We start from the raw sequence: 51,089 nt of genomic DNA, 5'->3' as shown, positions 1-51,089 counted from the left end.
GTGGCACCAGTGACAGGCGGCATACCCGACGGACAGCAGGATCGGGACGTCTCGCCGTGCCGCCTCGTCAAGCGCTTCGGGTCCCCACTCCCACCAGTCGACCGGATTGTCCTGGTGTTGCAGGAGATAGGGGCTCGTGGCGTGGGCAAGGCGGTTGGCCATGACGGTGACTCCTGACGAGTGGCACGTGCGTCGCGGTTGCCTGCAAGATCGCGGGCGACGGCTCCTGGGGAGCTCGACGCGACTTCTGCGGTCCAGCTTAGGAGAGGCCGCTTGAGCGCACCTGCGCCTGCCGACGAGATGCGCACCAGTGTGTCGTTCGCCGGCAAGTCGGACTGGCACCAGTTGCCCGCCGTAGGACGTGGGGGCGTCCTGACCTGGCTGTCCGGTACGCGCCCAGCCGAGTGACCCAGCTCGGCACGAGGACAAGCCGGTGACCTTTCAGACGCGCAAAGCATCTCGCCAGAGTACGAAGGTGCGGTCGATCTCAACCGGGTCCACAAAGGTGTCGAAGGCCAGCTTGGCGCGCTCGACGCTCGCCGGATCACGCAGGACGCCAGCCGTCCACTCGACGCTCTGACGGACGTCGGCTCCAACCTCGGCGTGGTCGAGGAACTCCGCGATCACCCGACGTGTCTCTGCAGGATCAGCGACCGCCATCAACCGCCACAGGTCGCCGAGGTCCTTGTCGCGGACTAGTCCCTTGCGCGGCTCACGGAGTCGCTCGCCGACCTTGGACCCCTTCGCCAGAATCAGTGCCGGGATCTCGGCGACGAAGATCCCTGCCGAGAGGCGCGCGTCGGCGAAGTCCGTGATCGGCAGCTTCGAGCGATTGAAGGCCGCAAGCTCCAGACCAAGGGCGTTGCCGACGGTGAGCTTGCCGTGCGCGGACTGCAACGCCGGAACACCCCGCTTGGTCCGGCTCGCCGTGCCCGACAGTCCGTGTGGCGCGAGGAGATCGATCTTCTCCCTGTACAACCGTGTGCCGTCGGGTCGTCGTATGGCTCGCGTCCCCACAATCCCGGCCGTGCCGTGGTGCGGTGCTCGTAGCCCGCCTCGGCGAGAAGGGTCTCGATGCTCGGCAGGTCGCCGACCAAACCGGGCGTGACACCGAGATCGCCGTCGCCGGTAGGCATCCTCGGGACATCGAGGTCTATCGTCCGCAACAGGACGGCGTGAGCACCGACTAACGTGAGCGATTCGGCGTGAACTGCCAACACCTCGACCACGTTGATGATCGCTCGGCGGCTCCACTCGATTTCGGTCCGCGGTGCCTTGAACTCCGTCATGCGACTCGCCGTCCCACAAGGATGTCGGCCTGCTCAGCCATGCGGTCGATGCCGCCGTAGGCGTCGATGACGACTTGGTCGCGCGCAGCAACGGTGATGCCGTCAATCGCGGTCCGTCCGAGCTCGCTGACTCCGTCGAACGGGATTAGCGTGACCCGCATCCCGAAGGAGCCGGTCTCCTTGTGGTCAAGACCGGCGGCGTCAGACGCTCGCGCTGTGTCTTCGACGTAGAGGACCGGCCACGTCTCCCCAGCGCTGGAGCGGTATAGGTTCGCGCCTGCGTCACCTGTTGCGGCGTACTCGATCCCCGCAGCACCAAGAGCCTCCGCGATGTCGTACGCCGTCGGACCTGCCTTGAAGTCGACGGCACCCGGACGTCTGGTGAGGCGAGCGGCTCGGCCGGCCCGGAACAGCAGGCCGGCTTCCTTGCCGGCAACCACCTGTCCGGACTCATCGATGAGCCCGATCCGAGCCCACCGCTGCCGCCACGCCTCAACGCCCGGACTGGCCGCGATGCCTAGCTTCGGATCGAGCGCCAGCCGCGCAGTAGCGATCGCGCTCAGGTCCGCCGTCCCGGTGAAACCGATCGGCTCCCCCAAGACTGCCAGGATCTCCTGCGCCAAATCGAACGACGGGCTGACCTGACCGGCCTCGATCCGAGTGACCGTCGTCGGAGCGACATCAACCAACGCCGCGAGCTGACGGGCACTGAGCCCGTTCACCCGGCGCAAAGTCGAGATGCGCTCCGCAAGGTTCATGTGTCCAGCCTAAAGCAGCGTTGCAAATCTGCAACATGTTAGGAAATCGGCCGAAAGCCAACACGTCTCCACGACCTGTTGGACGACCTCACACGTCACCCGAACGGCTGCGGTGAGACCGCTTCTTGGCCCGCCACTGGCACCAGTGACAGGCGGCATACCCGACGGACAGCAGGATCGGGACGTCTCGCCGTGCCGCCTCGTCAAGCGCTTCGGGTCCCCACTCCCACCAGTCGACCGGATTGTCCTGGTGTTGCAGGAGATAGGGGCTCGTGGCGTGGGCAAGGCGGTTGGCCATGACGGTGACTCCTGACGAGTGGCACGTGCGTCGCGGTTGCCTGCGATATCGCGGGCGACGGCTCCTGGGGAGCTCGACGCGACTCCTGCGGTCCAGCTTAGGAGGGGCGCCGACAGCGGGCGGTGAAGCCCGACCCTGGTTCAGGTCAATCCCCGCACGCTCGGCGTCAGAGCGTGACCTGCCGTCTGTCCCATCTTGGGACAAACGGCAGATTCCGGGCCGCTCGCGGCATAGCCTCGAAAGACGCGGAAACGCGACAACGTGGGCGCTCGACACCGGCCAGGCGCCGCAGCCGTCCCACACCCACCGCCAGCAGGAAGAGGCAGTCAATGAAGACCAAAGCCGCAGTCGTCTATGAGTTCGGCAAGCCTGCCGTCATCGAAGAACTGGAACTTAGGGAGCCCGGCCCGGGCGAGGTGCTGATCCGCTACGTGGCTGCTGGGCTGTGCCACTCGGATCTGCACATCATCACCGGCGACCTGGCCGCTCGCCTGCCGATGGTGCTCGGCCATGAAGGCGCCGGCATCATCGAGAAGACCGGCCCAGGCGTCACCCGGGTCAAGGAAGGCGACCACGTCGTCTGCTCGTTCATCCCCAACTGCGGCACCTGTCGCTACTGTGCCAGCGGTCAGCAGTCCATCTGCGACATGGGGGCAACGATCCTGGACGGAGCGCTCCCCGGCGGCGGTGGCTACCCGCTCACGGGGTCACGCGGCGAGTATGGCGGCATGTGCATGCTTGGGACCTTCAGCCAGTGGGGCGTCATCCACGAGGCGTCGACGGTCAAGGTCGACGACGACCTCCCGTTGGACAAGGCGGTCCTCGTCGGCTGTGGCGTCCCGACCGGTTGGGGAGCTGCCGTCAACACGGCCGCCACCAAGGCCGGTGACACGGTCGTGGTCATCGGGGTCGGTGGCATCGGCATCAACGCCGTGCAGGGCGCCCGGTATGCCGGTGCGAAGAACGTCATTGCCGTCGACCCGCTGGAGAACAAGCGCGAGAAGGCGCTGGAGCTGGGCGCCACGCACGCATTCGCCTCGGTGGACGATGCGATGGAGACCGTCACGAACCTCACCCGGGGACAGATGGCCGATGCGGCAATCCTCACCACCGGTGTCATGCAGGAGGAACACATCACCGGTGGGTTCAACATCATCGGCAAGGGTGGCGACGTCGTCATCACCGGCCTGAACAAGCTCGACATGAACAACATCGTGCTGCCGGCGTCGATCCTGACGCTGTGGCGCAAGAACATCAAGGGCAGCCTCTTCGGCGACTGCAACCCCACCTACGACATCCCGAAGATCCTGTCGCTCTACCAGGCCGGCGACCTCAAGCTCGATGAGCTGATCACCAAGCAGTACACCCTCGACCAGGTGAACGAGGGCTACGCCGACCTCGAAGCGGGCAAGAATGTGCGCGGCGTGATCATTCACGAGCACTGAGCTGCAACACCCGTCGCATCGACCAGCATTCAACGACGAGAGGAACCCTGTGGCGTCCGACGCAGTTGCTGATCCGCGCATCGTGCCGGTGCTCGGCCGCGAGCGGGAGGTCGAGCTCATTCAGGCGGCATTGTCCAGCGGCACGCATACGCTGCTGGAAGGGCCGCCCGGGACCGGCAAGAGCACGCTGTTGCGTGCCGTCGCGGCAGCGCAACATGTCGACTTCATCTTCGTCGAGGGAAATGCGGAACTGACCCCCGCGCGACTCATCGGCCACTTCGACCCCTCGCAGATCCTCGAACGTGGTTACACACCAGACATTTTCATCCCGGGACCGCTGGTCGAGGCGCTCACGACCGGTGCACTGCTCTACCTCGAGGAGATCAACCGCATCCCCGAGGAAACGCTCAACGTCATGCTCACGGTGCTGAGTGAGGGAGAGCTCACCGTGCCGCGTTACGGCCGTATCCCGGCCGCCGACGGCTTTGCGATCGTGGCTGCGATGAATCCCTTCGACGGGGTCGGCGTGGCCCGGCTGTCGTCCGCGTTGCACGACCGCACGTGCCGCATCGCGGTCGACTACCAGAGCGCGCAGATCGAAGAGCAGATCGTCGGCTTGTATGTCGCGGGCATACCCTCCGGCTGGCGTTCCCAGGTGGTCGAGGTTGTGCGCCGTACGCGCGAGCACCCCGACATACGGGCAGGTTCCTCGGTGCGTGGCGCGATCGACTTCGCCAAGCTGGCCGCTGCCCTGGCAACGGTCCGGCACGTGGATGTGACTGACTGGCAGGTCGGGCTGGACGCGGCACTGACCGCGCTGACCGGGCGGATCACCTTGTTCGAGTCGGCATCGAAGTCTGCCGAGCAGGTGGTCGAATCGATCTACGCCGAGGTCTTCGGTGTGCAGGACGACCCGCAGGATCCTTCGGACGGCGGTGATCCCGCGGGGGAAGCCGGAGCCCGCAGCTAGCGGGCCCGAACGACACTCCGAAGCCGTCAGCGCCGCGCCGCCCGTCACCCAAGCAGCAGCCGCGGCAATCGACCGTCCCGCGCAGCGACCTGGCGAAGAACGCCTCGTTTGCGCAGATGTCGCCGGAGGTCGGCGAACTGAACGCCGACGTGCTCAAGGAGAAGCTGCAGGACGAGACCGACCGGACGCTGGAACTGATGGCCGAGATGGTCCACGCGACCGACCCGGTGCTGCGGGAGAAGGCGAAGCGGCTGGCCGCTTCGCTGGTGGTGCAGCTGAGCCGCGAGAATCGGATCGGCAGCAGTGGGGCGTCCCAACTCGTGCCATCGCGGGCGGTGCACGACATCGACGTCGACGCGAGCCTGGAAGCCATTGTGCAGGCCCGGTCCGAGGGCATCGCGCCGAATCTGGACGACCTGGTCGCGCGTTCCTGGACGCGGCCGCCACTGGCCGTCTGTCTGCTGATCGACGCCTCCGGATCGATGCGCGGCGCACGCCTGGCAGCGGCCTCGATGATCGCCGCGGCGGTGAGTCTGCGTGCCCCGCAGGAGCATGCAGTGGTGTCGTTCTCCCGCGCTCCCCAGGTGATCCGTGCCCTGCACGAGCCGGCCGGCCCGGAGCAGGTCGTCAGCCGTGTCCTCGGCCTGCGCGGGCACGGTGTGACCGGGTTGCGTGGCGCGTTCGAAGCGGCGCGCGACCAGCTTGCACACGCCCGGGCCAGGCGCACGGTGGTGTTGCTGATGTCGGACTGCCGGTCGACCGACGACCAGGATCCGGTGCCCGCCGCGCTGCAGTTGCCGAATGTCCGGATCGTCGCTCCCGCTGAGGATTTCGACGAGGCCGAGGCGCTCGCAGCGCGCATCGACGCACGGTGGGTGGCGCCGGAGTCCATCGCCGAGTTGCCCGCCGCCATACGCCTGTTGATGCAGTAGGCGGTTGGCAACCGGACTCGTCATTCCCGAGGACGGTCAGTGCATTCGGCTGTTCTGCTCAGAGCAGCGAAACCTGGTGATCGGCAGTCGGTTTCGCGCATGCTCGGTGCATGACCGACGAACAGCCAAGGCCACCACACCCACTCAGCAGACAGATCGCCGAGCGCCTTCTCGATCAGCGGGTGATCGTGCTGGACACCGCACTCGACGACGAGATCGGCACCCGGCTGATCTCGCAGCTCTACTTGCTGTCGGCGGCAGACCCGCGCGCGGAGATCAGCTTCTGGATCAACTCGCCGGGCGGCTCGGTGCCGGCGATGCTCGCGATCATGGACGTGATGCGCGCGATCCCGAACGACGTCTCGACGCTCGCGCTCGGGATCGCTTGCAGCGCAGGGCAATTCCTGCTCACTGCGGGCACGAGGGGCAAGCGTTGTGCGCTCCCGCACTCCAAGATCCTGATGCATCAGGGCAGCGCGGGATTCGGGGGAACCGCCGTCGACATCGAGCTGCAGGCAGACGATCTGCGCCAGACGCGAGACACCGTGCTGGGCATCACTGCCGAGCTGACCGGGCAGCCGCTGGAGCGCATCTTCGAGGATTCGCTGCGCGATCGGTGGTACACCGCCGAACAGGCCGTCGACTATGGCTTCGTCGACCAGGTGGTTGACGACCTGACTCGGCTCACACCACCGAAAACACCTGTTGGTCTTGGAGGTTCAACGCGATGACGAGCTATACCATTCCGAACGTCGTGGCGCCTTCGCCGCGCGGGGACCGCGTCATGGACGTCTACAGTCACCTGCTGGCCGAGCGCATCGTCTACCTCGGCACCGAGATCGACGATGGCGTCGCCAACGCGCTGATCGCGCAGATCCTGCACCTGGAATCGGTCGCGCCCGATCAGGAGATCAACCTCTACATCAATTCATCCGGCGGATCGCTCACCGCGACGTTCGCCGTGTATGACGCCATGCAGTTCGTCCGGTCCCCGGTCGCGACGACCTGTGTGGGACAAGCGTGTTCGACTGCGGCGATCCTGCTGGCGGCGGGCGCTCAGGGGAAGCGGAGCGTGCTACCGCACTCACGAGTGCTGTTGCACCAGCCGTCCGGTAGCGGCCGGGGCGCCATACCTGACATCATCCTGGCTGCGGACGAGGTGATCCGGCTGCGTGCGGAGGCGGAGGAGGTGCTCGCCCGCCATACCGGCCGACCGGTGGAGGCATTGCGCAAGGACACCGACCGTGACCGCATCTTCACGCCGCACGCGGCCGTCGCCTACGGCCTCGCCGACGAGGTGATGGCCTACCGCGGCTGAACTCAGGCCGCCAGGGCGACTGGGCCGCGCATCGGGACGGTCGCCCTGGCGGAGGTCCGGCGCAGCTCGCGCACGGTCAGATCGGTGACCTCGGCGACCGTGGAGTCGAGGGCTCCGGCGACGGCGGCGACGATCTCCGAGGACGGATCCTTGCGGCCGCGCTCGATCTCGGAGAGGTACTGCGCCGAGATCCCGGCTCGGCGAGCCGTCGTGGTGATGGTTCGGTGCCGCTGCATGCGCAGTGCCCGCAGTTGGGCGCCGAGGACATCCCGCCAGAGCGGCTCGACGATCGGAGTTTGCCGGAGCTGTCGCACGTCACCCATGCGTTCGACGCTAGACCTGCCGGGTGCGTGAACTCCACGGCTTCTGCTCAGAGCAGAACGGGCCGCGCGGTCACTGAGCGGTCACGTCCGTCGCGGCCGGCTCGCGGACCGCAGGCACGAGGAACAATGCGAGGGTTGCTGCGGCGCCGACGGCGAGCAGGGCGTGCAGCACTCCGACGTGCTCGCCGAGCAGGCCGAGCAGTGGGGGACCGGCAAGGAAGGCGGTGTAGGCGATGGTGCTGATCACCGAGATGCGTGCATGTGCGCGGGCGGGATCGTCCGCGGCGGCGCTCATCCCCACCGGGAAGCCGAGCGAGACGCCGACGCCCCAGACGACCACCCCGGCATACGCGAGCGGGGTCGTGCCGAAGACCACCATGAGACAGCCGAGCACCGCCAGCGCGAAGCAGACCCGCAGCGTCGGGACCCGGCCGTAGCGGTCGAGCAGCCCGGTGCCGAGCAGGCGGCCGCCCGTCATACAGGTCAGGAAGGTCGCGAACGCGAGCACCCCTGCCCACTTCGGCACGCCGTGGCCCTCGACGAAACCCAGGGACAGCCAGTCGTTGGCCGATCCCTCGGTGAAGCCAGCGACGAGCGTGACGACGCCGATGAGCAGCACGCGAGGGTCGGTCCAGGCACTGCGGTGGGACGGAGCACGTGGCGTGTCGGGGACGGGGGTGGCTTCGGGCATTTCCGGTGTGTCGGAAAGCAATTCGAAGTTCCGTGAATAGGTGAGCGCAAGTGTGCCGATGATCGCCATCGCCGCCGTGAGATGTGCCCAGAGTGGCACGTGCAGGCCGGTGGCGGCCACGCCGATCAGGGCCGCGAGCACGGTGCCTCCGCTGAACATCGCGTGATAGCGAGGCATGATCGAGCGGCCCTCGTGGCGTTCGACGACGGTGCCCTCGAGGTTCATGGTGACGTCCCACGGGCCGATGCCCATGCCCGCGACGAGCAGGCCGATGACGGCGAGCCAGAGCAGGTGGGCGGTGATGGCGAAGCCGGCGACGGCGTAGCCGCAGACGGCTGCGGTCGCGGCGACGCGGACGGTTGCGCGGGTGCCGATGCGGCTGATCACCCACCCGGCGAGCGGCAGCCCGCTGACGCTCCCGATCGATCCGGCCAGCAGGAACAGCCCGAGCCCCGCCGCGGACAGGTGCAGCATGTTCTTCACATCCGGCAGCCGGGCCGCGAAGGTCGCGAACGCCGCTCCGTTGAGGACGAACAGCACTGCCACCGAACGCGATACGCGCCGTGCGACTGCGTCGTCCGGCGGGGTCGGCGCGGTTGCACGGCGGTCGGCCGCCATCACCATGACATTCCTTCGAGACTCTGGGAACCACATGCGTCGAATCGATTCGATCGAATCGATTCGCTAGTCTGCTCCACATGTCCGATGGTGGTCAAGCCGGCAGCGCCGGCCGGGTGACGCTGCGTGATGTCGCAATCCGTGCCGGCGTCGCGGTCTCGACGGCCTCGCTGGTCTTCAGCGGCAACCGGCCGGTCGCCACGAGCACTGCCGACCGGGTCAGGGCTGCCGCCGTCGAGCTCGGGTATGGCGGGCCGGACCCGATGGCCTCGTCGCTGCGGTACGGCCGGAGCGGAGTGATCGCAGCGGTCGTCGAGCGGCGCATCCTGCATGCGTTCCGTGACCCATATGTCGTGTCCGTGCTCGATGGTCTCTCCCAGGTGATCGGAGAGATGGGCTGTGGTCTGCTCCTCCTACCGGACGCCACCGAGGGGCATGGCGACCCAGGCCCGCAGGTTTCCCGGATTGCCGCAGATGCGGCGGTTTTCATGTTGTGCGGTGACGAGAACAACGAGCTGGCAACCCAATTCGCGGCTCGCGGGGTCCCGATCGTGGGAACCGGTGCGCCGCGCGGTGCCGGCATCGTGCAGGTGACCGCCGACGAGCGCGCGGCGTCGCGGAGTCTCGCGGAGCTGCTGCGCGATCTCGGTCACCGGAAGGTCGGGCATGTGACGATGCCGCTGCGATGGGGAGGTGCCACCGGGGCGTGCACGATCGCACAGGTGCGGGCCAGTCACTTCCCGGACTCCCGCGATCGGGCACTCGGCGTGCGCGACGTTTTTCCCACGGCAGCACTGGTCGAGGCAGGGGAGCCGGACTTCGACTCGGGCCACGCGGCCGCCGGGCTGCTGCTGGATGCGCGGGATCGTCCGACCGCGATCGTGGCCCAGAGCGACCTGCTCGCTGCAGGCGTCGTGCAGGCGGCGGTGGACCGCGGGCTGCGGGTGCCTGAAGACCTGTCCGTGACGGGGTATGACGGAGTGCAGTTGCCGTGGTTCGGGCGATCCCTCACCACGATCGACCAGCACCCGCTCGACAAGGGGCGGACCGTCGGGGAGACGGTGCGTGCGCTGCTCGCCGGCGAGGACGTCTCGGACGTCACGGTGCCGGTCACTCTTCGCGTCGGCGACACCACTGGCCCGGCGCCCGCGTCCGGCGCTCACCGATTGACGGTCGACCCCGCCGATTGACGGTCGAGACAGCGGCTGACGGTGCTGCTGCGCCGTCACTGGTAGTTTCAGCCGTCAATGGTCAGTTCACAGTGGCGTCATGAACCGGACGGCTATCACTGCCCGTTCTGTGCGTTCCTGCGCGGCGAGTGGAACGACCGGAACGCCGCCACTGACCTCGTCGTGCAGCGTGAGCTGGTATTTGCCCGCATTGCGCCGAAGTGGTGGCCGGCCAACGACGGCGGGGTGCTCGTCATACCGAACGAACACGTGGAGAATCTCTACGCATTGCCGCGCGACGTCGGGCACGCACTATGGGACCTGACCCAAGCCGTGGCGGTTGCGATGCGGGAAAAGTATGAGTGCCAGGGCGTTTCGATTCGCCAGCACAACGAGCCGGCGGGCTATCAGGATGTATGGCACCTGCACATGCATGTCCTGCCGAGGTATGACGGGGACGATCTCTATGTCCGGCATCGTGAGGCGCGCTACGTCGGCGCCGCCGAGCGCGTGCCATACGCCAACCGGCTACGTGGCGCACTTGCCGACTGACGCACTCCGCACCGAATGACGCAGGTGCACATGCGGCACTCGGTGGTTGCTGCGTCACTCGGTGTGGCTGGAGCGGCTACGCTGAGGGCACACGACTGGCGACGGGTGGGTCACCACCGGGGAGTGTGAGTTCGTCGTATCGCCCGCCTGGGTACGACTCCGATCGAAAGAGGAGTCGAGTGATGGCAGCACACCTGTTGGACGGCACCGCCGTGTCCCGGACGATTTTCGGTGAGGTCGCCGAGAGAGCAGCGAATTTCACTGCGAGACAGGGGCGTCCGCCGTGTCTCGCCACCGTGCTGATCGGTGACGATCCGGCCTCGCACGCCTACGTGCGGATGAAGCAGCGGCGAGCTGGGCAACTCGGCCTGGAGTCTCGCCGGGTCCAGTTGCCGGCCGGCACGACCACCGAGGAAGCGGTCGCCGCAGTGCGGGCGCTGTCGCAGGACGATGAAGTCGACGGCATCCTGGTGCAGCATCCAGCGCCGGCGCAGGTCGACGAGATCGCAGTCTTCGAGGCCATCGCACCGGACCAGGACGTGGACGGTGTGACGATGGCCAGCTTTGCAGCAATGGGACTGTCCGCCAATGGTTTTCACTCCTGCACACCTGAGGGCATCGTGCGGCTGCTCGACGCGTATGACGTGCCGATCGCTGGTCAGCGGGTGTGTGTCGTCGGGCGCAGTGCGATCCTCGGCAAGCCGGTCGGACTGCTGCTGCTCGCCCGCGATGCGACGGTTACCTTCTGTCACTCTCGCACCACCGATCTGGCGGCGCAGGTCGCCGAGGCAGACATCGTCGTTGCGGCGGTGGGGCGTCCCGAGCTGATCCGCGGCGAGTGGATCAAGCCCGGCGCGGTTGTCGTCGATGCGGGATACAACCCGGGAAACGTTGGCGACGTGGAGTTTTCGGCCGCGGCGCAGCGGGCGTCATACATCACGCCAGTGCCGGGCGGCGTCGGTCCGATGACGATCGCGGTGCTGATGGGACAGACCGTCATCGCCGCCGAAAACCGGGTGCGGGAGACTGCCGGGCGCTCGTAGCCTCGTGACCATGCGCCCACCCGATGCCGTGTTCGCGGACCCGCGACTTGCCGTGCTCTACGACGTCTTCGACGACGACCGTGGTGATCTGGACGTCTATCAGGCACTCATCGACGAACTCGGCGCTCGCCGGATCGTCGACGTCGGCTGCGGAACTGGTTGTCTCGCAGTGCTGCTCGCCGCCGATGGGTATGACGTCACCGGCGTCGACCCGGCGGTCGCTTCCATCGGTGTTGCACGAGCGAAACCGCATGCCGACAAGGTGACCTGGATCGAGGGCGACGCGACCCAGCTGGATGGTCGCGTCGCTGACGCCGACCTGGCGATCATGACGGGCAACGTCGCGCAGGTGTTCGTCGAGGACGCGGACTGGTCGGCGACGCTGACCGCCATACATGGGGTGCTGCGGGACGGCGGCTGGTTCGTCTTTGAGACGCGCCGGCCCGAGGTGCGTGCTTGGGAGGAGTGGGACGTCCCGGAGACGCTCCGGGTGCATCCCGACGGTCGGCGGTCGGTTGTGCGGCGCGCCGTGACCGAGGTGTCGCTGCCGTTGGTGACGTTCGAATCGGCGACGCAGCTGGAGGGGGAGACGCTGAGATCGGTGTCCACGCTGCGTTTCCGGGAGTATGACGAGCTGGTGCGCGACCTGCGCACGCACGGATTCGAGGTCGTCGAGGTGCGCGACGCGCCGGACCGGCCGGGCAAGGAGTGGGTGTTCCTCGCCCGGAAATGCGCCGACTGACGGTCTGTTCGTCGAGTGACGGCGGAATTGCACCGTCACTCGGCGAGGAAGCCGTCACTCGCGACAATGGGGCTGCGGGGCTGCGGGGCGGGGCGTCACTGGAAGTCGCGGGACGTGGTGCGGACATGAATCGTGAGGTGTTCCAGGCGATCTGCGAGCAGGTTGACGACGCCGTCCTCGGAGCGTTCCAGGATGCCGCGCACGACCATTGCCGGTGAGGCCCGGGCGATGCGCCGGTAGCGGTGCCACACCCCGCGCGACACGATGACGTTGAGGATGCCGGTCTCGTCCTCGACGTTGACGAAGGTGATGCCGCCGGCGGTGGCCGGTCGCTGGCGGTGGGTGACGACGCCGCCGACCTCGACCCGGCGCCCGGTCTGAAAACCCTGCAACTGATGGACCGGCAGCACCCCGCGAGCGTCCAGGTCGGCCCGGACGTGCCGGATCGGGTGGTCGCCCGGACTGATCCCGGTCGCCTGCAGGTCGTGCATCAGCAGCTCGCCGATGGACAGCTCGGGCAGCAACGGCGGCTGGTAGGCGACGCGGACCGGCAGTTGATCGCTGCGGATCGACGCGGCCTCGGCCGACCGCCACAGCGCATCGCGGCGTGATCCGGTCAGCGAGTCGAGCGCGCCGGACAGCGAAAGTGCTTCCATCTGCTCGGTATTCAGGTCCGCTCGACGGGCCAGATTGGCCAGATCGGTGAATGACCCGTCGCGATCGCGAGCCTGCACGATCCGCTCGGCGGCGCTCTCCCCGAGCGCGGTGATGTCGGCAAGACCGAGCCGCACCGCGAAGTGCCAGTCGCGCCGATGCCGCTGCCAGTCCGGTGGCGCCGACGTGTCGAAGTCGCCGATCTCCTCCTGCGTGTGATCACGCAGGCATTCATCGTCACCACCCCGCAACTGCGTCGCGTCGGGGGAGTCCGGCTCCAGGTCGGCATGCACGTTCGAGCGCAGCAGGTCCGGTGAGCGCACCTCGACGCCATGCCGGCGAGCATCGCCCGTGAGCGTCTGCGGCGAGTAGAAACCCATCGGTTGCGAACGCAGCAGACCCGCCAAAAACGCTGCGGGATAATGCAATTTGAGCCACGAGCTGGCATAGACCAGCACCGCGAAACTGAGCGCGTGCGACTCGGCGAAACCGAAGTTGGCGAACGCCTCGATCTTCGTGTAGATCTCCTCGGCCGTCTGCGGAGGTATGCCGTTGCGAGCCATTCCGTCATACAGTTTGGTGCGCAGGGAGTCGATGCGCTCGACCCCGCGCTTGGACCCCATGGCGCGGCGCAGCAGGTCCGCGTCGGCGGGACTGCAGTCGCCGACGGCGATCGCCATCTGCATGAGTTGCTCCTGGAAGAGCGGCACTCCGAGGGTTCGTTCGAGCACCGGCTGCAGCAGCGGGTGCGAATAGGTCACGGGCTCCTTGTCGGTGCGCCGCCGGATGTAGGGGTGCACTGCGCCGCCCTGGATCGGGCCCGGCCGGATCAGCCCGATCTCGACGGCCAGGTCGTAGAAGGAGCGCGGCTTCAGCCGGGGGAGCGTGCCCATCTGAGCCCTGCTCTCCACCTGGAAGACCCCGATCGAGTCGGCGCGGCACAACATGTCGTAGACGCCCGGCTCGTTGCGCGGCAGCGTCTCGACCCGCCAGGGCTCACCGGTATGCGACTCGACCAGGTCGAAGGTGTGCTGCAACGCAGCGAGCATGCCGAGTCCGAGCAGGTCGAACTTCACCAGCCCCATCCACGCACAGTCGTCCTTATCCCATTGCAGGACAGTGCGATCCGTCATCCGGGCATGCTCGATCGGGCACACCTCGCTGACCGGACGGTCAGTGAGCACCATGCCGCCGGAGTGGATGCCGAGGTGCCGCGGATAACCCAGCACCTGACCGGCAAGCGCGATGACCGGGGCCGGTATGTCGTGATCGGCGCTCGAGATCTCCGCACCCCAGCGTTCCACCTGCCGGGACCAGGCGTCCTGCTGGCCTTGACTGGCACCGAGCGCCTTGGCCATGTCGCGTACGGCGTTCTTCGGGCGGTAGGTGACGACGTTGGCGACCTGGGCGGCGTTGCGCCGCCCGTACTTCCGGTAGACGTACTGGATGACCTCTTCGCGCCGGCCGGAGTCGAAGTCGACGTCGATGTCCGGCGCCTCCTCCCGCAACTCGGACAAGAAGCGTTCGAAGGGCAGCTCGTAGAAGATCGGGTCGATCACCGTGATGCCGAGGACGTAACAGACCGCTGACGCGGCTGCCGACCCGCGGCCCTGGCACAGGATGCCCTGCCCCTTGGCGAACTGCACGATGTCGTGCACGATCAGGAAATATCCTGGAAAGTCCTTCGCTTCAATGACATTCAGCTCACGTTCGATGCGTGCGTATGCCGCAACGTTGTCGCGTGCGTAGTGTTCGGCGGCGCCGCGCATGGTCAGCTCGCGTAGCCAGCTCATCGGAGTGTGACCCGACGGCACCTCTTGCCGGGGCAGGCGGGGAGACGCCGCTCGCAGGCTGAAGGCGAGATCGTCGGCGATCTCCACTGTGCGCTCGACGGCGCCTGGGAAGCGGTGCATGCGCGCAGCCATCTCGGCGCCGCTGCGGACGTATGCCGAACCGTGCGCGGGCAGCCAGCCGTCCAGCTCCTCCAGGCTGCGGCGCGACCGGACCGCGGAAAGGGCTGTTGCCAAAGGGTATTGGCCGGGCTTGGCATAGTGCACGGCATTGGTGGCAACGGTGGGCGTCCCGGTTGCGAGGGCGACCGCGGCAAGCCGGTCGCACGTGGTGCTGTCTGCCGGGTCGCCGTGGTCGGTCAGCTCGACGAAGACGTTGTCCGTGCCGAAAAGCTCTTGCAGCGAATGCAGTTCGGCAACAGCGGCGTCGTGCCCGTGTCGCGCGAGCGTGCGCGGCACACTGCCCTTGCGGCACCCGGTCAGGATCGCCCAGTGACCGGCTGCCTCGGCTGCGAGGGCAGTCAGGTCGTAGACCGGCTTGCCCTTCTCCGCAGAGTCGGCGAGCTGGCCGTCGGTGATCGCCCGGGCCAGCCGGCGGTAGCCCTCCGTGCCTCGCGCCAGCACCAGCAGGTGAGAGCCCTCCGGGTCGGGCACGCCGTTCTGTGGAGCGGTGAGCCCCAAGGACAGCTCGGCGCCGAAAACGGTGTGCAGCCCGTAGCTTTCGGCAGCCTCGGCGAAGCGCACAATGCCGTAGAGGCCGTCGTGATCGGTGACGGCGATGCCGTGCAGCCGTTGCCGGGCTGCCTCGGTGACCAGATCCTCGGGGGCAGCGGCTCCGTCCAGGAAGCTGTAGTGCGAGTGCGCGTGCAGCTCGGCATACGGCACGACAGGTCCGGCCGGTTCGGCGAGGTCGGCCGGCCGGAACCGGCCCCGCTTGCGCGAGAAGACCGGCCCGTCGCCTCCGTCTGCCGGGCGGCCGCGAACACTGCGCTCCTCGGGTCGTATGCCGCGAGACAGCGCCTGCTCCAGCTGTGACCACGGTATGGCGGGGTTGCTCCATCCCATCAGGTGTCACCTGCGAAATCAGTCATAACGTGCCTCGGTGAACCAGACCGCACCGTCGGACAGCAGCAACCACGCCGTCAGATGGTTGTCGACCAGCTGAAACCGGTTGAGCTGCTTGACCTTCCGCCACCAGCGTTGCCGGATAGGCCACGGTCCTGCCCACTGCTCGATGCGTCGCTGCCCCTCGTGCGTGCGCAGCCAGGTGGGCCGCTCGTTGACCGTGCCGCGCTCGTCCACGGTGATCGGCGCGCCATCCGCGGAGAGCACCTGCACCTGGCTCGCGCTGCTGAACACCGTGGCCGGCGAGGGGCCCGGCACCGTGCCCGGCCAGGGCTGCTCGAGCCGTCGTTCGCGCAGGGTCGGCAGGGCGTCGCCCCAGGGGCGCAGCACTCGGCGTTCGTGCAACAACCGCCCGCCTGCAACGGTGCTGGTGAGAACCGACTCGTGGCCGAGGCGGTGTTGCAAGGTGGTCAGGGCGTGCTCGACCTTCTCGTCCGGCCGGTCTCCCCAGAGTCCCTGCGCGTGGTGCTCGGCGTTGTCGACCGACTCGGGCAGCACCTGCACCGACAGCACCGACGCACCGAGCGTCTCGTCGTCCGTCGTGACTGCCTCCGTGGCGAGATCCTCCAGTTGCCAACGGATCCGGTCGAGCACCTCGGTCTTGCCGAACTGCCACGGATGCCGCCACAGCCGCTCGAAGAGGGCATCCGGCTCCAGCTGGACGGTCACCCGGATCTCGGTGCAGATCAGGGCCGACCGGGTGAGTAGCTGGACGAATCCTTCCGCCGCGGGTTCGCAGCGCAGCACGATCTGCTCGATCTGCGCAGCCGGCGGGTCGAAGGCGACGTGCAGACCGAGCTCCGGTGGCACCACACGGGGGCGCAGGATCGGACTGTCCTCCCCGGATGCGAGCTGGTGTGCTCGCAGCCCTGGTGCCCCGAACCGGCTGTTGACCTGGGCACGCGGCAGCTTCGCCAGGTCTCCCAAGGTGCGGATCCCCATGCGCTGCAACAGATTTGCCAGGCGTCGGTCGCAGGCAACGCTGACCGGCAGACCGGCCAGAAAGTCCCGGGAGCGCCCTGTCGGAACGACGACGAGAGGCTGTCTCGCAGAGCTGGAGTAGGCAGCGTGCTCGGCGGTGAAGAGGCCGTCCGCGACGGCCATCCGCAGGTCGACCGGCAGCCGCAACTCGTCAGCGGTGAAACGCTGCAGGTGCGTCAGCAGGGCGTGTGCGGCCGCCTCCTCGCTGCCGTAGAAACGGCCGGCACCGCGTGCCTTGACGGCAGCCAGGCCGGGCCGGACCACATGGACATCCGGGATCTTCTCCTCGATCGCACGCAGCACCGGCTCGAAGGCGCGCGTCTCAGCGGCAACGTCGTGGGGCAGCACGACCAGGTCGGGGCAACGGTGCTGTGCCTGGCGCACGCGCAGGCCGACGGCGACGCCTTCCGCCTGAGCGGCTGGTGAGCAGGCGACCACGACCCCTCGATCGGTGAGCGCGAGTGCCCGATCGGCGGCGATGCCCTGCACGAGCCGGGCGGCGAGCACCGGCCACCCCGGACACCAGAGCAGCAGCACGCGGATCGGCGCAGCGCTGATCATGGCCGCACCGGCAACTCGAGATCGGCATACCGGGTGCGCTGGCGTTCGGTCACCTCGAGACGCAGGGATCCGCCGCGGAGGTGACCGTGCCCGTCATACAGGCCGTCCCAGCGGGTGACCTGCCCGGTGAGCGTGGCGACGGCGCGCGGCCAGTTGCCCAGCACGACCAGGGTGCTGCCGCTGGTGCGTAGCCGGGCGAGCAGCCGGGAGACCTCGCCGGGGGAGATGTGCTCCGGGGGGGCCGCCACTACGAGAGCGCTGACCTCGACCAGGGCGGCGACCACGGACGTCCATTCCCCGGCGGGTACCCGGGGGATCAGGGCGATCCGGTCCAGCCAGACACCCCAGTCGGCCGCAGCCTCGATGCCCAGGTCGGGCACGCCGACCACGGCGCACCAGGAGCCGGCCGCCGAGGGACCGGCCAGCAGTGCGAGCGCTGCACTCATCGAGCCGTGCAGCGAGTAGACCGCCCCGGTGCGCAGCCCACGAGGGAAGAGTTCCACCAGCTCCGGGTGCACCGGGACATTGCCTGCGGCGGGCGACGTCTCGTGCCGCGCCAGCAGTTCGTGCAACTCGGCGACCCGGGTCGTAGTGGTGACTGCCATGCGATCCATCATCGAACACGCGTTCGAGGAAAGTCAATCGCAGGGGTCACCCGCCCCGGGTGGCCCGGGTCGCGGCCGACATAATCGCTCGGGTGATCGGTTCTGCTGCCTGGCACTCGTTCTCACGGGGCCCGGTCGAGCTGGCGTATGCCGAGGCGGGTGCCGGAGACCACACCGTCGTCCTGCTGCACGGCCTCGCCGGCACCGCCCAGGAATGGGCGGCGACCATGCGCGGGCTGGCTGGCACCCACCGGGTGGTCGCGCTGGAGCAACGCGGACACGGCCACTCCACGCGTGCGCCGGGTGACGTGACTCGTGCGGCATACGTCGGCGATGTCGTGGCCCTGATCGAACGCCTCGGCGGTGCACCGGTCACGCTGGTCGGGCAGTCGATGGGCGGCCACACGGCAATGCTCGTTGCGGCCGAAAACCCTGAACTGGTCAGCAGATTGGTGATGGTCGAAGCCGGCGTGGGCGGCGCTGCAGAGACCGAATTGGAGCCCGTCGAACGCTGGCTGCGCAGCTGGCCGGCGGTCTTTCCCGACCGGGACGCCTTCGTCGAATTCTTCGGCGGTAGTCCGGGTGCGGCCGAGGCGTGGGCCGACGGGCTGCAGTTCGACGCGGGCGGGCTGGCGCCGTGCTGGGATGCCGACGTCCTGGTGGCGGCCCTGCGTGCGGTGCTGGTGCTGCCGCGCTGGCGGGCCTGGGAGAGCGTCAGCGCCCCGACATACCTGATGCTGGGCGAGCACGGCGCCATACCGGCCGAACAGGTGGAGCGCATGTGCCGCCGCCCGGGTGTCTCGAGCATCACGATCGCCGACGCCGGTCATGACGTGCACCTGGACCGGCCGGCGGACTGGCTGGAGACACTGAACGGAGTGCTCACCGGCAATCCGTGAGCACTCCGTTCAGCGAGCGGTCAGTTGGCGGTGGTCTCCGTGGTGGTCGTGGGACGCTGCGCGAGGTCCTCGTCGAGGCGCAGGAGGCCGGGGCCGTCGTTGTCGATCAGCTTCAGGCGACCGACGATCTCGTCCACCGTCGATTCCTCCTCCACCTGCTCGCTGAGGAACCACAGCAGCAGCGGCCGGGAGTCCAGGTCGCCGGCCTTGTCCGTCGCGGAGTAGAGGTCGCGGATCGAGGAGGAGACCTTCTGCTCGTGCGCGAGCGCAGTCTCGAAGACGTCCAGCACCGACTTCACGCTGACCCGCGGGGCGGCAATGGCGCCGATCACTGGGTGGTTGTCGCGGTCACTGAGGTGGTCGATGAACTTGTTGGCGTGGACGATCTCCTCGTCCGCTTGGTGGCGCAGCCAGGCGGCGATGCCGGGCAGGTCGCGGTCCTCCATCTCGATCGCGAGCTGTCGGTAGACCATCGACGACTCGAACTCGAGGGTGATCTGGGCGTTGAACTTCTTCTCAAGTGCTGCGCTCATCTTCATGGCAGGCAGCGTATGTCGCGACGCGCCCCCGCGGCTAGGCAAGGTTGCCTAGCCACACCGGAGTCAGTCCTGCTGCACCAGCGACTGGTATGCCGGGTGCCGCTCGATCCATGCCGCGATGAACGCGCACTGGGGTATGACCGACAGGTCACCGCGGTCGCGGACGTCGTCCAGCGCGAACCGCGCAATGGCCGAGCCGACTCCCTTGCCCTCGAACTTCGTGTCGACCTCGGTGTGCACGAAAGTAATGCTGCCTGCTGCGAGTTCGTAGACCGCGAAACCCGCCAGTGCGCCGCCGACGCGAGCTTCGTAGCGGTGCAGGTCGGGGTTGTCGCGGACCGTGATGTCGTCACTCATGAATCCATCATGGACCCACCGGGGTCACCGCCCCGCTGACTACGCCCGTTGACGGTTGAACCGGCCGCTGACGGTTATCCCGTTCCCGCGCAGCACATGACGTGACGACAGTCCCAGGCGAAGAGTGACAACGAAGCGACCAGAGACGCAGGCGCCGTCCTAGTTACCATGAATAACTGTGAATCCGCTCCGTCTTGCGGGTGAAATCTCTTTGCGCAAGTCTACTGCGGCTCCAGCCTCGAATCCCTGACACTGCAGTTCCGGTCGGTGCTGTTCAGGTGGAAGGGACCCTTGCGAGTGCGGGTTGCGAGAGTTGCTCGCGGTGGTCCAGCCGCGCAGAAATGGCGCTGGCCGGCGTGCTTGGTCGTGCTCGCAATGGTCGTGGCCACCTTGGCCGCCGCCCATCAAGGGGTCCCGGTCGATCGACTGCAGCTGAACGATGGCGGCGTCTGGGTCACCAACGAGCAACTCCACCTTGCAGGCCATCTCAACTATCCGTCGCGGACCATCGACGGAGGAGTGGCGGCATTGTCGACGTCGTTCGACGTCTCCCAGCATGCCAATGACGTGCTGTTGCATGACTCACCAGCGGGCAAATCGACTGTGCAGTCGATCGCGACTTCGACGCTGGCGCTCGGGCAAGCCTTCACCGTGCCTGCAGGGATGCAGGTTGTCCAAGGCGATGACACTGCCGCGGTGGTCGACCCTGGGTCGGGGAAAGTGTGGGTCGTGGCGGCCTCGGCGCTGAGCACCTTCAGCACCAGGTCCACCCCCGTCATACACGGGGCCAAGGATGTTGCAGCGATCGTGGGCAGTGACGGCGCCGTGGATGCGGTCGATGCCACGGGTCAGGTGACCCGCGTGACCGGGCACGACGGTGCGTGGCATGCGCAACAGGTGGGAAAGCTTGCGGGCGTCACCTCAACGGCTCACCTCGAGCTGACGGTCGTGGGTGACCAACTCGTGGCACTTGATACGTCGACGGGCGTAGTGCACACCTTGCGTGGCCGCGTCTCGCTCTCCTCCGGTAGTGCCGGAGCGTTGGCGATCCAGCAGCCCGGGCCGAGCAGCGACGAGGTTCTCGTCGCCTCGGCCACACAGCTGATTCACGTCCCGCTGTCGGGTGCTTCGCCGACGCGCGTGCCGGCCGGAACCGCGCAGGGAGAAGGGGTTCCGGTTGCGCCGGTCATCCTGGACGGTTGCTCGTATGCCGCCTGGGCGGGCACGGGCAACTATCGTCGCGACTGTTCCGACACGTCGGACTCGCAGCAACTGGTATCCGCAGCCGTAGCGAAGACGAGCACGCCAGTCTTTCGGACCAACCGAGATGTGGTCGTGCTCAACGACACCACAAACGGGAACGTCTACCTGGTCAATGAGCATATGCAGGCGGTCAACAACTGGGCCGACGTGCAATCTCAGATCAAGGATGCGAAGCACAACAAGCAGACCGCCGACAGCACGCAGGTCGAGAAGACCACCAAGACGAGCAGCAAGAAGCAGCCGCCGCAGCCCCAGAACGACCAGTTCGGTGTCCGCCCGGGACGCACCACGGTGCTGCCTGTGCTGATGAACGACTCGGACCCGTCCGGTCTCGTGCTGACGGCCGAGGTCAAGCCCAGTGACGCGAAGACCAGTCTCGGCCCGGTGCAACAGGTTCGCGGGGGCCAGGCACTACAGATCACCACGCCATCCGACGCGCGCGGGACCACCACGTTCACGTACTACGCGGACGACGGCGAGACCGCTCCCGTGCCGGCGAAGGTCACCTTGACGGTCAAAGGCCCACAAGATGAGTCCGCGCCGGAACAGCTGATCGCTCCAGCCGCGCTGACCATGCAGCAGGGCGCCCACCTGTCGTACAACGCATTGCAGGGATGGGTCGACCCGGAAGGCGACCAGTTCTATCTGCAGTCAGCGACCTCGGAGAAACCCGACCTGCGGATCGGTGCCCAGGTCAACGGAACGGTGACGATCAAGGCTCTGCCGAACGCCGCAGTCGGCCCCCACACGATTTCAGTGACAATGAGTGACGGTCGTAAGTCACGCACCAGCGGCAAGCTGGTGGTAGACGTCACGAAGGGTGCTTCGGCTCCGGTCGCCAATCCCGACTTCGCTTCGGGCGCCGTCGGCTCGCCTCTCGTGATCAAGCCACTCGCCAACGACTACGACCCTCTCGGCGGCACGCTCACCTTGGCCTCCATCGGCAAGACGTCGACTGGGGCGACCGCCAGTGCGGACTATGCGGCGGGCACGATCACCTACACGCCTTCCAAGCAAGGCACGCAGTATCTGAGCTACTCGGTCGCGAACGCGCACGGTACGGCAACCAGCAAGATCCGCATCGATGCCAAGACCATCCGGGGAGCGGTCGCGCCACTGGCTGAGCCGGATCTGGGCGCGTTGCCCGCCGGCGGCTCTGTCACCATCCCCGTCCTCGACAACGACGACGATCCGGCAGGTGGTGTGCTGGTCGTCACCGATGTGCAGGTCGGCGCCAACTCACCGGTCACCGCGGAAGTGATCAATCACGAGTCGATCCGGGTCACCGCGCCGGGGGGCTTGACCGCGCCGACGATCTTCCATTACGTGGTCTCCGACGGGCAGGGGACTGCCACCGGCCAGGTGACGGTGGTACCGCGACCGGTCGATAGCTCGGTGCCTCCCGTCGCCGTCGATGACACCGGCACAGTGCGTGCAGGAGACGTGACTTCAGTCGACGTGCTGGACAACGACTACTCGCCGTCGGGGCTGGACTTGACCGTGTCGCCGAAGCTGCAGATCGTCGGGAAGCCGCTGATCGGCTCGACCGCCTTCGTCTCCCAGGACCAGGTGCGGCTCAAGGCCGGGTCCGCAGCCGGTACCGAGCGTGTCACGTACACCGTGACCGATGCAGACGGAAACCCCGCCTCCGCCGATGTGGTCTTCACCGTCGTGCCGCTCGCGCAGAAGAACCGGCCGCCAGCGCCACCCGCGCTCACCGCGCGTGCCATCGCGGGCACGACCACCACGATCCAGGTTCCCGTCACGGGTGTGGATCCGGATGGCGACTCGGTGATGGTCACTGCCGTGACTGGCAGTGCGCGCTTGGGAACGCCACAAGTGGTGGGCAACACCATCACGTATGCAGCGGCCTCGGGCGCCGCCGGCACGGACAGTTTCACGTATGTCGTCGCCGATCGCTTCGGTGCGCAGGGCGTTGGTACAGTGCGTGTCGGCGTCGCGCCGCCTCCGGCCTCGGGGACGCCCCCCGTCGCGGTTCCGGATCAGGCACGGGTGCGGCCGAGTCGCTTGCTCGGCGTCGCGGTGCTGTCCAACGATTTCTCCCCTGATGGCTATCCGCTCTCGCTGGTGCCGTCGATGCTCAAACCGGCAGATGCGGCATCAGGCAGGACGCCGGTGCGTGTCCAGGGCAGTCAACTCGTCCTCACCACACCGGCCACAGACCAGGTGCTGCGCTACTTCTATGGCATCAGCGACGGCCATGGCGGAACGGCTCAAGGGCTGCTGACGATCAAGGTGGACAAGCATGCGCCGTTGCTCGCGCCCATCGCACAGGACGACTACGTCGCACCGACAGAAGTTGCAGGAAAGAAGACCGTCGACGTCAAGGTGTTGTCCAACGACGCAGATCCGGACGGTCTCACTTCAGACCTGAAGGTCACGACCAGCGCACCAGGAGTGCAGGTGCTCAGCGGGGGTGTGTTGCGGGTGCCGGTGCAGGCGCAAAGACAGGTGATCCTCTATACCGACACCGATGTCGACGGCTTGACCGGCGACGCTGTCGTGGTCGTGCCGGGCTCGACCGATCAGCCTCCCACCCTCATCCCTGGTGTGCTCCCGGCGCAGGCGGTTGCGGGCAAGGTCCTCGACATACAGCTGTCGAAATATGTCAGCGTCCGGCCAGGGCACAGTCCCCACGTGTTCTACGCGAAGACCGTCGTCGCGGGTCCGTCGGCGACGGCACAGCTGACCAGCCCGAACACCGTCGCGTTCACTTCGAAGGCGGGCAGTTTCGGTATGACGTGGGTGCAGTTCCAGGTGTCGGACGGCACCAGCCGGACCGACAAGAGTGCGCTGAGCGCGACCCTCACGCTGCCCGTGCACGTCAAGGCAACGAGCGCGCTGCCGCTGATCTTCCGGCCCACCACCACACAAGTCGTGGCGGGGAAGAGCACCCGTATCGACCTGGCGCCGATGGTCCAGGATCCCAACCCGGGAAGTCATCCGTCGCTGCACTTCGGAGTTGGCACGGTGCCGGGGGGTTATCGCGCCACCATTTCCGGCAGCACCCTCTCGGTTGCTGCGCCGCTCAACGCGGTGGGTGCCTCCGCATCTATCCCGTTGACGGTCTCGGACGGAAGCACCAAACCGGTCGGTGGCTCCCTGCCGGTGCATGTGGCCGGAAGCGATGCACCGCTGATCACCACGACGACAGCCACCTTGGACAACGTCAAGAAGGGATCGACCGCGCACGTCGACATCACGCAGTATGCGACCAACCCCTTCCCCGGCAAGCCCTTGCGGCTGGTGGGACAGCCGCAACACTCGGGCGCGGCCGGCACGGTGACTGCTCAGGGCACGACAGTGGATGTGACACCGTCCACGAACGGTCAGATGACGATCACCTATCGCGTCGGCGACGCCACCGATCAGGCAAACCGGGTGGTAGCCGGGACGATCGTGGTGACTGCGATCGCCACGCCGGCCGCGCCTGTCGGCGTGTCGGCCGAAACCCACGTGTCCCGCACCGCATCGGTCAGTTGGACGCCGGGGAACGCGAACGGCTCGCCGATCACTGGCTTCACGGTCCACTGGGCCGGCGGGTCGCAGGCGTGTGGCCTGGTGACCACGTGCACGATCACCGGGCTTACCAACTCCACGACATACACCTTCACGGTGACCGCTGCGAACGCTGTGGGGACCTCGCCGGCATCCGCCCCGTCCGCCCCGATCACGCCTGATGTGAAGCCGAACCCGCCTTCCGAGCCGACGGTCAGCGGGCCGGAGGGCGACAAGTCCGATCGGCACCTGACGGTCTCCTGGACCCCGGCCAGCACCGAGGGCTCACCGGTGTCGCAATACACGATCCGCAACATCAACACCGGCCAGAGCAAGACCGTCCCCGCGTCCGTGTCGTCCGTGGACTTCACCGGGCTGACCAACGGCACGCGCTATAGCTTCACTGTCGTCGCGACCAATAAGAAGGGTGACTCCGATCCGTCGGCACCCGGATCCGGCGTGCCGATGGGTCTGCCCGCGGCTCCGACCGGCCTCCAGGGCGACTTCAGCCCCGCAGCTGCGGGGACCGCGCCGTCGGTCTCCCTGAGCTGGCAGGCTGCGGACCCGAATGGCGACCAGCCACAGAACGTGCGCTACACGGTGTCGAGTCCCAGCGGAGCCATCCCGAACTGTGCCGGCATTGCGGTGCTGCAATGCTCGGCGCCCAGCCCGGCCAAGGGCAACGTCACCTTCACGGTCACCGCGACCAACGCCGCGGGTGTCGGTACGGCAGCGAGCACGACGCTCCAGGTCTTCTCCGCACCCGGTCCGGTGCAGGGCTTGCAGATCGTGCCGACCGGCGCGAGCAATACCGTCAAGATCAGCTTTTCTCCCGGTGATCTGAACGGCGCGACTCAGTCGCAGGAGAGCTACGCATGGAGTGCCGGAGGTGCGTCGGGCAACCTGCCGCTGGGCGGCGGTGTGATCACGAACGCTGCCTTCCAAAACGGTTCCGCGGCCACCGTGCAAGTGACCGCGACGACAAGCGATGGCATCCACCGCGCGACCAGTGACACGGCCTCCGCGAGCAGCCCCTACCAGGTGTATGGCGCGCCGACGACGCCGAGCATCAGCTGCTCGGGCGGTTCGCAGTCGGTGACCTGCAACTGGTCCGGCGGCAGCGACGGCGGCAGCCCCACGTCATACAGCTTCAGCAATGGTGGCAGCGGCGCGGCTTCGGCGAGCGGGTCGCAGACCTTCGGCGGCTTCGGTTATTCACAGACGGTCACGATCTGCATCACCGCGACCCAGTCTGCTACCGCATACACCGGTGCACGTTCAGGGGGCGCGAATTGTTCCAGCGCCACGACCGCAGGCTGGCCGCAAGTTAGCAACAGCGGCAGTTCAGGGGCCTGCTACACCGCAGCAGCACGAAAGTATGGCCTGCCGTGTTGGACCTTCACCGTCACGGGCGTCCCGAATGAGCCGATTTCCTGTTCGGTGACGTCAACGATCAACGGCGCCAAGAACTGGGGTTGGGTCGGCAACCTTGACGGTTCTGGACGCCAGGTAATTCATTACGGGAACGGCCAGTACAACGGCTACGAGGTGTTCGGAAGCATGACCCCGTCAGATATTGCCGGCATCTGCCAGGCCAACGGTTAAGGAAGACTAATGCCTGTAACACCTGAAAACGCGGCCTGGTTTGCGGAAACCTGCGGCAAGCTCACCGACAATGTCGGCGAGGCGCTGCTGGGCAAGGCGCCGGTGATCCGACTGGCGCTGACCACCATGCTGGCCGAAGGGCACCTGCTGCTGGAGGATGCGCCCGGGACCGGAAAGACCGCGCTGGCCAGGGCGCTCGCGGCGACCGTGCAAGGCAGCCACAGCCGTATCCAGTTCACCCCGGACTTGCTGCCGACTGACATCACCGGCGTCACGATGTACGACCAAGCCAAGGCTGTATGGGAATTCCACAAGGGCCCAATCTTCGCTTCGGTGGTGCTCGCTGATGAGATTAACCGGGCTTCGCCCAAAACTCAGTCGGCATTGTTGGAGGTCATGGAGGAGTCGCAGGTCACCGTGGACGGTATTCGCTATCCGACGGATCGGCCGTTCATGGTGATCGCCACACAGAACCCCATTGAGCAGGCAGGCACTTACCGCTTGCCAGAGGCACAACTGGACCGCTTCCTGATGAAGACGTCAGTGGGCTACCCCGACCGCGACGCGGCCGTGCAGATTCTCGCCGGGTCCAGCAGACCGGACCGCACTAAGGAATTGCGCCCGATCATCTCCTCCAAGGCGATCGGCGAGATGATCGACATGGTTCGGGACAACCACGTGGATACCGGGGTGCTGGACTACGTGCAACGTCTCGCCGAAGCGACCCGGGACGACAGCGACACGACGCTGGGCGTGTCCACTCGCGGGGCCATCGCGATGGTGCGGGCGGCGCGGGTCTGGGCGGCGATGCACGGGCGAAATTATGTGCTGCCCGACGATGTGAAGGAACTCGCGGGTCCGGTGTGGACGCACCGGATCATCATGTCGCCCGATGCCGAGTTCGGTGGCTCCTCTGGGACGCGGGTGCTTTCCCGCGTCCTCGACGTCGTCGAGTCACCATTGGCACGAGCCTGAGCCGTCCATGTCAACTCTCCTCACCCGTGCCCGATCCCTCCCTTCGGCTGTGGCCGAACGCGCGCGATCGTCGCGCGCGCCCGATCGCTTCCGGTCCCTTCCGCTGGTGTCCCGGCTCCGCCCGGTAGCCGATCGGGCCGTCGCACTGCGTGGATCGATAACCTCCCGCTCCAGTGGGGTCACCGCACTCGGCTGGCTGGCAATCGCTGCGGCACTCGCCAGCTTGCTTTTCGGGCTGCGGGAGGGGTGGCGGGAGTTGGTGGCCGTTTTCGCTGTGCTCGCCACCGTGCTGATCTTGGCGGTCGTGCGCACGCTCGGGCGATCGGCATACACCGCCAGGATCGAGTTGGAGCGCACCAGGGTCACGCCGGGAGAGCAGGCGATGGGCCGAGTGGTCGTCACCAGCCGGACCGGACGCTCGTTGTTGCCGACGCAGTTCGAACTGCCGGTCGGTGCCGGGGTGGCGAGGTTCACCGCACCGGGTCTGACTCGCGACGAGGAGCACGAAGAGCTGTTCAGCATTCCCGCACGCCGGCGCGGCATTATCGTGCTCGGTCCGGTCCGGTCGGTGCGCGGCGACCCCTTCGGGCTGTTCCGCAAGGAGAAGCGCTGGACCGACCCGGTCGAGCTTTACGTGCACCCGCGCACCGTCGTCCTCGACGCGCGCAAGTCGGGGTTCCTGCGTGACATCGAAGGTGTCACCACTCAGGACCTGTCGTCCTCGGACGTCTCATTCCACGCACTGCGCGACTATGTGCCCGGCGATGACCGGCGTGCGATTCACTGGCGAACGACCGCTCGTGTCGGACGGCTGATCGTACGGCAGTTCGAGGAGACCCGCCGGTCGCACTTGCTGGTGGCACTGTCCACGAACCCGGCCGACTACCTGGACGAGTCCGACTTCGAGGTTGCGGTTTCGGCCGCTGCCTCCGTGGCGTTGCAAGCGGTGCGTGAGGACCGGCCGGTGACCGTGGTGACGCACGCCGGGCAGCTTCGCTCGCCGTCCGGTCCGGCATTGCTCGATCAGATGTGTGGGGTGGAGCTGGGCGACGGTGGCCGGGCCAGCCTGCAGTCCGACGCCGACCTGGTCACCCAGGCAATATCGCAGGTGCCCGGTGCGTCGATCGGAGCGCTGATCACCGGGCGTGCCGTCTCCGCCGGCCAGTTGCAGCGTGTCGATGCCGCATTCCCCCTCGACGTCTATGCCTTCGCGGTTCGGTGCGGGCCAGGCACGGAGACGTTGCGGCGGCGCCGGGTCCGCAACCTCACCGTCCTCGACGTCGCCCAGGTCGACGACCTGCCGCGTGCCGCGGGATCACTACGATGACCGCTGCCGTCGAGGCGAGCCGTGCCGGACGGCGGGCGTCATCCTCACGTCCGCGAATCTCCTTGCCAACCAAGGCAATTGGTGACCTGCTTGCTCTCGCGGTGCTGTTCGCAACTGGTGTCATCACCTTCGGGTCCCCATTCGGTGGTCGGCCTGGGTATGTCGCTGCGGCATCTGGAGTCCTGGTCGGTGCCGCAGTGGCGATCATCGGAACCTGGCGGAAATTGCCGGTCGTCGCTGTCGCCGTGCTGACTGTGATCGGCTACTTCGCCTTCGGGACTGCGGCCGCGCTGCCAGGCGCCGGATCCCACGGTCTCCCGACAGCAGACAGTCTGCACCGCCTCGCGCTGCTGTCCGTGCAGTCGTGGCGTGACCTGCTCACCGTCGCCACGCCGGCGAACGCGTTTCTCGGGCCCGCCGTGGCGCCATACCTGGCCGGGCTGGCCACTGCCGTGATTGCGGTGTCGTGCGCGCTGCGTCTGCGGCGCTGGGTGTGGGCACTTGCGCCGGCGACCGCATTCCTCATCGTGGGCATTCTGTGGGGCACCCGGCGCGCACCGCACGCGGGGCTGCTCGGCGCGGTCTTCGCCTTGGCTGCGCTCGCCTGGATCGCGTGGCGCCGGCATCAGGCGGTCACCGACCTGACCGCCGAGGTATTCGGTCGGAATAGGAAACGGTCCGGCAGCTCAGTGCTGAGCAGCGCGGCAGCGGCAGCGGCGCTTGCGCTCGCCGCCGTGGGAGCGCTTGCCGCGACGCCGGTGCTCAGTCACGGGCACCCGCGCCAGGTATTGCGTGATCGCGTCACACCGCCCACCGACCTGTCGGCGTATGCCTCCCCCTTGACCGGCTACCGCTACCTCGAGCGCGATGAGATGAAGACGCCGCTGTTCAGGGTGACCGGACTGCGCGGGTCCGAGCGCATCCAGCTGGCGGTGCTGAACTCCTATGACGGCAATGTCTACGGCGTTGCGGGTGCAGCTGCTGGCTTCTACCGGATCGGCGACAAGTACGACAGTTTCACGCCAGGCCGGGGCACCGAGCAGGCGCTCAAGCTGCAGATCATGGGGTATGACGGTCCGTGGCTGCCCGGCGGCGGCGACCTCAGTGCCCTGAAGTTCACCGGTTCCGGCGAAGCGGCGCAGCAGAATTCTCTGTACTACAACCCGGACAGTGGCACCGCCGTGACGACGGCCACCGTTGGGAAGGGCGCGGCGTATGACGTCACGCTCACTGTTCCGCAGCAGGCGACCGCGGGGGAACTGCGCAACGACGTACTCGCTCCGACGACCATGCCGCCGGAGACCGGGGTGCCAGATGTCATCGCGAAACTCGCGCAGTCATATGCGGGAAATGCTGGCACGCCATACGAACAACTGGTCAACATTGCTCGGCGGCTGCGGACCACCGGCTACTACTCCAACGGGTCGGACGGGCTGTCTCGTGCGGGCCACACCACGGAGCGGATCACCGCGATGTTCGCCGGTTCCCAGATCATCGGTGACGATGAGCAGTACGCGGTCGCGATGGCCCTGATGGCGCGCCAATTGGGGACGCCCGCACGCGTGGTCATGGGCTTCTACCCGGCACGGCCCGCGTCGGGTGCCCCATTGACCGTGACCGGGGCGGAGGCGCACGTCTGGGTTGAAGTCGATTTCGCGAAGTACGGCTGGATCCCCTTCGACCCGACCCCCAATCACTCCCGAGTACCGAAGGTTGAATCGCCCACGCCGAAGCCGAGACCCAAGCCTAACGTGCTGCCGCCGCCCCAGGCGCCCGTGCATCACAAGGACGAGTTGCCGCAATCACAGTCGGCGTCCAGCGGCAAGCAGAAGAAGCACAAAGCTGCCGCGGGCCTCACGGTGCCCTGGGCGCTCATCGGCGGGGTGGCTGCTGGGGCCGCAGTCGTGGCGGCGCCGTTCCTGCTGATCATCGGCTGGAAGTCGCTGCGCCGGTCCCGGCGCCGCAACCGTGGCCGGCTGGTCGACCGGGTCAGCAACGGGTGGAGCGAGTTCGTCGACGGGGCACGTGACCTGGGTTTCAGGACCCAGCGCAACACCACGCGACGGGAGACCGCCCAGCAGATTGCGCAGCGGCATCCGACGGCCGGGTCCGTGGCGGTTGCGGAGCGAGTCGATGCATCCGTCTATGGCTCGGGCGAACCGAGCACCCAGGAGGTTGAGGCGATGTGGCAGCAGATCGATGAGGCGCTCGGCGGCATGCGGGCGTCCGTGCCCGCGTGGCGCAGGCTTCTCTCCCATATATCGCTGCGTTCGCTTGCAGGTGGACGGCGATGAGCGCAGCGACGTTCGGCCGATCCCCCGTGGAGGGCTATCAGCCGGCCGCGATCGGCCGCCGGTTCCTCGCCCGGCTCATCGATTTCGCGCTGCCGGTGCTCGCCTGGCTGCCGACGCTCGGCGCGGCGGGAAGTCTCCGCTTCGCACTCGCCGCCTATCTGGTCAGCCTCGTGTTGCTCCTCGTCATCGGAATCGTGCAACTGCTGCTCGTGCTCACCAAGGGCGGCACCATCGGCTATCGAGTCTGCGGCCTCACCCACGTCCGTGTCACGACTGGTGCGGTCAGTGGGGGTAGAGCGTTTGGGAAGTACATCCTGGAGTCGTTGCTCAGCAGCTGCACCCTCGGCATCGGGCTGATCGTCATGGTCATCCTGATCCGGCAACCACTGAACCAGACCTTCCTGGACCGTGCGCTGGGTCTGCTGGTGATCGATGAGCGGCTCGGTCGACGGGGCGGCCAGCCATTGTCTGAAGCGGCTCCGGTGCGCACCGCCGCTCACATCCAGCCGGTGTCCGCAGCTGGGCTTGTCGCAGAGACAACCACGACACCTGTGTCGCCGGCACCCACTCGCCGAGATGCGAAGCCGCAGACCTTTGTCCCACCGGTCGTGTCGGCAAACCCGGTGATCCAGGCGGCGCCCTGGAGCACCGGCAGCGACGACGTCGACGAACCGGCGCCGAGGGCTCAGCCCGCTGCGCTGGAGCGACCCGTTGTCATGGACCGTCCCGTCTCTGGGGTGGCGATGGAACAAGCGGAGGCGACCTCGACGGCAATCAGCCCGCCGGTCGCAGGCCCCAGGATCGAGTTGGACGACGGCTCCCTCGTGGCGCTCTACAAGCCCGTCGTGCTCGGCCGCGAACCTGCTGCACCAGGTGGTGTGGGCGACGTGATGACACACGCGCTCCCGAACGCCGGTCATGCGGTGTCGAAGACTCATCTCGCGATCGGCATGGCCGACCGGGCGGCGTGGGTGCGTGACTTGCGGTCCACGAACGGTGTGTTCATTCGCGGCGCCGACGGGGATGTGCGCAAGATCGAACCCGGGAAAGCCACCACCCTGGCGCCGCACGAGACTGTTCTGTTCGGTGACAGGTCGCTGCGGGTTGTGCTCTCATGACTGCGGACCCGGCAATGCGCCTGCGATGGGGAGCCGCCTCGGATCGTGGCCTCCACCGCGCACACAACGAGGATGCCTACCTCGCCGCGCCGCCGGTTTTCGTCGTTGCCGATGGCATGGGAGGGCATGCACAGGGCGATCGTGCGTCGCGCGCCGTGATCGCGGCCTTCGTCGAGCTTGTCGGGTCTGAGTTTGTCTCGGCCGATCGGCTCGACGAGGCGGTGCGTGAGGCGGGAGCTGCCGTCGCTCGGCTCGCCTCGGCAACTGCCGCGCCCGGCTCGACGGTGGCAGGTGCGGTGCTGGCCCGCAGCGGTGAGCTGCCCTGCTGGCTGGTGTTCAACGTGGGTGACTCGCGCAGTTACCTGTTGTCGCCCAGCGCCCTGGAGCAGGTGAGTGTGGACCATTCGCGGCTGCAACAGCTACTGGATCGTGGCGAGCTCGCTCCGGAAGACGCCGCCGGGTATGGCGATCGACATGTCATCACCAACGCGCTTGGCGCCGGCATCCAGTCGCCTCGTGTCGACAGATGGCTCATTCCCGCCTCCAGCGGCGAACGATTGCTGGTGTGTTCCGATGGGCTGACCGATGAATTGACGGACACTCTGATTGAGGCGACGCTTCGCGCTGAGCCGGACCCTCAGGTTGCGGCGGAGACCTTGGTTGCTCAGGCGCTCGATGCCGGCGGGCACGACAACGTCACGGTGCTGGTGGTTGATGCGGTGCGTGTGGACGGTCCGGTCGGTGTTATTCAAGGCGGCGACATCACGGTGCCGGATCTGGAGACCGCGGCGGAGACGGCATGACTTCGCAACTCGTCGTGACTCCGTCGCCCGGAACCCAGCACGGCATTGTCTGGCCGGCCGGAATGGCGATGATCGACGCCGCGGTGACGGCCGAGGCCGCGCACGAGTTGTGGTGGGCGGTGCGCCAGAACGCCGATCTGGGCGGCTTTTTGGAACAGCTGGCGCGGCAATCGGGCAACAACCTGCTCCAGTTGTCGCCTTTCGCCGTCGTCCTCGCGAGCGGCGAGGGGGTGAAGTGTGCGGTCCGCGGTGCCTTCACCATCCGGGTGCGACTGGCCGATGGGCAGAACACCGAACTGACCGGAGTCGGTGCGAGCACTTGGGTGGAGCGAGGGCTGGGACCCGTGTCATCGATCAGCATCGGTGCGGATGGTCGAGATCCTGGGGAGGGTTCGGCACAGGTTCTACTGCGTGATGCGGTCATCCGTGCTGACGCACTTTCGGCGACCGTATGGCGAGCGCAGCCTCATACTCCGGAACCTCAGGCGGTGCAGGCCGAGCCGGCGCCTGCTTCGCCGGTTGAGCCTCCCGTGCCTGCACCCGTTGATGAGGAGTTGGTGCCACCACGGGCACCTTCCCGGCCGGTTGCTGGTGGCGCCGCCGGAGACATCGGTGACTCGTTGATCAAGCAGGAGTTCGCCGAGCCCGAGGCAGCCCCGGACTTGCATGCCGCGACGACTGCCGAGGCTCCGGGTGCGGCAACGCTGACCGATGCAGATGATCCGGCTCCCATCGGGCCGGATGACAACGCAGCGGAACCAGCCGGCGAACGTCGCTTCGCGCACCTGTGGGATGCCACCAGCATCCAGCCAGTCGAGTCCGCGGCTGTGCGAGAGCCGGTGTTCATCGACGAGGTGCCCGTCCCGCAGGCACGTCACGGGGTCGCCTCCCCACCCGCCAGACCCGCCGATGAGTGGGATGCGGAAGACCACGACGGACACACGATCGTGCAGGTGGCGTCACCGGACGGTCTGAGTGCGCCGGGTGAGCTGCGCGCACCGCCTGCGCTGGAGACCGCTCAGGCCGAGACGGTCCTGGCGATCCGGTGCGCGCAGCAGCATCCCAATCCGCCACAGCGGACCCAGTGTTATCTGTGCGGCGCACCCTGCGGAGGCGGCGCTGCGCAGGCCCAGCGTCCGCCTCTCGGGCGTCTGCGGGTGTCGACCGGAGAAGTGCTGGACCTGTCGCGACCGATCGTGGTCGGGCGGAGTCCTCGCGCCGGCCGGGCCGCCGGACCCGCCATACCCCGCCTGCTGGCCCTGCCGTTCCAGCATGTTTCCGGAACCCACCTGGAGATCGACTTCGAGGGATGGAACGTCCTGGCAATCGATCGGCACTCCACGAATGGGACGTACCTGCGGCGCGAGGGTGACGCACCGGTGCGCCTGCCTGAGGCGCCGACCCTGCTCGTCGATCACGACGTGCTCGACCTGGGACATGGAGTGCAACTGACGATGGAGGGGCTACCGTGACCGGCCGTGCGCCCTCGGCCCCTCCGGCGCTGGACGGTTTCCGATTCCTGGAATTGCTGGGCTCGGGCGGGTTCTCCGACGTGTTCAAATACGAGCAAGTTCAGCTGCATAGGGCGGTCGCGGTCAAGGTGCTGATCGGTGACTTGGACGCGGGTGGTCAGGCATCCTTCGAGGCCGAAGCCAACCTGATGGCTCAGATGTCCAACCACCCGTCGATCGTGAGCATCTACCAGGCGGGCGCCTCGCCCGACGGACGACCCTTTCTGGTCATGGAATACTGCCCCCCGCCAGGGCTCGACAAGCGGATGCGCCGCAAGCCGTTGTCCGTGCCGAACGCACTGGAGGTCGGGATCCAGGTCGCTGGGGCGGTCGAGACGGCGCATCGGCTCGACATACTGCATCGTGACATCAAGCCGGCAAACATCCTGTTCACCGAGTTCAACAGACCTGCACTGACCGACTTCGGGATCTCGGTGTCGGCGAATGCGGCGGCGTCGGGGCAGGCATTGGGAGTGTCCGTGCCATGGGCACCACCCGAGCAGTTGACTGTCGGCCAGCCGATGGGACGCAGCGGTGACGTCTACTCGCTGGCGGCCACGATCTGGAGCATGCTCGCCGGGCACAGCCCGTTCCAGCAGGCGGGTGGCGACAACTCCCTGTGGGCGCTCAGTAATCGAGTCAAGCGCGATCCGGTCCCGCCGATCGGACGTGACGACGTCGGTCCGGCACTTGAGCGCGTACTGCGGACGGCGATGGCGAAGGACCCTGCCGGACGCTATCCGACCGCTCTGGAGTTCGCGCGTGCCCTGCAGACTGTGCAGACCGAGCTGCATCTGTCGGTGACGCCGATCGACATCCGGGACGAGCATTACAGCGAGTCGCAGGTCGAGGAGGAGGATGACGGCGGAACCCGGATCTCCGGCTTCGTACTGATCGATCCGGAGGGGACCAGCCCTCGTACCGGCCGATCCACGGCCCCGGCGGTGAGCATCGGCAACGACTTGCTGACAGGTCCGGACCAGCTGAACTGGCGTCGGGATGCTGACGGGCCCGGCGTTTCCGGAGATATGCCGGCCGGTCCGGTCTTGCAGCACGGTCGAGGGGTCGCGGAAGCGGCGGAACGTGACTTCACTGCTCCCGCAGCTGGGCTCGCGGCGCCGATCCTCCCGGCCGCACCGGGTGCGGTCGAGGACACGCGCGGCCCGGCTGAGCAGCGCGCACCACGTAGTGTTTCGGTGCGCGCCCTGGTCGGTGCGGCTGCAGCGGTGCTGGTCATTGCGGTCGCAGCATTCGCCGTTGCGCACTGGACGCGCAGCCCGGCGACGACCGCACGCCATACCGCGCAGGTCTCGCAGCAACCGGCGGACGCCATCGGTCCTGCAGCCCCGTCGGCGCCGGTGCGGAAACAGGTCATCGCCGAACGGTCGTCCGTTGTCTTCTCCTGGCGCAACGTGGACGAGCAGGCAGGAGACAGCTACCTGTGGCGCGTCGACAACCCAGCGAAGCCGACGACCAGCTATCAAAGCACCGCGAAGACAACTGTCAGTGTGCCGGTGCAGAAGGGCCAGACATGCATCGAGGTGGAGGTTCGGCGGCTTTCCGGAGCGGTGTCGACTCCGCTGACCATGTGCGGGGCGGGCTCGTGACGACCACGCTGCGTGATGGGGGGATCCAGGTCGATTTCGGTGGCGAGGTGGTGCGCAGCGACAGGGACGAGCCAGTAAAGGTCGGGCGGCTGGGCGACATCAGCATCGACGACAATCCTTACCTTCACCGTCACTTTCTGGAGTTTGTGAGAAAGGACGGCTTCTGGTGGGTTGTCAATGTTGGCAGCCGGATTCCGGCACAGCTGACCGACCAGCTCGGTCTGATGCGCTCCACGCTCGCACCGGGCGCCGCGATGCCTCTGGTCTTCGCGACGACCATCGTCACCTTCTCTGCGGGGCCCACGACATACGAACTCGTGATCGGGGTGGATGCCGACGATGCATACAGCACTCCACCGCACCGCGTGGTCGGCACCGGATCGACGACCATCGCCCCGACGACGTTCACGGAGTCGCAACTGCTGGCGGTGCTTGCGCTTGCCGAGCCGGTGTTGCGTCGGGCGGGTGTCGGCACGTGGCAGATCCCGACGGCTGTCGAAGCGGCGCAACGTCTCGGCTGGAGCCAGACCCGCTTCGGACGCAAACTCGACAACATCTGCGACAAGCTGAGCTCCGCAGGAGTTCGTGGGCTGCGCGGTGGGCAGAACGGTGCGGCGGCCACTCGCCGAATGCGCCTGGTGGAGTATGCGATCTCCACCCTTCTGGTCACAACCGACGACCTGGCTCTGCTGGATGCGGCAGCACCACGGGTTGACTGCGTGCGCAAGGAGGCATCGGCGTGAAACTGAAACTCACCTATCGACCGCTGGGCAAGCGCTCCACACAGGACATTGTGGTCACGGCCGACGCGACCGCCACGGCCGCAGACCTTGCGGATGCACTGCACAGCGCCAGCCCTGATGCACCGCTCGGTCAGCAGCTGACACTGCGTGTATCCGACAGCCGTGGTGGCAGCCGGCTGCTGCCACCCGAGGTTTCGCTGATCCAGTCCGGGTTGCGTTCCGGTGCCGCTGTCGAGCTCAGCCGGCCCGAGCCGGATCCTAGTGCTGTAACCGGGGCGACGGTGGCGGTGCTCCGGGTCACGTCGGGCGCCGACAAGGGTGTCGAGGTGGGTCTTCCCATCGGGAGCAGCGCCATCGGCCGAGCACCCGATTGCGCTGTGCGGCTGTCGGATCCGACCGTGTCGAAGGTGCATGCCCAGATCAATGTGGGTGAGCGGGTCGAGATCGTTGACCTGAACTCCGCCAACGGTGTTCACGTCGGTGGAGTGCGGGTCAGCCGCGTCGTCGTGGAACCGGGTGACCGGGTGACCGTCGGGCATACCGAGATCACGCTAGGCCACGTGGTCGCGGTGGGCGCTGAGGCTTCAGTGTCGACCGACGTGGCCTTCGTTCGCGCTCCGCGCGTCGTTCCTCGACCTGTGCAGCGGGCGATCGAGTTACCGGAACTGCCGCAACCGCAGCGCAGTCCGCGGCTGCCCTGGCTGGCGATGATCGCCCCGCTCGTCATGGGTGTCGTGCTCTTCCTGGTCATGCACACATGGACAAGCGTGCTCTTCGTGGCGATGAGTCCGATCCTGCTGCTGGGCAACTGGTGGACGACACGATCGCAGGCCGCACGCGAGAGAGAAGCTGCCCTTCGCACCTTCGATGTCGAATTCGACCAGGCAAGAACTGATTTCGCACAGGCGTGCGCCACCGAACTGAGCGAGTTGCGCACGATGTATCCGTCAGTCGCCGAGTGCGTCCAGGCCATCGGCGGCCTCGGGCCGGTCTTGTGGTCGCGGCGTCCGGAGCACCCGGAGTTCCTGCAAGTACGGCTCGGCACGGGTCCCGTCGCCTCGCATCTGACCTCCGACAAGGTACGTCGCAGCGGCTATCCAGATCTGACCGAACGGCTACGCGCCCTGCAGCATGAATACGTCACCATCGATGACGCGCCCGTTGTCGCGGACCTGCGCGAGGTCGGCGGCATCGGACTTGCGGGTGAGCGGACGCTGGTCGACGGGGTGGCCCGAGCACTGGTGACCCAGCTCGCCGCACTGCACTCTCCGGCCGAGGTCGTCGTCGTCTGCATGACGTCCCACGCAGGTCGGCCGCGCTGGGCATGGTTGCGCTGGTTGCCACATACTTCCTCGCCGCACTCTCCGCTGGAGCAGCACTTGTCCGCCGACCCAGGGGCAACTCGGATCCTGCTTGCCCAGTTGGAAGACCTGGTCGACAGTCGCGCCGCGGACATGACAGGTGCGACCGCCATACGCGGCCCGATCGGCGACGAATCCACGAGCGCGCAGCCGGTGCTCCCGTCGATCTTGGTCGTCGTGGACGATTCCCCGGTCGAACGTGCGCGGATGATTCGCGTGGCCGAGCGAGGACCCGACGTCGGTGTGCACGTGTTGTGGGTGTCGGATCGCGTTGCCGAGTTGCCTGGAGCGTGCCGCAGTTTCCTGCATGTCGATGCGGGAGGCGTCACGAGCGCAGGCATGGTGCGGCGGGGCAGCATCGTCGGGCCGATCACCTGTGAGTCCGTCGGCATTGAGGTCGCCACCACCATCGGGCGGACACTCGCGCCCGTCGTGGATGCTGGCGCACCCGTGGAGGACGACTCGGACCTGCCACGCTCGGTGCCGATGGTGTCGCTGCTGGGTCAGGAAGAGTGCGACGACCCCGACGTCGTGCTCGCACGGTGGAAGGAGAACGAGTCGCTCACCGACCGCACGGGGCAGGTCCGGCGCCGTCGACCCGCAAGCCTGCGGGCACTGGTCGGGCATGCCGGCGCCGAGCCGTTCGTGCTCGACCTGCGCGTCAATGGCCCGCACGCGCTGGTGGGTGGCACCACCGGTGCCGGCAAGAGTGAATTCCTGCAGTCCTGGGTGCTGGGTATGGCGCACGCCAATTCGCCGGACCGGGTCACCTTCCTGTTCGTCGACTACAAGGGTGGCTCCGCGTTCGCGCGATGTGTGGCGCTGCCGCACTGCGTCGGACTGGTCACCGACCTCTCGCCATACCTCGTGCGTCGCGCGCTGCGCAGTTTGCGCGCGGAACTGAGGTATCGCGAGCATCTCCTCAATGCCAAGCAGGCCAAGGATCTGCTGGAACTGGAGCAGACGGGCGACCCCGAGTGTCCGCCGAGCCTGATCATCGTCGTGGACGAGTTTGCGGCGCTGGTCGGTGAGGTCCCCGAGTTCGTCGACGGAGTCGTGGACGTTGCGCAGCGTGGTCGGTCGCTGGGGCTGCATCTGATCCTTGCCACCCAGCGGCCGACGGGCGTGATCAAGGAGAACCTGCGGGCGAACACGAACTTGCGGGTGGCACTTCGAATGGCCGACGAACAGGACTCAACCGACGTGCTCGGGGTGCCGATGGCGGCACACTTCGATCCGGACATCCCGGGCCGTGGCGCGGCCAAGAGCGGACCGGGGCGGATCACGCCTTTCCAGTCGGCGTTTCCCGGCTCGCGGACTCCGGCAGTTGCACCACCGACGCCGATTCAGATTGCCGATCTGGGCTTCGGGATGCCACGGGTGTGGGAGTCCGCCGATCGCACTGTGGTGACGGACGAGAGCGAACCGGTGCCGCAGGATATCGAGCGCATCGTCGCGGCGGTGTCAGAGGCGGCTCGCCGGGGTAGGGTTCCCGCGCCGCGCAAGCCCTGGCAGGAGACGCTGGCGGACGTCTACAATTTGCAGCGGCTCAGCCAGCGTGATGACACCCAGTTGGTGCTGGGCGTCCTCGACGACCCCGACCAGCAGGACCAAGTGCTGGAGCACTTCCGACCCGATGAGGACGGGAACATCTTGTATTACGGGGCCAGCGGTTCCGGGAAGTCCACCGCCCTGCGGTCGCTCGCGCTGGCATCGGCGATCACACCTCGTGGTGGGCCAGTGCACGTCTACGGGTTGGATTTCGCCGGTGGCGCGTTGTCGGTGCTCGAGGCGATGCCGAATGTGGCCGCCATCGTGCCGGGAGACGATGACGAGCGAGTCAAGCGCACATTTCGGTTACTCCGCGACGTGGTCGAGGAGCGTGCGGTGCGGTATTCGCGCACCCGCGCTGGCACACTGACGGACTACCGCAAGACTGCGCAGCGAACCGATGAGCCGCGCTTCCTGGTGCTGCTCGACGGCTACAGCGCCTTCCGAGCGGCATACGAAGGCGTCATTGGCAACGACGCCTACTACTCGCAGTTCCTGCGGTTGTTGGCGGATGGTCGCGCTGTCGGTGTGCACTTCGCGATGACGGCGGACCGGGCGGGTGCAGTCCCTCCGTCGGTCTCCTCCGCATTCTTGCGTCGGATCGTGCTGCGGCAGGCCGACGAGGAGTCCTATTCGGCCCTCGGGGTGCCTCGGGACGTCATCGGGCCGACTTCGCCGCCAGGGCGCGCGATGCAGGTCGGTCTGCCGCAGGAACTGCAGTTGGCCGTCCTGGGCGAGAGCATGAACGTTGCGGTGCAGGCCCGTGACATCGATGATCTGGCCGCCGAGGTGGCTTTGCATCGCCCCCTCCGGCCGGCGCCGATTGAGGCACTCCCGTCGCAGGTCGCGGCGGATTCCCTGCCGCGTTCGATCGGTGGACGACCACCGCTCGGCATCGAGGACGAGACCTTGCAACCGATCGCCTTCGCTCCGCAGGGCGTGGTGCTGGTGGGTGGGCCGGCGCAGTCGGGCCGAACGAATGCCGTTGCGTGGCTGGCGATCGCGACCAGTCGGGTGGCTCCCGAGGCCACCTCCGTCTATCTGTCAGCCCGGCGCAGTGCCGTGGATATGTTGCCCATTTGGGAATATTCGGCGGTCGGGCAGGACGAGATTGCTGACTTGCTGCCGCGGTTGCAAGGCATGGCCGAGGTGCCTTCCACCGGCGATGTGCCGGGGTTGTGCGTTTTCGCCGAAGCGTTCCTGGATCTCAACGGCTCGCCGGTGGAGGCCGCACTGCTGACGCTGGCGACGACCATGCGCCGCAACGGGCACTTCTTCGTCGCCGAGAGCGAGACCTCCGCGTGGGGCAGCTTCAGCATGCTGGGCAAGGAGATCCGTTCCAGCGGCACTGCTTTGCTGCTGACGCCGGATCAGCAGGATGGCGAGCTTGTGCGAGGTGCCGCCCTGCCGAGGGTGCGGCGCACGGACTTCCCGCCGGGAAGGGGGTACTGGATACACGCCGGACGTGCTGCGCGGGTGCAGTTGCCGGTCGCGATGGGGTGACCGCCCCATCGACAGCAATTACCGGGGCGATGACGATGGTCAGGCAACGGCAAGGGCGGTCGTCGCTCGCGGCGAACACGCCTCGGAATCAACGAAGAGCCACCACAACGGTGGCATGACAGAAGGAGAAGAAAATGGCGTTCAAGGGTATGGATGTCGACATCCTGACCGGTGTTCACACGCAGTTGACCTCGCTGCAGGGGCAGCTGGACACCCTGATCCAGCAGCTCACGACTCAGGTCAACACTGCGCACGAGCACTGGGACGGCTCGGACTCCACACAGTTCGAGTCCGAGTGGGCGAGTAGCCACAAGGTCGCGTTGACTAATGCTTCTCACGCGATCACCAGTTTCGCGTCGAAGCTCAACTCCAACATCCAAGCGCAGGAGCAGACCTCCAGCACGTACTGATGCTCGTGTGCTGGGCACGGACCCGGGCGGCTGGCTGCTGCCGAGCCGCCCGGTGCCGTCGCAGCACCGAGAACAGATGAGAGTGAGTGGATGATGGCCAGAGAAGGCATGGACGACGATGTCGTTGAGGGTGTTGCACGGCAGATGCGCCAGATTGCCGATCAGCTGCAGACGATCGCGGCCTCGGTTGAGGGCGAGATATCCCGTGTGTCCGGGGTGTGGTTCGGCGACGCCCCAGTGCAGATGCTGGCCGACTGGCGCACTCAGCACGGCCCAGGACTGCGAGCTGCCGCCGGCTCGGTCACGACTTTGGTCGGCCGGCTGGACCAGAACGTTGCCGCGCAGCGGGTGACAAGCGCCACGTATGCCGGGAGCACTTCGTCGTCAGGCGTCGCCGGAGGTGGTGGCGGTGGAGGTGGAGGCGGTCGCTGGATCTCGGACATGGTTCACATCCCCCCGTGGGTTAGTTCGCAGTTCAAGGACGGGCTCATGGACCCTGCCGGGCTCGGCGAAGGCCTCGAGGAGTGGGCAAAGCGTCTTGCGCATTTCGAAATCCGCGGCTCTGACGGGAAGTTCATCAAATTCACGGGGAATTCGCTCGAGAAAATATTTGCGAGAAATAGCCTCGAAAACTTCGTGGCTAATCCGGGAAATGCGGAAGTTTTTAAGACGTTGAAATGGGGGTCGACGGCGATCCGCTTTGGTGGTTACGCGGCCTCGGCTGCAAGTATTGGTGTCGACTTGTATTTCGGATACCAGGAAAATTCCGGTCTTCCGGTTGTCGATCGCAGCGCATATGCTGTTGTTAATGCACTGCCCGACATTGGGGCAACCGCTGGTGGAATAATTGGAACGGCTATTCCGGTTCCAATCGTCGGCTCCGTGGTAGGTGGCGTCGTGGGGTATGGCATCGGAGAAGTGCTCAAATACAGTGCGGAGAATGCGCCGGAACTCATCGATGCTGCCACCGGTGTTGCAGAGAGCGCCGCGGCGGGCATCGACAATTTCAGTTGGAGCGTATCGCAATTTCTCGGAAGTCTGAGGTGGTGAATATGGAGGTCCTACGATCTGGCTGGGGAATCGAATTTGCTGTGCCGAATGATTGGGCGCCAACGGCGACGCCTCAAGACGGCGGAATAGTGGCTCTTGAGCCGAGGCTCGAGGAATTTCGCGCGAACATTGTCTTGGTGTCGGGTCCTGCAGGGACGCGAAGCCTTCGACAATGGCAGGCGGCCGTCGAGGCTGAACTGCCATCTGCCCTTGCAGGTTATCAACTTATCGATCTGACCCCTTGGGAGACGGACGTGGGGTCAGGCGGTCGACGATTGGCTCAATACACGACGGTCCAAGGCGACTACCTTTCGATGGAACAGTGGTTCGTGCGCGCCGGAAGCGTCGGCCATACACTCACGGCGACGGTGGAGACTTTTCGGTATTCGGTGCTCGCGCCGACGTTCCGTGCGATGGCGGAATCCCTGACGTTGCCCGGGGTGTCACGATGAGCATCATTGTCGAGGGCGGAATCATACGGCTTGATGACCGCGATTTCACCGGTATGGTCACCGGAGCGATCCCGATGCCCGACAACGATCAGCCGTTGCTTCCGCAAGCGTTTGCGTCGGTGATCGAGCCAACCGCACTGTTCCTGGTGTCCTTCGTGACCGCTGACCGCGGGTGGCAACACCAGATCTGGATCGGTGCTGCAGGGATGGTCGCGCTGCTCGACATCGACGGGGCGCAGAAGGAGCTGGTGACAGCTGAGATCGATGCAATGCCGGGGATAGTCGCGGCAGCCACGACCCTGGGGCCACGGCGGCCCCAGGGCGTCCGCACACCGATCCCCGCGACGGTGAAAGGCCTTCAGCGACTGCTCGAGGCGGAGCCCGCAGAACGTGCGAAGCGGCTACGTCCCTTCGATGCTGACCGCTTGTGGGTGCTGGACGGTACGGGGTTCTGTCCGGACGGATCGATTGCAGCGCAGGAAAGCATTCTGGTCCTGGACGGGCCGGGCGGCGTCTGGGTACCCGAGAACGGACAAGTCGTGCCGACCACGCCGACGGCAGTGTGGACCTTCCTGACAGCGGTCCTGGTCCAGCTCAGCACGGCCGGAGCGGAGCCTGATCCGACCCAATCTCCTTCGGTTGTGGGGAGAGCGATGTGACCTCGGTGGTGCCAGCAATTCTGCACGGACATATTCGCCGGATGAAGCTGCTCGCCTGTGCGCTCGCCGTGGGGGTGTTGTTCCTGGCCACCGGCTGTACTGGTGGTTCGGGAAAGGCTGCGGTGCCGTCGGCGGACGCTTCGTCGGGAGTTCCGGGTTCTGCGGCGACTCCGGCGGCGGTGTCTCCGTCGTCGCACGCGGGCGAAGCGGTGCCGCTGGTCTTGGTGGTGGATGGATCCGGATCGATGGTGACCACGGATGCGGGCGGCGGCGTATCTCGGATGGCGGCGGCGCAGCGCGCGGCGAGGCACGGCAGGTTGCGACGTCCACCGGGCTGGGATCGGTGCAGGTCGGGCAGAGCCTGGATCGGGTGCGTGCGGTCAATCCGGGGTTTCCTGAGTGGTCGGCGGGGAGTCGGTTCAGCGGATCACCGCCGGGGCTGACCGGTCCGGGGAAGGTGCTCACGGTGATCGTGTGGCGGGATTGTTCGTACCTCTTCGATTCGTCGAAAACGCTCGTGGGCATCGACCCGGGTGGCAGCGGCACGATCGACGGCGTCAAGCCAGGATCGTCACCGGTCGAGGCGAGGGCGGTGTATGGTGCTCCCGAGTCGACGGCGAAGAACGCCGATGGCACGTATTCGGTGCTGTATCAAGCAGATTCGACCGCCAAGACCCACTACTTGATCGTGTACAACGGCAACCCGGCCGCTGGAGCCACGGTCATCAAGATCATCTACGTGTGCGCCTGCAGCGTGCCACGGAAGACCGTGGCCAAGACGCAGGTCTCCTACGTCTGGCCGTCGACGCAGGATGGCTGGACGATCCGGCAGCGGTCGGACGATCCGTGTAGCGCCGTCTCCACTGGCGACGACGGTGTGAGTAGTAACTTCGCCACGAGGCCGGACGAGTTTTCGTGCGGTATCGAAGCCGATTCCTTGCTGGTCTGCCGGTATGACGCCGGTTCGGTCACCTGCCTCGTCAATTACGAGATGAAGGACGCCGTCCGGTTCCGAAGCACAGGTCCGGCGGGCCGCCACTTCGCGGTCACGGCTCACCCACAACCGTTGCGAGCGACCCTTAGCAACGGTCAGGTGTGCAACTGGATCTCGCACGACCAGACGCAGCACTACGGTGGCCGCAACAGTTGGCTGTGGTGTGGCGAATTCTCAGCGGATCCGGTGAGGGCACTGCTGCTCAAGTCCAACGGCTCCTACTTCGACACGTCCGGGACTCTGTGGACAGCCGAGTACGACGTGGGCACCGCGGCACCCACGACGGTCACGGTGAAGAGTGTCGTCTACGCACAGTGAGTACGGCGTTCACGGCTACTGCGGCGGCAGCACCGACTGCTGGCTGGGCAGCTGGTCCTGGCGCAGCAGGCCGACGGGGCAGGTCAACCCGTTGGGCCCGTGATTGCAGTAGCCCGCGGGATTCTTGTGCAGGTATTGCTGGTGGTAGGCCTCGGCGTAGTAGAACAGGCCCGCCTCGGCGGCCGGCCGGATCTCGGTGCTGATCTCGCCGAAACCGTTGTCGTGCAACACTTTTTGGAATGCGTCTCGGGTGGCTACCGCGGCCCGCTCCTGCTCTGGCGTGGTCCAGTAGATCGCCGAGCGGTATTGCGTGCCGACGTCGTTGCCCTGCCGGTTGGCGGTGATCGAGTCGTGATTCTCCCAGAACGACTTGAGCAACTGCTCGGCGTCCGTCGCCGCCGGGTCGTAGGCCACCAGCACGGCCTCGGTGTGCCCGGTGCGGCCGGTGCAGGTCTCCTCGTACGTCGGGTTGGGCGTGTAGCCGCCCATGTAACCGGCTGCCGTCGTGACGACGCCGGGCAGTCGCCAGAAGATGCGTTCGGTGCCCCAGAAGCAGCCCATGGCGACATACAGCACCTGGGTGCCCTCGGGCCACGGGCCCTGCAGCGGAGTGCCGAGCACTTCGTGCGTCGTCGGTATGCCGGGCAGCGGCGTCGCGCGGCCGGGCAGCGCTTCGTCGGGTGACACCGGTGCGGTCTTCTTGCCGAAGAGGAACGTCATATCCCCGTAACGACCGAGCGGCCGGAAGGCTTCCCGGTCAGCAGTTCTTGAAGCCGGTCTTGGCCTTCTTCTGGGCTGCCGTCTCCTTGTAGCTGCACGAGGTCACCTTCGCGCTGCCCTTCTTCAGGGTGGCGGTGTCGCCGGTGTTGTTCCAGATCATCGACCTGGTCATGCCCCAATAGAGGTTGGCCGCGGTGTTCTTGCCCTTGCCGGTGTGCACGGTGACGGTCTTGCCGGCGCCCAGCTTGAAACTGCTCGGGAAGCGGAACGTGTGCTTGGCGCCCGCGTCCTGGATGAGGTAGCCGGACATGCTGATGGTCTTGCGGGTGACGTTCTTGACCTGGATGTACTCGCGGTTGAGCCGGGTCTGCGTGTATGGCGTGTCCGCGCCGGGCTGGTCGAAGTAGAACTTCGCGAACTTCAGCGTGGTGGCCGCGTGCGCGGGTGCCGCGAACGGCAGCGCCATACCGGCGGCGAGGACTGTGGAGGCAGCAAGGAGCGAGGCGCGACGGCGCATGACGGTGACTTTCGAACGAGACGGGGTGACCGGCGACGGGCCGGGTAAAGAAATAGTAAAGGAAAGTCCGCTCGTTTCCGAACTGCCCGACCCCCGCTACGGCGGGGCTGGCTCACGTCTCGGACGGTGGGGGCACCGCGAGCCCGAGGCGCAGGAGACCGCGACGGAATCCGGCCTCCTGGCGCGCGGTGATGAGCAGACTCCGCTCATCGACCAGCCGGCAGTGCTGGCGCAATTCGGTCGCGACGTGCGATGCGGTCGCCGCGTCCGAGCAGGTGACCAGCCGCACAGTCCCGCGATCCCGCAGTCGCGCGGCCGCGAAACGGGCATCGGCCAGCAAGTTCCGCATCGGCGCGGGCACCTCGTGCGTGCCGCGCTCGGCGAGGAAACGCTCGAAGTCCTCCAGGGGACGGCCGGCCGCCACCGCGGCAAGCAGACTCTCGGCCGAAACGCTCCAGATCTCCTCGGTCGTCTCGGTGGCGTATGCCGACAAGGCCATCCGGTCGCCGGCCGTCAGTGCCCCAGTTGCCACCACATCGCAGTTCGGCAGGATCGTCAGCGAGGTGTCCTGTGCGGCGTGGGGTGGCTCAGCATAGCGTTCGGCCTGGCCGGTGACGTACGCCCCGAGCGCGTTCAGCCGGATCGCGTGCAGCCCGTCATACCGGCTCAGCGCGTCCAACTCGTCGGTGCCCCAATTTTCGCGGAAGTCGTCCCGGGCTCCTGCCGGCGGCCGCAACTCGACATCGAGCAGTCCGAGCGTAGCGGCATACTCCAGCAGGATGACGAGCGTGTAGCGCCCTTCCAGCAGGCTCCATTCGTGAAATCCGCTGTAGCCCAGGCTGCCGTACTCCGGCTCGCAGATGTAGAGCCGCCAGATGGCGCGGTCGTTGCGGACGATCCCGAACACGGGCCCGGTGCGGCGCATCTTCGCGAAGAGGTCGTCGATGGTGATCCACTCACCCGGCGGGAGGGTGTCGAGCACGGACGCGACAGCGGCGCGGCGGCGCGCGACCGCCGTGAGGACGTTCTTCGCGCGCTGGCCCTTGATGTGCTCGATCCGGCTGAACTCGTCGATCACACCGTGGCTCGCCCATCGGGTCCACAACAGCCGGATCGTCTCAGCGCCGGGATTCTTTTGTGCCGCACGGCCTTTGGCGGTCAGCTCCAGTCGGCTACCAGCCAGTTTGGCCAGGCCACCGGCCTGCAGCAGCACCGGCCAGGCGAAGGCGGCGATGTCCTCGCCGGAGTAGAAGTCGCCGTCCTGCAGGTGGTCGCGAACCAGCGCGATGGTGGCGGCTGATGGGCGGCATGTCTTGGCGCTGCAGCGGATCGAGCCTTGCGCGCACAGTTGCAGCATCGTGTGCAGGTTGGCGAGCGCCTCGTGATCGGTCGGGCGGGTCTGCGTGCTGGGGTCGTCCTCGATCACTATTGCTCCTATCGGTGAAGGCGGTTCATCCTCTCGCAGGTGTCCAGGTGGCGGCTCGGTAGCCTTACCCGGTGCTGACTGTGCAAGACGCCCTCATCCGCCTCCAGAAGTTCTGGACCGACCGCGGCTGCATGATCGTGCAGCCCTACAACACCGAAGTCGGTGCGGGAACGATGAACCCCGCCACCCTGATGCGGGTGCTCGGTCCGGAGCCGTGGCGGGTGGCGTACGTCGAGCCGTCGGTCCGCCCCGACGACAGCCGGTATGGCGAGAACCCCAACCGGCTGCAGACGCACACGCAGTTCCAGGTGATCCTCAAGCCGGAGCCGGGCAACCCGCAGGAGCTCTACCTGGAGTCGCTGGAGGCGCTGGACATCGACATCCACGCCCACGACGTGCGGTTCGTCGAGGACAACTGGGCACACCCGTCGCTGGGCGCATGGGGCCTCGGCTGGGAGGTGTGGCTGGACGGCATGGAGATCACCCAGTTCACCTACTTCCAGCAGGTCGGCGGGCAGAACCTCGACCCGATACCGGTCGAGCTGACCTACGGCATCGAGCGCATCATGATGGCGCAGCAAGGGGTTTCGCACTTCAAGGACCTGCAGTATGCACCCGGCGTCACCTATGGCGAGGCGTTCGGCCAGCAGGAGTACGAGATGTCCCGCTACTACCTGGACGACGCCGACGTCGAGGTCAACCAGGAACTTTTCGCGCGGTACACCGCCGAAGCGGAGCAGTTGCTCCAGGAGCGGTTGCCGGTCCCGGCGTACAACTGCATCGTCAAGTCCTCCCACGCCTTCAACGTGCTCGACGCGCGCGGCGCCATCTCGACCACCGAGCGGGCCAAGGCGTTCTCGACCATGCGGCGCCTCACGCGCGACGTGTCGCAACTGTGGGTCGAACGCCGCGCCGAGCTCGATTTCCCGTTGCTGAAGACCGAGGCGCCGAAGGTGCTGGCCGGGTCGGCGGTCCGGCACCCGGCGGACGAGCCGGAGCTGTTCGACCTCGCTTCCCTGCCGACCGTGGCCGAGACGCTCGCCGTCGAGATCGGCGTCGAGGAGCTTCCGCCGCACGTCGTGGACCAGGCGATCGGCTTCGTGCGCCAGCAACTCACCGAGCGGCTGGGCGCAAGCAGGCTCACGCACGGTGCGATCGACGTCGTGGGCACCCCGCGGCGGATAGTCGCCACGGTCGCCGACGTCGCCGCGCACGAGCCCGACGCGGCGATCCTGCGCAAGGGGCCGAAGGTCGCCGCGGCATACGACGCGAACGGCGAACTCACCAAGGCGGCACAGGGATTCGCGCGCGGGCAGCAGGTAGACCCCGCCGAGCTGATCCGTGCGGAATTCGACGGTGTCGAGCACGTCGCGGTCAAGGTCACCGAGACCGGTCGCGACGTGCTGACCGTCACCGGCGAGATCGTCGCCGGGATCATCGAGAGCCTGCGCGCCGACAAGAACATGCGCTGGTGCGACCCGCAGTTGTCCTACAGTCGGCCGGTCCGCTGGCTCGTCGCGCTGTGGGGCGAGATCGTCGTGCCGGTGCGTGCATCGGAGCTGACGTCGGGACGCACCACCTACGTGCACCGCACCGACCCCACTCCGCTGGTTCGTGTCGACACTGCCGACCGGCTGCGGCACGTGCTCGACGCGCACGGGCTCGTCCTGGATCCGGCGGCGCGGCGTCAGCAAGTCATCGATCAGTCCCGCAAGCTTGCCGAATCCGTCGGCGGGACAATTGATTTCGATGGCGAGTCGGCGCTGGTCGACGAGATCACCAACCTGGTCGAGGAGCCGCACGCCATCCTCGGCACGTATGGCGAGAAGTATCTCAAGCTGCCTGAGCAGATCCTGACGACGGTGATGCGCAAGCACCAGCGCTACCTGCCGGTCCGCGACGCGCAGGGGGCACTGATGCCCTTCTTCGTGACCGTCGCCAACGGCGCCACGGATGACGTGCTGGTCACGCTCGGCAACGAGACCGTGCTGCGGGCCCGCTACGAGGACGCGGCGTTCTTCTACGACGCGGACCTGCAGGTGCCGCTGGCCGACCTGCGCACCGGCATCGGCAAGCTGACCTTCGAGAACCGCCTCGGCTCGATCGCGCAGCGCGCCGACCGGATCCGCGACGTCGCCGCCGGACTGTCCTCTCGGGTAGAGCTTCCCGAGGACGAGCAGGCCACGCTGCGGCGGGCTGGCGAGCTGGCGAAGTTCGACCTGTCCAGCCAGATGGTGATCGAGTTGTCCTCGCTCGCCGGTTTCATGGCGCGCGAATACGCCACGAAGGCGGGGGAGACCCCGCAGGTGGCGCAGGCACTGTGGGAGATGGAGCTGCCGCGCTCCGCAGGCGACGCGCTGCCCGAGTCTGCACCCGGTGCGATCCTCGCGCTCGCCGACCGATTCGACCTGCTGGCAGCGATGTTCGCGATCGGCGCCAAACCATCCGGGTCGTCCGATCCGTTTGCGCTGCGCCGCGCCGCGCTCGGCCTGGTGTCGGTGCTGCGGGCGCATCCGGAGCTGGGCGCGATCAGCATCGACGCCGGGCTGGCGGCTGCCGCCGACCGGTTGCGGGCACAAGGCATTGAGGTCTCGGACGAATCCGTCGCATCCGCACAGGAATTCATCGTCGGCCGGTTTGCCCAGCAGTTGCGCGACGAAGGTGTGTCCGTCGGTCTCGTCGCCGCGGTCACCCCGCTGGCGGCAGCACCCGGCGTTGCGACCCAGGCACTTGCCGACATCGAGACCGCCCGATCGAACGACCGCTTTGCGCCCCTCGTGGAGCAGGTGCAGCGCATCACCCGCATCGTGCCGGAGGGGACGCCCGCGGCATACGACCGGGCATTGCTCGCCGGAGATGCGGAGCGGGCGCTCGTGACGTATGTCGAGGAGCTGCCCGATCACGCGAACGACGGTGTGCCCCAGTGGTTCCCGGATGCAGTGCGCCTGGTGGCGCCGCTGACGACATTCTTCGAGGACGTGATGGTGATGGCGGACGACCTGCAGTTGCGCGCCGCACGCCTCGGCCTGCTGCAGACCGTGGTCGACCGTGCACCGCGAGGGATCGACTGGCGCGAGCTGAACTCCGCGATCTGACGCCTCCGTCTTCGAAAGGACGGTTGTCGGTGAGTGGCGGTATACAGGAGTCCCCGAGACCAGGAGGCTCCGATGACCCAGCTCGCCGACGAAACCCTGCGCTGGTTGCTGGCTGGTGATCCGTCGATCCGGTGGCAGACGCTGGCCGGCCTGACCGATGCACCGCCGCAGGAGGTGGCCGCGGCACGCTCCGAGGTCGCCGAGTCGGGCTGGGGCAAGGACCTGCTCGACCAGCAGTCCGGTGGCCGGTGGGCCGACGGCGGATACTTTCCCGCGCGCGACTGGCATCCGGCGGTGCCCATCACCGGCGACCCGGAAGCGCAGCCCTGGGTCGCGACCCTGCCGACGCTGCGGCTACTGCGGGCATTCGGGATCGAGCCGGACCACCCACGGGTGCGTTCGGCGATCGAGGGCGTCGCGGAGCACTGCACCTGGGAGTATGACGACCTGCCGTTCTTCGACGGCGAGGTGGAGCCCTGTATCAACGGTGGCGCACTGTCCGTCGGCGCCTACTTCGGGCGTGACATGGATGCCCTGGCGACCCGCCTGGTGGGGGAGCGGTTGCCCGACGGCGGCTGGAACTGCGAGGCCGAGCGCGGCTCGACCCGG

At 67.0% G+C, this 51,089-nt stretch carries 42 protein-coding genes, 1 pseudogene and 1 riboswitch (1 of these 44 running past the window's edge); of the genes and pseudogenes, 29 read left to right on the top strand and 14 right to left on the bottom strand.

Going from position 1 to position 51,089, the window contains the following annotated elements:
* The coding region (locus EFY87_RS10050; protein WP_123271361.1) for a DUF255 domain-containing protein at window positions 1–162 on the bottom strand (162 nt) is incomplete at its 3' end.
* Window positions 163–273: 111 nt separating this feature from the next.
* Here EFY87_RS10050 and EFY87_RS21135 point away from each other — a divergent pair.
* Window positions 274–408 (top strand): hypothetical protein, encoded by a 135-nt coding sequence (locus tag EFY87_RS21135; protein ID WP_281276186.1) that lies wholly within the window; start codon window positions 274–276, stop codon window positions 406–408.
* A gap of 33 nt (window positions 409–441) precedes the next feature.
* On the opposite strand, the gene EFY87_RS10045 is transcribed toward EFY87_RS21135, so the two are convergent.
* A complete protein-coding gene (locus tag EFY87_RS10045) occupies window positions 442–978 on the bottom strand; it encodes a hypothetical protein (RefSeq protein WP_123271342.1) in 537 nt (178 codons plus the stop codon).
* Window positions 979–1,040: 62 nt separating this feature from the next.
* On the opposite strand from EFY87_RS10045, the gene EFY87_RS20300 reads away from it, so the two are divergent.
* The gene (locus tag EFY87_RS20300; RefSeq protein ID WP_158607577.1) at window positions 1,041–1,190 is read left to right on the top strand and encodes a hypothetical protein; all 150 of its coding nucleotides are present in this window, start codon (window positions 1,041–1,043) and stop codon (window positions 1,188–1,190) included.
* 95 nt (window positions 1,191–1,285) lie between these two features.
* On the opposite strand, the gene EFY87_RS10040 is transcribed toward EFY87_RS20300, so the two are convergent.
* Together EFY87_RS10040 and EFY87_RS10035 are read right to left on the bottom strand one after the other, a co-directional pair.
* Window positions 1,286–2,047 (bottom strand): helix-turn-helix transcriptional regulator, encoded by a 762-nt coding sequence (locus EFY87_RS10040; protein ID WP_123271341.1) that lies wholly within the window; start codon window positions 2,045–2,047, stop codon window positions 1,286–1,288.
* A 97-nt stretch (window positions 2,048–2,144) separates the two neighbouring features.
* Window positions 2,145–2,345 (bottom strand): annotated as a pseudogene (locus EFY87_RS10035) (DUF255 domain-containing protein); the annotation flags it as partial.
* Window positions 2,346–2,674: 329 nt separating this feature from the next.
* Between EFY87_RS10035 and EFY87_RS10030 the strand changes: the two are divergent.
* From EFY87_RS10030 to EFY87_RS10010, 5 genes are all read left to right on the top strand, one after another.
* Entirely contained in the window at window positions 2,675–3,790 is a 1,116-nt protein-coding gene (locus EFY87_RS10030) for an NDMA-dependent alcohol dehydrogenase (protein ID WP_123271339.1), read from the top strand.
* Between the two features lie 49 nt (window positions 3,791–3,839).
* Window positions 3,840–4,760, top strand: a complete 921-nt coding sequence (locus EFY87_RS10025) for an AAA family ATPase (RefSeq protein ID WP_123271338.1) — start codon at window positions 3,840–3,842, stop codon at window positions 4,758–4,760.
* 116 nt (window positions 4,761–4,876) lie between these two features.
* Window positions 4,877–5,692, top strand: a complete 816-nt coding sequence (locus EFY87_RS10020; protein ID WP_123271337.1) for a vWA domain-containing protein — start codon at window positions 4,877–4,879, stop codon at window positions 5,690–5,692.
* A 110-nt stretch (window positions 5,693–5,802) separates the two neighbouring features.
* On the top strand, window positions 5,803–6,423 hold the full coding sequence (locus EFY87_RS10015; RefSeq protein ID WP_123271336.1) for a ClpP family protease: 621 nt from the start codon (window positions 5,803–5,805) through the stop codon (window positions 6,421–6,423).
* The gene (locus EFY87_RS10010) at window positions 6,420–7,010 is read left to right on the top strand and encodes a ClpP family protease (protein ID WP_123271335.1); all 591 of its coding nucleotides are present in this window, start codon (window positions 6,420–6,422) and stop codon (window positions 7,008–7,010) included. The genes EFY87_RS10015 and EFY87_RS10010 overlap by 4 nt, the downstream gene beginning before the upstream one ends.
* Before the next feature lie 2 nt (window positions 7,011–7,012).
* Here EFY87_RS10010 and EFY87_RS10005 read toward each other — a convergent pair whose 3' ends face one another.
* Both EFY87_RS10005 and EFY87_RS10000 read right to left on the bottom strand, forming a co-directional pair.
* Complete coding sequence (locus EFY87_RS10005) at window positions 7,013–7,333, bottom strand: helix-turn-helix domain-containing protein (protein WP_123271334.1); 321 nt, start codon at window positions 7,331–7,333, stop codon at window positions 7,013–7,015.
* 70 nt (window positions 7,334–7,403) lie between these two features.
* Complete coding sequence (locus EFY87_RS10000; RefSeq protein WP_245988576.1) at window positions 7,404–8,648, bottom strand: MFS transporter; 1,245 nt, start codon at window positions 8,646–8,648, stop codon at window positions 7,404–7,406.
* A 74-nt stretch (window positions 8,649–8,722) separates the two neighbouring features.
* Here EFY87_RS10000 and EFY87_RS09995 point away from each other — a divergent pair, with 74 nt between their 5' ends.
* The 4 genes from EFY87_RS09995 (at window position 8,723) to EFY87_RS09980 (ending at window position 12,148) form a co-directional block, all read left to right on the top strand.
* Entirely contained in the window at window positions 8,723–9,832 is a 1,110-nt protein-coding gene (locus EFY87_RS09995) for a LacI family DNA-binding transcriptional regulator (RefSeq protein ID WP_245988574.1), read from the top strand.
* Window positions 9,833–9,889: 57 nt separating this feature from the next.
* Window positions 9,890–10,363 (top strand): HIT family protein, encoded by a 474-nt coding sequence (locus EFY87_RS09990; protein ID WP_123271333.1) that lies wholly within the window; start codon window positions 9,890–9,892, stop codon window positions 10,361–10,363.
* A gap of 81 nt (window positions 10,364–10,444) precedes the next feature.
* Window positions 10,445–10,523, top strand: a riboswitch (ZMP/ZTP riboswitch).
* A 22-nt stretch (window positions 10,524–10,545) separates the two neighbouring features.
* Window positions 10,546–11,406 (top strand): bifunctional 5,10-methylenetetrahydrofolate dehydrogenase/5,10-methenyltetrahydrofolate cyclohydrolase, encoded by an 861-nt coding sequence (locus EFY87_RS09985; protein WP_123271332.1) that lies wholly within the window; start codon window positions 10,546–10,548, stop codon window positions 11,404–11,406.
* A 10-nt stretch (window positions 11,407–11,416) separates the two neighbouring features.
* Window positions 11,417–12,148 carry a class I SAM-dependent methyltransferase gene (locus EFY87_RS09980; protein WP_123271331.1) on the top strand — a complete coding sequence of 244 codons (732 nt, stop codon included), beginning with the start codon at window positions 11,417–11,419 and terminating at the stop codon, window positions 12,146–12,148.
* 95 nt (window positions 12,149–12,243) lie between these two features.
* On the opposite strand, the gene EFY87_RS09975 is transcribed toward EFY87_RS09980, so the two are convergent.
* Genes EFY87_RS09975 through EFY87_RS09965 form a run of 3 tightly spaced genes read right to left on the bottom strand, consistent with a single transcriptional unit; the run spans window position 12,244 to window position 17,864 of the window.
* Window positions 12,244–15,657 carry an error-prone DNA polymerase gene (locus tag EFY87_RS09975; RefSeq protein WP_123271330.1) on the bottom strand — a complete coding sequence of 1,138 codons (3,414 nt, stop codon included), beginning with the start codon at window positions 15,655–15,657 and terminating at the stop codon, window positions 12,244–12,246.
* Between the two features lie 18 nt (window positions 15,658–15,675).
* Complete coding sequence (locus EFY87_RS09970; protein ID WP_123271329.1) at window positions 15,676–17,259, bottom strand: DNA polymerase Y family protein; 1,584 nt, start codon at window positions 17,257–17,259, stop codon at window positions 15,676–15,678.
* Complete coding sequence (locus EFY87_RS09965; protein WP_123271328.1) at window positions 17,256–17,864, bottom strand: hypothetical protein; 609 nt, start codon at window positions 17,862–17,864, stop codon at window positions 17,256–17,258. The genes EFY87_RS09970 and EFY87_RS09965 overlap by 4 nt, the downstream gene beginning before the upstream one ends.
* 92 nt (window positions 17,865–17,956) lie before the next feature.
* Here EFY87_RS09965 and EFY87_RS09960 point away from each other — a divergent pair, with 92 nt between their 5' ends.
* Window positions 17,957–18,763 (top strand): alpha/beta fold hydrolase, encoded by an 807-nt coding sequence (locus EFY87_RS09960; protein WP_220093589.1) that lies wholly within the window; start codon window positions 17,957–17,959, stop codon window positions 18,761–18,763.
* A 20-nt stretch (window positions 18,764–18,783) separates the two neighbouring features.
* Here EFY87_RS09960 and EFY87_RS09955 read toward each other — a convergent pair whose 3' ends face one another.
* Together EFY87_RS09955 and EFY87_RS09950 are read right to left on the bottom strand one after the other, a co-directional pair.
* Window positions 18,784–19,302 carry a ferritin gene (locus tag EFY87_RS09955; RefSeq protein WP_123271327.1) on the bottom strand — a complete coding sequence of 173 codons (519 nt, stop codon included), beginning with the start codon at window positions 19,300–19,302 and terminating at the stop codon, window positions 18,784–18,786.
* A 63-nt stretch (window positions 19,303–19,365) separates the two neighbouring features.
* Window positions 19,366–19,659, bottom strand: a complete 294-nt coding sequence (locus EFY87_RS09950) for a GNAT family N-acetyltransferase (RefSeq protein ID WP_123271326.1) — start codon at window positions 19,657–19,659, stop codon at window positions 19,366–19,368.
* A 375-nt stretch (window positions 19,660–20,034) separates the two neighbouring features.
* On the opposite strand from EFY87_RS09950, the gene EFY87_RS09945 reads away from it, so the two are divergent.
* From EFY87_RS09945 to EFY87_RS09880, 15 genes are all read left to right on the top strand, one after another.
* Window positions 20,035–26,046 carry an Ig-like domain-containing protein gene (locus EFY87_RS09945; protein ID WP_123271325.1) on the top strand — a complete coding sequence of 2,004 codons (6,012 nt, stop codon included), beginning with the start codon at window positions 20,035–20,037 and terminating at the stop codon, window positions 26,044–26,046.
* Window positions 26,047–26,055: 9 nt separating this feature from the next.
* Window positions 26,056–27,021, top strand: coding sequence for an AAA family ATPase (locus EFY87_RS09940; RefSeq protein ID WP_123271324.1), 966 nt, complete (start codon window positions 26,056–26,058; stop codon window positions 27,019–27,021).
* 106 nt (window positions 27,022–27,127) lie between these two features.
* Window positions 27,128–28,348 (top strand): DUF58 domain-containing protein, encoded by a 1,221-nt coding sequence (locus EFY87_RS09935; RefSeq protein WP_148043301.1) that lies wholly within the window; start codon window positions 27,128–27,130, stop codon window positions 28,346–28,348.
* Entirely contained in the window at window positions 28,345–30,642 is a 2,298-nt protein-coding gene (locus tag EFY87_RS09930) for a transglutaminase-like domain-containing protein (RefSeq protein WP_123271322.1), read from the top strand. The genes EFY87_RS09935 and EFY87_RS09930 overlap by 4 nt, the downstream gene beginning before the upstream one ends.
* Window positions 30,639–31,760: an RDD family protein gene (locus EFY87_RS09925; protein ID WP_123271321.1), complete on the top strand. Its 1,122-nt coding sequence runs from the start codon at window positions 30,639–30,641 to the stop codon at window positions 31,758–31,760. The genes EFY87_RS09930 and EFY87_RS09925 overlap by 4 nt, the downstream gene beginning before the upstream one ends.
* Window positions 31,757–32,563 carry a PP2C family protein-serine/threonine phosphatase gene (locus EFY87_RS09920; protein ID WP_123271320.1) on the top strand — a complete coding sequence of 269 codons (807 nt, stop codon included), beginning with the start codon at window positions 31,757–31,759 and terminating at the stop codon, window positions 32,561–32,563. Before EFY87_RS09925 ends, EFY87_RS09920 begins: the two co-directional genes overlap by 4 nt.
* The gene (locus EFY87_RS09915) at window positions 32,560–34,035 is read left to right on the top strand and encodes an FHA domain-containing protein (protein ID WP_123271319.1); all 1,476 of its coding nucleotides are present in this window, start codon (window positions 32,560–32,562) and stop codon (window positions 34,033–34,035) included. Before EFY87_RS09920 ends, EFY87_RS09915 begins: the two co-directional genes overlap by 4 nt.
* Complete coding sequence (locus EFY87_RS09910) at window positions 34,032–35,681, top strand: serine/threonine-protein kinase (RefSeq protein WP_123271318.1); 1,650 nt, start codon at window positions 34,032–34,034, stop codon at window positions 35,679–35,681. The genes EFY87_RS09915 and EFY87_RS09910 overlap by 4 nt, the downstream gene beginning before the upstream one ends.
* Entirely contained in the window at window positions 35,678–36,424 is a 747-nt protein-coding gene (locus EFY87_RS09905; RefSeq protein WP_245988572.1) for a hypothetical protein, read from the top strand. Before EFY87_RS09910 ends, EFY87_RS09905 begins: the two co-directional genes overlap by 4 nt.
* Entirely contained in the window at window positions 36,421–40,839 is a 4,419-nt protein-coding gene (locus EFY87_RS09900; protein WP_123271316.1) for a type VII secretion EssC family protein, read from the top strand. The genes EFY87_RS09905 and EFY87_RS09900 overlap by 4 nt, the downstream gene beginning before the upstream one ends.
* A 134-nt stretch (window positions 40,840–40,973) precedes the next feature.
* Window positions 40,974–41,249: a WXG100 family type VII secretion target gene (locus tag EFY87_RS09895; RefSeq protein ID WP_123271315.1), complete on the top strand. Its 276-nt coding sequence runs from the start codon at window positions 40,974–40,976 to the stop codon at window positions 41,247–41,249.
* Window positions 41,250–41,357: 108 nt separating this feature from the next.
* On the top strand, window positions 41,358–42,299 hold the full coding sequence (locus EFY87_RS09890) for a WXG100 family type VII secretion target (protein ID WP_123271314.1): 942 nt from the start codon (window positions 41,358–41,360) through the stop codon (window positions 42,297–42,299).
* A gap of 2 nt (window positions 42,300–42,301) precedes the next feature.
* Complete coding sequence (locus tag EFY87_RS20005; RefSeq protein ID WP_148043300.1) at window positions 42,302–42,751, top strand: hypothetical protein; 450 nt, start codon at window positions 42,302–42,304, stop codon at window positions 42,749–42,751.
* Window positions 42,748–43,410 carry a hypothetical protein gene (locus tag EFY87_RS09885; protein WP_123271313.1) on the top strand — a complete coding sequence of 221 codons (663 nt, stop codon included), beginning with the start codon at window positions 42,748–42,750 and terminating at the stop codon, window positions 43,408–43,410. Before EFY87_RS20005 ends, EFY87_RS09885 begins: the two co-directional genes overlap by 4 nt.
* A gap of 466 nt (window positions 43,411–43,876) precedes the next feature.
* A complete protein-coding gene (locus EFY87_RS09880; protein WP_148043299.1) occupies window positions 43,877–44,722 on the top strand; it encodes a hypothetical protein in 846 nt (281 codons plus the stop codon).
* Between the two features lie 15 nt (window positions 44,723–44,737).
* Here EFY87_RS09880 and msrA read toward each other — a convergent pair whose 3' ends face one another.
* From msrA to EFY87_RS09865, 3 genes are all read right to left on the bottom strand, one after another.
* The gene (gene msrA, locus EFY87_RS09875) at window positions 44,738–45,442 is read right to left on the bottom strand and encodes a peptide-methionine (S)-S-oxide reductase MsrA (RefSeq protein WP_123271311.1); all 705 of its coding nucleotides are present in this window, start codon (window positions 45,440–45,442) and stop codon (window positions 44,738–44,740) included.
* Between the two features lie 37 nt (window positions 45,443–45,479).
* A complete protein-coding gene (locus EFY87_RS09870; protein WP_123271310.1) occupies window positions 45,480–45,959 on the bottom strand; it encodes a lamin tail domain-containing protein in 480 nt (159 codons plus the stop codon).
* Between the two features lie 112 nt (window positions 45,960–46,071).
* Window positions 46,072–47,385: a helicase-associated domain-containing protein gene (locus EFY87_RS09865; RefSeq protein ID WP_220093588.1), complete on the bottom strand. Its 1,314-nt coding sequence runs from the start codon at window positions 47,383–47,385 to the stop codon at window positions 46,072–46,074.
* Between the two features lie 71 nt (window positions 47,386–47,456).
* Here EFY87_RS09865 and EFY87_RS09860 point away from each other — a divergent pair, with 71 nt between their 5' ends.
* On the top strand, window positions 47,457–50,480 hold the full coding sequence (locus EFY87_RS09860; RefSeq protein WP_123271308.1) for a glycine--tRNA ligase: 3,024 nt from the start codon (window positions 47,457–47,459) through the stop codon (window positions 50,478–50,480).
* Between the two features lie 72 nt (window positions 50,481–50,552).
* A protein-coding gene (locus EFY87_RS09855) for a hypothetical protein (RefSeq protein ID WP_123271307.1) crosses the window boundary here: on the top strand, window positions 50,553–51,089 show its 5' portion. It continues 432 nt past the right edge of the window; the window shows 537 of its 969 coding nt (coding positions 1–537); the start codon lies at window positions 50,553–50,555; its stop codon lies beyond the right edge, outside the window.

It is taken from the genome of Flexivirga caeni (assembly GCF_003724155.1).
Taxonomy (GTDB): domain Bacteria; phylum Actinomycetota; class Actinomycetes; order Actinomycetales; family Dermatophilaceae; genus Flexivirga; species Flexivirga caeni.
Note: the sequence above shows the minus strand (reverse complement) of the source record. Positions and strands in the feature narration are given on the sequence as shown.

Bases quoted from the DNA above. Each gene is read 5' to 3' on its own strand.
- EFY87_RS09920 (WP_123271320.1), top strand. From the start codon at position 31,757: ATGACTGCGGACCCGGCAATGCGCCTGCGATGGGGAGCCGCCTCGGAT.
- EFY87_RS09985 (WP_123271332.1), top strand. From the start codon at position 10,546: ATGGCAGCACACCTGTTGGACGGCACCGCCGTGTCCCGGACGATTTTC.
- EFY87_RS09930 (WP_123271322.1), top strand. From the start codon at position 28,345: ATGACCGCTGCCGTCGAGGCGAGCCGTGCCGGACGGCGGGCGTCATCC.
- EFY87_RS09980 (WP_123271331.1), top strand. From the start codon at position 11,417: ATGCGCCCACCCGATGCCGTGTTCGCGGACCCGCGACTTGCCGTGCTC.
- EFY87_RS09890 (WP_123271314.1), top strand. From the start codon at position 41,358: ATGGACGACGATGTCGTTGAGGGTGTTGCACGGCAGATGCGCCAGATT.
- EFY87_RS09975 (WP_123271330.1), bottom strand. From the start codon at position 15,657: ATGGGATGGAGCAACCCCGCCATACCGTGGTCACAGCTGGAGCAGGCG.
- EFY87_RS09915 (WP_123271319.1), top strand. From the start codon at position 32,560: ATGACTTCGCAACTCGTCGTGACTCCGTCGCCCGGAACCCAGCACGGC.
- EFY87_RS10030 (WP_123271339.1), top strand. From the start codon at position 2,675: ATGAAGACCAAAGCCGCAGTCGTCTATGAGTTCGGCAAGCCTGCCGTC.
- EFY87_RS09950 (WP_123271326.1), bottom strand. From the start codon at position 19,659: ATGAGTGACGACATCACGGTCCGCGACAACCCCGACCTGCACCGCTAC.
- EFY87_RS09925 (WP_123271321.1), top strand. From the start codon at position 30,639: ATGAGCGCAGCGACGTTCGGCCGATCCCCCGTGGAGGGCTATCAGCCG.
- EFY87_RS10015 (WP_123271336.1), top strand. From the start codon at position 5,803: ATGACCGACGAACAGCCAAGGCCACCACACCCACTCAGCAGACAGATC.
- EFY87_RS09965 (WP_123271328.1), bottom strand. From the start codon at position 17,864: ATGGCAGTCACCACTACGACCCGGGTCGCCGAGTTGCACGAACTGCTG.
- EFY87_RS20005 (WP_148043300.1), top strand. From the start codon at position 42,302: ATGGAGGTCCTACGATCTGGCTGGGGAATCGAATTTGCTGTGCCGAAT.
- EFY87_RS10040 (WP_123271341.1), bottom strand. From the start codon at position 2,047: ATGAACCTTGCGGAGCGCATCTCGACTTTGCGCCGGGTGAACGGGCTC.
- EFY87_RS10010 (WP_123271335.1), top strand. From the start codon at position 6,420: ATGACGAGCTATACCATTCCGAACGTCGTGGCGCCTTCGCCGCGCGGG.
- EFY87_RS10005 (WP_123271334.1), bottom strand. From the start codon at position 7,333: ATGGGTGACGTGCGACAGCTCCGGCAAACTCCGATCGTCGAGCCGCTC.
- msrA (WP_123271311.1), bottom strand. From the start codon at position 45,442: ATGACGTTCCTCTTCGGCAAGAAGACCGCACCGGTGTCACCCGACGAA.
- EFY87_RS09885 (WP_123271313.1), top strand. From the start codon at position 42,748: ATGAGCATCATTGTCGAGGGCGGAATCATACGGCTTGATGACCGCGAT.
- EFY87_RS09995 (WP_245988574.1), top strand. From the start codon at position 8,723: ATGTCCGATGGTGGTCAAGCCGGCAGCGCCGGCCGGGTGACGCTGCGT.
- EFY87_RS09945 (WP_123271325.1), top strand. From the start codon at position 20,035: ATGGTCGTGGCCACCTTGGCCGCCGCCCATCAAGGGGTCCCGGTCGAT.
- EFY87_RS09970 (WP_123271329.1), bottom strand. From the start codon at position 17,259: ATGATCAGCGCTGCGCCGATCCGCGTGCTGCTGCTCTGGTGTCCGGGG.
- EFY87_RS09990 (WP_123271333.1), top strand. From the start codon at position 9,890: ATGGTCAGTTCACAGTGGCGTCATGAACCGGACGGCTATCACTGCCCG.
- EFY87_RS09955 (WP_123271327.1), bottom strand. From the start codon at position 19,302: ATGAAGATGAGCGCAGCACTTGAGAAGAAGTTCAACGCCCAGATCACC.
- EFY87_RS09895 (WP_123271315.1), top strand. From the start codon at position 40,974: ATGGCGTTCAAGGGTATGGATGTCGACATCCTGACCGGTGTTCACACG.
- EFY87_RS10020 (WP_123271337.1), top strand. From the start codon at position 4,877: ATGTCGCCGGAGGTCGGCGAACTGAACGCCGACGTGCTCAAGGAGAAG.
- EFY87_RS10000 (WP_245988576.1), bottom strand. From the start codon at position 8,648: ATGGTGATGGCGGCCGACCGCCGTGCAACCGCGCCGACCCCGCCGGAC.
- EFY87_RS09870 (WP_123271310.1), bottom strand. From the start codon at position 45,959: ATGCGCCGTCGCGCCTCGCTCCTTGCTGCCTCCACAGTCCTCGCCGCC.
- EFY87_RS09940 (WP_123271324.1), top strand. From the start codon at position 26,056: ATGCCTGTAACACCTGAAAACGCGGCCTGGTTTGCGGAAACCTGCGGC.